Genomic DNA, 47,301 nt, shown 5'->3' with positions numbered 1-47,301 from the left:
GGGGGGGGGGGGGGGGGGGGGTGGCCGTGTGGGGTGGCGCGGCGTCTCCTTCTCCCCCACCCCCCCCCCCCCCGCTATGTTGCTCCGCTCTGCCCAGCGTGTCGCTGGGCGGGCCGCCGTGCTCCGGTCTCTGCTCAGGCTGTCCTGGCACCTTTGGCAGTGATCAATTCTCGGACGGGCGGTGGCAGGACTCCTGGCATTTCCAGGACATGCCGCTGACAGCCGGGCACCAAGTCGTCCATCACCGCGAGCCTGTCGCACAGGAAGAGCAGCGTCAGTGCGGAGAGGGCACCCTTTGTCGGCGACCAGCGACGATCGCGCAGGGTCTCGATGACAGACAGCCCGGACATCAACTGCCTGCCGCACAGCCACTCCAGGGTGGCCTCCGCGAGGTGACCGGCATCCAGTTCGTTTTCGACCCGCGCACACAGGTCCAGGGCCCACGCGCGCACCTGCATCGCCGTGCTCCAGCCGACGGCCAGGTCTTCCAGCGACGCCCTCTCCGCCAGGTCCCGCAGCAGGTCGCGGACGTCACCCGCAGGAATGGCGGTCAGTGACCCGTCGTCTGCGAGAATCTTCGCTGCTGCGTCGGGGACGTCCTGCTGCGTTGTCTCGATGAGTGAGGCGACCGGATGAGCGGTCATCGTCGGATTCATCGCGCGCACCAAGTCCCCGATCTCCTGCAAGGAGACCGAGCCGCCCAGGGTAGCGCTCACGGCGGACAACGTCGCGTCCCGCGGCGTCAGCTGGGGTGCTGAGGCGTTGCTGTCCAGCGTGGTCAGTTCCGCAGGAGGTTCGCCAAGGGCGGCGGCGATGCGTTCATCGATGCGCCGTGCCCGGGCAGGCACAAGGGTGACCGTCTGGCCGGTCTCGACCAGGTGATCGGCGAGGTGGTCCAGGCGCCGGTCCAAGTCCTGGGCGGCGCCCGGGCCGTCGTAGTCGCCGGGGATGGCGATGGTGTCCACGGCATTGCGGAAGGCGGCCCGCACCGTCGGCTCCGGTACCGGGAGACCGTCGGCGAACAGCAGCAGTGCCAGGTCTGCTGGCCGCTTGCCCCGGCTGGCACGGCGGGCGAGAGCAAGTACGAGGTCGTAGCTTTCAGGCGGCGGCGAGGAAGTGCTGCCCTTGCCGCGGCCAAGGCCCCCGCCGTGAACGTTGGCCGGCAGCAGGCCGGCACGCCGCCAGACAGCCAGTCGTTTCTCGCTGACGGAGAGACCGTGGCGCGCAGCGTGATCAATGAGCTGCTGGTCGGCCGTGCTGGGGCCGTTGCTGGAAGACATGGCGCGACGGTAGCGGTGCCCGCACCGGGCACGGGCCGGTTTTAGAGACCCCCCACCTTTGTCGGGTCGGTCTGGTATGCGTCCTCTGAAATGGCCATGAAGTGGCCACGGTATGGCGTACCAACGCCGCTTCGGATCCGCCACTTTGGAAGAGACCCGGTCCGATGCACCAGGCAGATGCCGTCCGCGGCACTGTTGCTGCGTGCCCGATCCCTAAAGGAACTTGCATCACATGGCCTCCGACATGGACGACCGTTCTCAGGACCACGACAACCGGGAACTGCGCTTGGCTGTGCTCGTTCTCGCCCTGGTGGTGGGGCTGCTGGTCACTGGCGCCGCTATTTACCTTGCCCGTGAGCACCCGAGCCTGGCACAGCCGCTGGGCGTAGGCGCCACCGTCATGAGCGCGCTCTGTGCTATCACGGGCGTCATCGCCCGCGTTACGCGGCGATGACCCTCAGAGTCCGAGAACGGCCACCGTGGCGTCGGGACGTTCCGGTGGCGAGCTGCTAGCGGGCAGGTAGGGCGCTGTTGCATTACGGACGGTTCCTCATCGGGCCTACGGATCGGTCAGCGCCGCCGGGGAACGGGTGGCTGGTGAGGCGATCTGGGTGGCGGGGCGGGTGCGCTATGGGTCACCCGTTTCGTCGGCTGACGCGTTCCGATTCCCTCGGCGAGTTTTCCGGTGAGGTGGGAGAGCAGCGCAGCGGGCGTGTATGTGGAGGCGTGAATGGCCCAGGTGGGTCGGTCGGGGTTCTGTCCTGCCCACAGGGTCCAGGTGGGGAGGTAGTGGCCGGAGTTCTGGGCGGCGAAGGCGTCGAATTGCACGCCGGCGTCTTTCGAGGGGGTTTCCCAGCGGATCCATCGTCCGTCCACCGTGTGGTTCCATCCGGCGTCGGTGAGGGGCCGCGTGGCTTCGGTGACGGTCTTGTCCGTGATGGGGTTGCCAGCGGCTGTTTCCCACGTGTCCGTGTCGGCCAGCTGGTTCAGCAGGGCCTGCAGCACGGGGGCGGGCGCGGTGTCGGTCGCGGTGAGGTGCCACATGCGTTCGGACACGGGTGTTTCGTACGCGGCCACGGTCCAGGAGGTCTCCTGGAGGTCGGCTTCGTGGACGCGTTCGATGCGCACGGTCTGGGACTCGTGAATGGCGTGGGTGGTGTCGTCGGACCAGGTACGCCACTTCTGCCATTCGCCGTGTGCGGTGAGGAACTCCTCCAGCAGGGTGTCGTGGTCGCCGGGGTCGGCTGCGTACGCCGGCACGACTTCTGGTGTCGGTGCGGGCTCGGGCTGGGCCGTCGGCGGTTTCGTGCCGGTGTCCGGTGTGCCGAGGAAGGTTCGGGCCTCGGCGGTCTGGCGCTCGGTGTCGGTGAGAGGGGCGGGGCCGGGGCGCATGGTGTCGCCGTGGACGCGTTCGAACATGGTGAGAGCTTTGGCGGATGAGTCGAAGGTGTCGGCGACCTGCCGCAGGTGGTTCTCGCCGTGGAGGTAGACGCTCTTGCCCGTATCGAGGTAGGTGCCGACCGCGACGGTGGTGTGGCCGTCGTGGGCGTGGGCGTGGATGAGGAGCCGTCCGTGCCGGATGTCGTCGTAGATCTTCTGGGCCTCGTCGGACACCTTGCGGATTTCCGCACGGGTGCACCACGGCATGGGGTAGTTGGCCCAGGTCCACTCCTCGGCTATGGCCTCGCGGAGCGGGCCGCTGATCTCTGTCGTGATGCCGGCATCGTTGAGTTGCCGGGCGGCTTCGTTGGCCCAGTAAGGCTCTTCGTGGTCGATGCGGGCCAGGACGAGCGTGTTCTGCGCGGCGGCTTCCCAGCCGTCGGCCTCCAGAGCGGTGACGGCGATGTGGGCCTGGGAGCCGGTGACGGTCGCGGTGACGGCGCTGGAGTGCGTGGGGTGGGTGTCGAGGAGGACGCGGGCGTCGAGGGCAGGTTCGGTCACTCGGGGTGTGCTCTTTCCGCCCGGTGGCCGGACCCGATAGGGGCCCGGCCCCCGGGATGGTCGGGGTCAGCGGGTGAGGCGGCCGGCGGGGGCCGCGGTGGTGGGGGCGGGGCCGGTGCGCCGGGCTGCCGGGGTCGTGCGGGGTGGTGGGCCGGTTGCCGGGGAGGTGGCGTGCTGCCAGCGGGTGCGGATGGCCGTCAGTTCGGCGAGGGCGCGGCGGCTGCCGACCACGAGCTGGTAGGGGCTGTTGGCCGGGTCGTCGGTGAAGGCTTCGATGCGGCGGCCGACGTGGTGGGCGGTGGCGAGGACGGACCGGGTCAGGATCCGCTCGGCGAGGTAGGGCGCGGACACGTCCGGCCGGGCGAGGAAACCGAGCACCTCCCGCGGGTCTTCGACACCGCTCAGGACGCCGCGCTGCTGGGCCTGCCAGAGGACGGTCACCGGATCGACGGGCGCGTGCCGGCGCACCAGTGCGGTCAGGCACTGCCAGAGTCCGGCGTGCAGGCGGAGGGTGAAGTCCTCTTCCGTCAGCCAGCGCATCTGCTCGGTCTCGGCCGGCCGGGCGGTGGCCGTGGCGAGCAGCAGCCGCTCCTCCTGGGCGGCCTCTTCACTATCGGGAGGGGGCTCCAGCGGGGGTGTGGGGGTGCGGGGCAGGGAACTGAAGTGCGGTGGGAAGGCGGCGGCGATGCCGTCCACGACAGTGGCGAGGGCGTCGGCTTCGGCCAGGGCGCTCGGCACGGGGTGGGGGAGCGAGGCGTCCCGCGCGGTGTGCGTGAGGTGTTGGGCGGCCTTGTGCAGGCGGCGGCGGGCGTGCTCGGCTTCGATGATTCGCGCGTACGCGGGCGCGTGGCGGGGGGTGGGGCAGGCGCTGATGAGGGCGTGCAGGTGGGCGATGGTCAGTCCGCGTGCCTGCGCACGGGCGGTGGCGAGGACCTTGGCCAGCCAGGCGATGTGCTCGGCGTGTTCGCCCGGATTGGGGGTGGGTTGATTGCGCAGGGCGGCGACCGCGGCGGCGTGATCGGGGGCTTCGACCGGGGCGGGGGCCGGGAGCGCTTGGATCGCGGTGAAGACGGCGGCGTGCGCGGTGGTGGTGAACGCGTTGGGTGCGATGCCGGTGACGTCGGGCAGGCGGTGCGGTTCGGACAGGAGGGCGCCGAGCAGGGCCTGCTCGGCGAAGTAGCCCGGCAGTGACGGTGTTCTGGCGCCGGGGTTGTTCTCCTGCGGGCGGATGGTGGGGGGCATCAGGCGGCGAGGGTGAAGTCGTCGGGGCGGAAGGTGGCGTTCAGGTGCGGGGCGAGGAGGTGGGCGGCGAGCCGGGGCGGGACGGCGTTGCCGATCTGGGAGAACTGCTGGCCCTTATTGCCCTGCCAGGGGTAGTCGGCCGGGAAGGACTGCAGGATGCCCGCCTCCCGTGCGGTGATCCGGATCGGCTCCGGCACCACCATGGCCTCCTCGGTAGTGGCGTCGTCGGAGGCCGGGGTGGCGGGCTCGGCAATCCAGGTGCATTCGTTCGCGCGGTGGCCGAAGAACAGCGTTCCGGCCGGCTCCTGGACCGACCGCACGGTGGCGTGGGCCTGGTTGTTGCTCCGCAGGGACCAGGACCAGCGGTGCGCTTCCGCGGTGAACGTCGGCGCCGGACGGTCGGCGGGCCGGTCGTGGCCGGGCCGGGCGGTCCAGGCTGATCCCTCACGACGGGACCGCAGGACGGCTCCGCCCGGGTGCGGGGCCCAGGTGCCGCGGTTGCGGGCGTCGGCGAGGGTCTTGCGGGAGCCGGAGGGGAAGGGCTCGGGGCCGCCTCCTGGGCCGCCGCCGGCACACACGGTGGGCACCGGGCCGTCGGTCCGGCCCCACCCGAGGGCTTCGGCCATCGACACCCACCGGTCCCGGCCGGGCCCGAACAGCGACTCGGGCTCGGCGATCTGGGCGTGCGTGGGCGGCGGCGGCCCGGCGGTACGCACGCGGGAGGCGAGCAGGATCGCACGGCGGCGGGTCTGGGGGACGCCGTAGTCGGCCGCGTTGAGGATCCCGGTCCACACCGAGAAGCCCCAGGTGCGCAGGATGGCGGCGTACTGCCGCCACAGGGGCAGGACGTCGGGGACCTCCTCCATGGCCACCCACTCCGGCTCGCCCACCGTATGGAGGGCGTGGAGGTAGCGCATGGGCTCGGCGGCGAGCAGGGAGCGCGGGTCGGCGCACGCGGCCAGCAGCTGGGCGCGGGTGTCGCGGCTGGCGGCGAGGTCGGCGACGGCCTGGTGGACGAGCGGCTGGTCGACCAGGCCCAGACGCTTGCCGGCCATCGACCACGCCTGGCACGGCGGGGAGGCGATCAGCCCCAGGACACGCCCGGAGAAGATCCACGCGGGGTAGCGGGCGACATCCGTCTGGATGGTCAACTGCCCAGCCCGGGCTCGGGTTCTGCAGGCCCACGTGTCCCACTCCAGGCCGATGTCGCGAGCCCCCAGCAGGGTGAGGGCGTGGCTCCAGCCGCCGGGGCCGGCAAATATATCAAGGACGATCCGCCTCACGCGGTCAGTCCGAAGTCGTCTTGCACCGGCTCGGGTTCGCCCCGACAGGCCCACGGAGAACAGCCGTCCACCACCCCGTTCTCCAGCTCCTCCGCCCCCGCGGTGCGGTCATCGATCTCCTGCTGGCGCGCAGCCCACTCGGCCGCCGTGACGTGGTCGATCGGCGCCTGGTCGAGCGGGACTCGGGAGCGGTGCAGGAACGCCTGCCCGAGCAGCCGGTTGCCGCCGGCGTTCGCGCGGGCGTTGCCCGCCCGGATCGCGGCATCGAACTCCACGACGTCCTGCCACTCCTCGGGGCTGGTGTCCCGGATGCGCCGCCACTGAGCGTTGCCGTGGAACGGGCAGCCCAGGCAGCTGGACTTGGGGGTGTCGGCGAGGCCCAGGGAGGCGAGGTAGCGCAGGCAGTCGCTGCGCGACCAGCCCAGGTCGATCAGGGGGTGGCGGTTTCGCATGTAGCGGACGTCGGCGTCCTTGGCGCGGTGGAACTCGTCGGTGGAGATGCCCACCCATTGCTCGGCGAAGACGTCCTTCGGGACGCGCCGCGGGTAGGGGTAGCCGAGGAGTTCGCGGACTTGTCGTTTGATCGGTTTGATCTTGTATTCCCCGGTGCACTGGCGCCGGGTCATGCCCTGCTTGCCGTCCTGGTTGAGGATGTACAGCGGCATGGACGCGAAGCGGTGGTCCGGGTCGAGGGCGTCGTTGCGGATGTTGCCGGAGGAGACGCGCAGGATGGGTATCCCGGCGGGGGCGGCGATCTCCTTCTCCAGTCGGTCCAGGTGCTGGTAGACGGCGTGGGGCTCCCAGCCGGTGTCGGCGAAGATGGCGTAATCCGCCTTGGGGAGCAGTCCGTTGGCGGACAGGGCGAGCAGGGTGCTGGACTGGACACCGGCACCGAGAGAGATGCAGATCAGCGTGGGCGAGGCGGTAATCAGGGACTTCCTTGCGTGAACGAGGCAGCGGCGGGGCGCCGATAGGGCGGAGCTTTCAACGGCGGGTGCGGGCGGTGCCGGCCGCGGCGTGGGCGGGGACTGGGCTGACCGTGGGCGGGCCGGGGATGTGGACGGCGTCGATGACCGTGCTCAGGACGCAGATGCCGAGTGCGGTCAGGCGTACGCGGTCGCGTGAGGGGCCGTGGGGGAAGAGCGGGGGTACCGTGGCGGGCTCGCGCGTCAGCAGACCCTCAGCTTCCAGGTGGAGGAGAACGTCGAGGGACACCGGCGCGGTGTGGCCGTAGGCGTGCTGGCCGTGGTGGGCGGTGACGGTGATGTGGCCCTGGGCGACTTCGAGCAGAGCACCTCGCTGGGCGGTGTCGAGGCCGGGGACCGTGGTGGTGCTGCGTGCCCGCTGGGGCAGCCGGGTGGCGATCTGCGTGGCGGAGGTGACAATGGCCGCCGGGGCGAGAGCGGTCAGTTCACGGGCCAGCCGCAGGTACTGGCCGAACCCGCGGCGGGGGTCAGGGGATGTCGGTTCGGCGTCGTCGGCGGGCGCGGCTTGCTGGGCGGCGGTGAGGTAGCGCGTGGCCCCGCCGGTCAGGTAGGCGATCTGCGTCAGCCGGACGACGGCGCTGATGACCGGCTCGACGGTCGGCAAGTGCTGCTGCCGCACCGCCTTGATGGACGCGAGGGTCTCGCGTTCCAGACGGTGGGAGGAGGACACGTAGGCGTCCGGGGGAAGGGGGGCGCGGTCGGTGAACAGCAGGTCGATCGCGTCGTTGTGCCGGGTGTAGAGGTCGGCGAGTGCCAGCAGCCGCTCCACGGGCGTCAGCGTCACGGGCGCGTCCACGTCGAACATGGGCGTCTCGGGGTCGGGCGGTGTTGTCATCAGCGGCGGTGCCTGGCGGCAGATGGGGCGGGGGCGGACAGGGGTAGTGCCGGTGTGGTCTGCTCGACGGCCGGCGGGGGCGTGGTCAGGCAGGCGCGGGCGTCCGACAGCGCGTGCAGGGCGTCATGGACCTGCTTGGTGAGTTGGCTCAGCGCGTCGATGGCGTCGAGCTGTTTGTGCGGGGTGCTTCGGGCATCGGGCTTGCTCAGGGCGAGGACGGGGGCCAGCGCCAGGGTGTAGTGGGCGGTGGCGCGGCCGAGGTGCGCGGCTGCCCGGCCGAGCGGCTCGACGCGGGTCTGGTCCGCGGGATCGGCGCGGTCGCAGTGGAGACCGAAGTGGGCGTCGCCGACCGCGCGGGTCGTCAGGTGACAGAGGAGGTCGATGTGCCGCATCACGGTGAACACGCCGTAGGGGGAGGCGGCGACCGGGTGGCCGAGGAGGTCGGCGACCACGGCGTCGAGCGCCTCCGCCATCGTCATCTCGTCCAGGTCGCTCGGCTCGTAGGTGTGCAAAGGGCGGGCTCCTCGGGAGGGTTCAGCGACTTGTCGCACGGGTCGCGGCGGGTCTGGCCGCGGGCGAGAGGGTCGCGAGTGGGGCGGACCGAGGCCGGCCCAGGGCGGCGAGGGCGGCGGTCAGGGCCTGGCGGCCCTCGGCGGTGAGGTGAGGGCGTTCGTCGTGCAGCCACAGCGCGCAGGATTCACGGCGCACCAGGTCACGGCTTTCCAGGGAGCGGATCGTGGTGATGGCGATGCGCCCGGTGCCCGGCTCGACGAGGACCTTGTCCTCATGCTGGTCGAGGGTGACCCGGCCGGCGGCGACGGCTTCGAGCGCCGTGTGCTGCGCCAGTGACAGGGCCGGCGGCGGCGGGAAGGCGCCGGGGCGCTGCCAGTGCAGTGCGCGGGCGAGGAGACCGGCGGCGGCCAGGCAGTCCTCGGTGCCGAGTGCGGTCAGCTGTTCGGCCAGGCGGGTGTGCTTGGCGGCCTGTGCTGTCTGTTCACTGGGCAGACCCGTTGCCGGCCCCTGTCCGGGGTGGTGGACGATGGTGTGGGACAGCAGGTCGACTGCGTCGATGAGGTGATCGGCGGCGACCACGGCGAGGGTGGCGAGCTGCGTCATCCGGTTGATGGCGCGTTCGACATCCGGTGAGTGGTAGAGCCCTGGCGCTGTACGGATGGCGTCGCGCGCATTGAGCGCGCCCCGGGCCAGGGCCTGGGTGACCGGGATGTGTTCGGCTGTCGTTGCGGTCACGTGGGCGGGATGCGCCGAGTTCAAGCGGGTGAGGACGTCGTGGTGCCGGGTGAAGTCGGCGCCGAGGAGCAGAAGGCGCTTGGGCAGGGAAAGGTCGGGCAAGGTCATCGCTTCGGGGGTCGGCCGGTGTGCGCGCGGGCTGCCTGCACGGCGGCGTGGTGGACGTAAGGACGGACGGGCGCTGCAGTTGCGGGGGTGATCAGCGCCCCTGAGCCGTGCTGGACGAGGTAGGGCAGGTCTTTGAAGAGCCGTTCGACCGGTGCCGGGTCGGCCAGGTGGGCGAAGAACTGCCCGGCCAGCTGGTCGGGGGCGTCGCGGCTGAGGGTCGCGGTCCATTCCGTGTCGAACCCGTCACCGAGTGCGTGAACCGCCAGGGCAGTTCCTCGTCGGGTTCGTGGGTCAGGACGCAGTGCCCGTCGGGGGAGGTGTGGGCCGTGGTGGTCTCGGTGTGGGTGGTGGTCCAGCCGTTGAGGGCGGCGGTCTGGTCGAGGGTGCTCGTGGTGAGGGGGATGCGGTCGGTGTGCCGGGTGTCGCCGAGGAGCTGGGGCAGGGCCTGGGTGACGGCGGCGATGGCCTCGATGGGGGTCTGCCGGGAGAACCGTGCTGTCCAGCTGGGGTCGTGGTGGCGGATGGTCCACCACGATCCGTCGAACCGGGTCGGTTCGAAGTCGAGGAAGGCGCTGCCGCAGGGACTGTCCAGGCGGATGTGCCCGCTGGCCGGGTCGTGGTCATAGGACCAGCCGAACAGGTGGATCAGGGGGCCGAGTGCGTCGGCGATGCGGGTGCCGGACCCGGCCAGGTACCTCGGGGAGACGAGCACGAGGTCCTCGGCCGCGAACGTGTTCATCGCCGCCGCCCGGCCGTGGAAGCGGCAGAGGAGACGGGCCGGACCGGTGCTGCCGCCGGCGGCGAGGGCCGCTGGGTGTCCAGGACCAGCCATCCGGCGGCGGTGACCGTGACGTCCCGGCCGCCGAGCGAGGAGTCCCGCTCCTGCATGTGGACGAGCCGGTTCTTGGCCAGGAGGTGGAACGGCTTGCTGTGGATGGTGCTGCCGTCACCGGCCCGGATCGTCTCCCGGCCGCCGCGCAGTGAACGCCACAAGCGGGCTTCGCCCTGGGCGATCTTCTCCAGTGCCGTGTACTGGGCGCGGGTGAGCTGTGGCAGCGGCGGCATGTGCTGCGGGTGCCGGATGAGATCACGGGTGATACCGGAGGCGGTGTAGTGGCAGCCCGTCACGCAGACGTCCAGCTGGTGGGCGGCATCGGCGAGGATGTCCGCCAGCCCGGCGCGGATCTTGGCCTCCCGGGCTTGGCGGGCGGCGTCGTCCAAGGGCGGCTCGCCGGAGAACCCGGCCGCCTCCAGCGGGTTGTCGGCCACTGCTTCGGCGAGGTCGAGGGCGGCCAGACAGGCTGCTTCCGCGACGGTGCTCAGGGATTTCAGGCAGGCGCGGCTGCCGGGGACGACGGTGTACTGGCTGGCGTCGAGGACGGTCAGCTGCCGCAGGGTACGGCCTGCCAGCTCGTGCACCTGGGCGATGGCCGCGACGAGCTGCTTCAGCAGCTCGCTGCCCAGTTCCGTCTTCAGACGCGTGACGCCGGTCTTGAGGGTGTCGAAGTCCGCGCCGAGCCGGCGCAGGTCATCGACGGCTTTGAGGAGGTCGATCTGGGGAGTGGTGATGGTCGGTCTCCAGAAGAGATCAGCGGGATCGGCGCGGTTGTCGTCGGCGGCGCCGACGGCGAAGATCTGTCCGGCCGGGGGCGCGTGGTGGCGGTGCCAGGCGCGCACGAAGTCCTTGGCCTGACGGGAACGGACGGGCACCAGGTGCAGCCGGTGGCTCATGCGGCCTGCCCGTAGCCGTCCTGGGCGGGGATGTGCTTGGCGACCGCGCGGGCGGTGATGGCCTGGGAGGCGCGGGCTGAGGCGGCGGCCAGTTCGCCGGCGCCGGGCTCGGCGTACCAGGGACGCAGGTCGAGCATGGCGGCGCGCATGCCGGTGGCGAAGAGCAGGGCGGTGCCCTTGGACAGGGCGCGGATGGCGTCGGCGGGCAGGATCCGCTCCTGCCGCATGCTGACGGAGGTCGACTTGCCCGACTCGGAGGTGGAGGTGGAGGTGGTCTCCACGTCGTGGTCGCCGATCAGCCGGGACAGCTTGTCCGCGAAGTCCGGGTCATCGATACCGGAGCCGATGACCTTGACGGTGGCGGCGGACCACATCGCGTCCATGCCCGCATCGCCCCAGACCTTCTGGCCCTGGCGGTAGGACTGCAGGATCGTGATCGGGATGATCCCGCGCGAGCCGAGATGGGAGTACAGGTCGGGCAGGTCGCTGATCTTGCAGACGTTGGCGGCCTCGTCCAGGATCGCCAGCATCGGCGGATCGAGCCTGCCGCCGGCGCGCTCGGCCTGCGCTGTGGCGGCCCGCATCACGGAGTCGGCGCACGCCGCGATCAACGCGGACGCGCCTCCGCCGCCGTCCTTGGACAGCAGGTACAGGGTGTCGGTGGAGGTGACGAAGTCGGCCGGCCGGAACTCGGGGATGCCCTTCTGGGGGGTGACCCAGGCGGCGATCTCGCTGTTGAGGAGGGCGGCGGCGTACTGGCGGGCGGTTTCGTAGATGCCGTCGCGGGTTTCCGGAGGGCCTTCCACGGTGCCCTTGAGCTGGGCGGCGACCGCGGTGAACTGGTGGTCGCGCAGGATGTCGAGCGGGGTGCGGTCGGCGGGGAAGGCCAGCCACTGCATCACGTCGGTGATCGGCCGCTCATCGAGCGCGGCGGCGAGGAAGAGCTGGGAGAGGATGTTGGATCCGGCCTTGGACCAGAAGTCGCCTTGCTGGGAGGCGTCCACGGACGCGGCGAGGAAGTGACCGGCCAGACGGCCGGCACCGTCGAGGGTCTTCGCGTCGGCGAGCGGGTTCCACCACATCTCACGTGCGGCGTGGGCGATCTGCTGCGGGTCCATCGACCACACCCGTCCCACTGTGGCGCGGGCGTCCTGGGTGGCGGTGTAGGCGTCACCGGCCGCCTTGTTCGACGTCAGCAGGACCGGGCCGGGCGCGTCGAGGATGGACGGGATCGCCAGCGACGTCGTCTTGCCCGACCGCGGCGCCATGATGGCGACGGCGACGTCCTCGTACCCCATGCGGACCTCGTGCCGGGTCCCTTGCAGGTTGCCCAGGAGGATGCCCGTGTCCTTCGGGGCGATGTGCCTGGCGGTCTTCAGACTCGGGCGCAGCGACCGCGCTTTGGCGGTGATCGCCTTGGCCATCAGGGGCTCGATGTCCCTCGGCTTGGCCATCGCCGTGATCCGCTTCTTCCGGCTGCCGCCGTTGTTCCTATGCCGGGCCCACAGCAGGCCGGCCGTCGCACCGAGGGCGAGCAGGACCGTGACGGGGGCGATGCGGGCACCGAGCAGCAGGGACGTCTCGCCGACGTCGGGCCAGAGCTGGTCGGGGTGGAGCAGGGCGTTGGCCGGCTGGTAGGGCGCCCAGGGGTGTCCGGTGAGGGAGGCGGTGAGGTTGCCGGACAGCCAGGCGAGGTGGGACAGGGGGACGACGACGGCGAGGACGCTCATGAGGAGACGGAAGACGAGGTCGTAGCCGTCGGAGGTGTTGGCGGGGGCGGGAGGCAAAGGGCTGCGTGCTCCGGTGCGGGGGGAGGGGATCAGCGGGTGTGGCCGGGACCGGCGGACAGCCGCCGGGGAAGGCTGGGTGCCGCGGCCGGGGCGGTGTGGCGGGCGGCGAGCGCGCGGACCCGGTCCTCCAGCACGAAGGCGATCTGGGAGGCCCGTACTTCGGCGCGGGTGTGGGTGACAAGGTGCGGGTCGCGGGTGGGGAGGCTGTCCACCGTGCTGATACGGGCCACCGGGGCGGGGTCGGTGAGCGCGGTGGTGAACGCGGTGATCAGGTGCGGTGGAGTGTGCTCGCCGAAGTGGGCCTGCCACACCGGCCGCTGGGCTTGGTTCAGGGTGGTGGTCACCCACCAGGTGCCGGTCGCCTCGTGCAGGTCGACGCGTACCGTGCTGTCGGGGGAAACGAGCCGGTTGTCATGGGTCGTCGGTGACCAGCCCGCGTCGCGGAGCGGCGCCAAGGGGCCCCAGGCGTCTGCCACATCGCCGGTGGGGGCGGTGAGGGCGTCGGTGAACGCTGCGATGATCTCCACCGGGGTGCGGGCGCCGAAGCTGACGTACCAGGCGGGCCGGTCGGGTCCGGCGGCGTGCTGGATGGTCCACCATGCGCTGTCCGGGTCGGGTTCCAGCCGCAGCAGTGCTTTCTGGTCGGGGCTGGAGAGGATGACGCGCGGCATGAGGGGGTCGTGGCCGTGGCTCCAGCCGCAGGCGCGGTGGAGAGGGACGGTGATCCAGGCGGGGTCACCGCCGCCGGCCAGATACCGCGGAGCGACGAAGTCGATCTCGACCGTCTGAGAGTCGTGCACGGTCACCTCCGCGCCATGGTGGTGCGGCCGGTGACCGGGGCCGGTCGCGCGGCCGGTGGCCGGGACCAGGAGGTAGGGGGGCGCTTCACGGCCGTGTTGATCTCACCGATGACGTGGCCGTGGGTGGCCCAGTCGTCCAGGTAGCTCCAGCACTCGGCATGGTGCTCGGCGAGCGCGGTCTCGAAGGCTTCGCTGCCCCACGGGAGACTGTCCTCGGTGGCGAGCCACTCCCCTTCCAGCGCGTCGAGGCGGTCCAGCGCGTCGCGCAGGACGCCAAGCTGGTGGACCCAGCGGGTCTGCGCGCCATCGGCGGGCACCAGAGGCAACTGATCCTCGGCGCGCTCCAGCAGGTACCGGGCGCCGGCACGCACCTCCTCGAACGCCGCGGCGGTCTCGGCGTCGCGCCGGCTCTGACGCAGGCCGTAGGCGCGGTCGTCATACGGCCAGCCGTCGAGGTCGGTGTGCAGGTCGGAATACGAGTTCCAGGCGTCGAGGATCCTCTTGGCCTCGCCGATGTACCGGTCGAGACGGCGCAGGAACTCACGCTGAGTGGTGGGGTCGGGGGAAATGGGCAAAGTGCCTTTCGTAGGTCAGCGGCGTGCGGCCGGGCGTGGGGTGGAAGCGGTGGCGGCCGGTACGCCGGGTGTGCTCTGCGCAGCAGCGCGGCGGGATTTACGGGCGGCGGCGCGCACCCGCACCGCTTTGAGCCGTGCGGCGTGCTCGGCGGCGAGTTGCTCGGCCTGCGGACCGCGCTCTTGCTGGGTGACCAGGTAGAGGTGCGGGACGTCGCCCCGGGCTCGCTGGACGGGTTCGTCAGTGGCCAGGGCCTTGGTGAAGGCGGCGATCAGATGCCGGGGCATGCGGTCCTCAAGCCAGCCAGTCCATACCCGTTCGTGCCGCTCGGTGGTGGCTTCGGCGAGCCAGTGGAAGCCCAGGGCATCGTCGCTGAAGCGGCGTAGGTGCAGGTGTCCGTCGGGGTGGGAGGCGTCTTCGTTGCCGTGTTCGTCGCGGCGGTAGTGCCAGCCGGCCGCGGTGAGCTGGGACCAGACGTCCTCGGTGTGCTCGGGTACGGGTTCGAGCAGGGCGTCGGTGAGGGCACCCAGGATCTCCACAGGCGTGTTCGCCCCGAACTCGCTGTACCAGCTGCCCTGGTCGTGCTGTCCGCGGACGCGCCACCATCTTCCGTACGGTCCCGGCTGGGGCTCCAGCACCAGGCTGTGGCTGCGGTCGGGGCTGGCCAGGATGACGTGGGGGAAGTCCGGGTCGGACAGGTTGTGCCATCCCGCGGCCCGCAGGGTCTGGGTGATCCGGCGGGGATCGCCGCCGCCGGCCAGGTAGCGGGGGCGGGTCTCGTACCAGATCAGGCCGTGCGGGTCGTTGGCGCGGGTGGGGATGTACGGCCGTGTCACCAGCGCGCTCCCCCGGCAGTGGGCGTCACCAGCAGGCCCTCGATGATCAGGCGTATCTCGTCGGTCACCGGCCGGTCGGTCTGGTCGGACGCCAGGTGGGCGGCGTCGCGCAGGACGTCACCGAGCAGGACCGGAACACCGGTGTCGGTGTCGAGGAGCGGGTCGGGCAGCGGCAGGGTGGCGGCGGCCAGCGGATTGCCGCGCAGGAATTCCTTGCTGTTGGTGAGGGTGTTGGTGGCCTGGGCGTTCCGGCTGGAGCCGGCGGAGGAGAAAGCGGGCAAGGCTGCCCTCCTTCCAGGGGAGCGATGGTTCGCCGCGGGTTATCGACCCGGCGCAAAAGCACGGGTTCACCGGATCTGGCCGAGGCGTCGGGCCGGGTGCAAGTGCGCGCTCGGAGGGTCAGCGGCGGGCAGTCGGGCGCGCGGCGGCCGATGGCGCCGGGACGCCTGCGGCTGTGGTGCTGAGCCGTCGAGCTGCGCGGGCCAGGGCGCGCAGGGTGTTCAGGCGCTTCTTGTGGGCCTCGATGATCTGCTCCGGTGTGACCGCGCTGCGCTGCTGGGTGACGCTTGGGAGGGCGGTGCGGTCGTACATGCCGCGCTGGAGCGGGGCGGTGTCGGCGAGCGCGGTGATGAACGCCGTGACCAGGTGGAGAGGTGTGCCGGCATCGAAGCGGGCGTGCCAGATCCGGGAGCGAGGGCTGTCTGGGGCCGAGACCTCTACGTGCCAGGCCGCCGGGGAGTCGTCGGGCCGGTCGGCGTGCCGTTCGACGCGGCAGGTCGCATCCGGTGAACTGACCGCTTCACGGCCGTCGATCAGCCATCCGGCCGTGTCCAGCACGTCAAGGGGTGTGCTGTGCCGCTGTGGTGGAGGGGCGATGAGGGCGTCGGTGAAGGCGCCGAGAATCTCGGCGGGCACGAGTTCGCCGAACCCGGCGGCCCAGCTCCGTTCGGTCTCGGTGGCCTCGACCCAAAGCCGCCACCAGGAGGACATCTCGTTCCCCGGCGTGAAGTCCAGGCGGTAACGGTGGTCGGGGCTGGTGAGGACGAGCTGAGGGCTGAGCGGGTCGGAGGTGCGTTTCCACCCGGCGGCGGCCAGACCGTGGGTGACGTGCCGGGCGTCACCGGGGCCGGCGAGGTGCCGCGGGCTGGCGTCGAAGGGGATGCGCCACTCGTGCGTCCTGGCGAACTGCGCGAGCTGCTGTTCGCTCACCGGCACGAGCCGCACCCCGGCTTACTCGACTGGCGCAGATACTCGGTGAGACGAGACAAGGTGTCGGTGACGGTGCGGATGTCATCCGGAGTGAGGTCGGGCACGGAACTCCTGGGCGGGTCGGGTCAGCGGCGCGTGCGGAAGGCGCCGGTTTTCGCGTGCGGCCGGGCGGTGGTGGGGCGGGCGCCGCGCGCCGAGTTGCGGGCCCAGGCGGCGGCGCGGGCGGCGGCGATGCGGGCCTGCTGCCAGGCGCCGAGCTGGGAGGGCAAGACGGACACGGAGGTGGTCTGGATCTTGCTGCTGTGCGGGACGCGTCCGAGCGGGCGCATCACCGGCTCCGGTGAGGCCAGCGCCGTGGAGAACGCCTGGACGAGGTGCAGGGGGGTGCTCGCGGAGAACTGTGCGGTCCAGCCGTTGCCCTGCTCGTCCCGCGCGCCCGACCACCACATCGCGTTGCCCTCACTGTCCTGGCGGAAGTGGAGCCACGCCGTCTCGTCGGGGCTGGTGGCGGTGTAGTGGCGGCCCTCTGCCCGCGCCACCCAGTCCTGCTGGGCCAGCGGCGCCCAGACGTTGGGGGCGTGTGCGGAGCGCGGCTGGGTCAGTGCGTCGGTCAGTCCGGCGATGATCTCCACCGGTGTCTGCCGGCCGAACATCGCCCACCACTCGGCCTGCTCCCCGGGCGCCGTGGCCTGGATCACCCAGCCGCCCGGCTGGACGTAGGGGTCATACGTCAGGCGGATCGCGCGATCCGCGCTCTGCATGACCAGTGGCCCGCCGGTTTTGGACCTGTCCCGCCAGCCCGAGGCGCGCAGGAACTCCGAGACGTGCCGGATGTCCCCGCCGCCGGCCAGCGCCCGCGGCTGGATGAGGTAATGCTGCTCGGCCTGCTCGCCCGGCCCCGGTCCCGGCCAACGGGTCTTGCTCATCGGTGCCGCCTCGTGACCAGCGGCGCGGGCGACGCGGGGCGGGCCTCCGCGGTAGCCGAGGTGGCGATCCGGGTGAGTGTTTCCTGGTGTTCTTCGAGGTCGAGGCCGATGCTGTGCAGCTCGTTCACGGCCCGGCCCAGGGCCAGACACACCTCCGGTGGCAGTACACCGCGCTCGGCCTGGTCCCTGGCGATACGGGCCCCGGTCTCCACCAGGCGGGTGAAGCTGTCCAGGAGGCTGTCGTCCGGGTGGAGGATGCGCGCGACGACGTTCAGGGCCTGGTCGGCGGGCAGCTGATCGAGGAGGCGGGACACCTGCCGCATCCACAGGGCGATCTGGTCGGTCTGCCCGACGATGCGCGGATTCGGGTAGGGCATGCTCCTCCAAGAGCGTGAATGCGAAGATCAGCGTCGGCCGGGCGGACGAGTCTCATCGGGCACGGCCTCGGTGTGCGTACCGGCCAGAAGGCGGTGGGGGCCGGTGGGGACGCAGGTGCGCAGGTAGCGGCGGAACAGCGCGGTCGCCAGGCACGGTGGGAGGTGCCGGCTCATCGGCGGTGGAATGCGGGGTGCTACGGGACCCTCCGGTGATCGGCGGGTGCGGACGGTAGCTGTGGTGCCGGGCGCGGTGCTTCCGCGACGGTGGGCGTATGGGCGATGTCCTTGCCCGCGCGGAGCATTTGATCGGCGGCTCGTGTGAGCGCGTCGGCTGTGCTCGCGAGCTGCTTGACCGGTTGAAGGTCTGCGCCGTCGGCCAGGGACCTGAGGCAGACGGTGACAACGGCCCGCCGGATGAGCGGCAGCAGTCCTTCGTCGGGACCGCCGATCTCGGCCAGCAGTACCGCCCGCTCCCGGGCGTTTGATGCGTCACCGGCCCGTCGTGCCAGGTGGACGAGGTAGCGCAATGCGGCTTCCCGGCCACTGTCGGGTCCGGCCGAATCGTTCAGATACGGGTCGAGGTGAACGGTGTATCCGGCAGCGAGCAGGGCCTGCGAGGCGGCCGTGGCCTTGCGGCGTTGCTCATGGAAGGGAAGACCGTAAGGAAGGCGGTGGCAGGTGGCACGCGGTCTGTCGGCAGCAAGGAAGCCCGAGCGCTGAAGAATCCCAGCCACCTGTTCGGTGCCGCCCAGAGCGAGGACCAGCCCGGTCCTGGTGTCCTTGGTGATGGTGACGTAACGCTGAACGTCGAAGTCCAACTCGGCCGGCCTCACCGGGAACGGGCTGCCGATGTGCGGGCCGTGGCCGGGACCGGCGGGGTGACTGATGCGGTGGAGGTCGGGGCGATGTGGCCTGAGGGGTGCTGGATCGCGGTGGCGATGCCGCGGGCACGCAGCTGCCGTCCTGTCTCCCGGACGGCACGGGCCTGCTCGACGGTGTCGTCGCCGGACAGCCGGTAGATGCCGGTCTGCTCCTGCTGGACGAAACCGTTGGCCACCAGCACGGCCACGGCCGTGTCCCCGGCGGGGGCGGCGGCGAGGCTGCCGTCCGGCTGCCAGCTCAGCACGAGACGGTCCGGCTGCGAGGGCACGACGGCGTCGAGGGCATTGTGGCGGACCTGGGCGAGAGCGGCCTCGTAGCGGGGGAGCAGGTCACCGGCGACCTGCTCGGCACCGAGGAAGGGGTCGTCCGCCACCGCGATGCCGTTCGGCTCGGCCACCCCGCGGTACGCCTCGTCGGGCAGGTCACGCGGGGCGACGGAGGCGATGAGGAAGCCGCCGAGTTCGTCGTACCGGTCGATGACGGCGAGCTGGGCGCCGTCCGGCCGGGACAGGACGGCCGCCTGCCGCAGCGGGTGCTCGGCGAGGGAATCGGCGACCAGGTCCAGATCCCAGATCCGCTCGTCCAAGGCGGAGAGGGCCTGGGTGTGTCCGGCGGGGTGGTGGGTGCTGTTCCAGGCGCCGGGCAGTTCGCCGGCCAGGACGTCGGCGAAGGAGGCGAGACGTTCGGAGTCTTCGTGGTCGTGCATAAAGTCCTTGGGCGGGAGGGGGTGATGGTCAGCGGCGCGGTCCGGCGGCCACGGGCGGCGGAGGATGGAGGAGGGCGCGCGGCGGGGGAGGGCAGGCACACACCGCGGACCGTTCGCGCTCCCCGGCGGGGACTTCCTGGGTGCAGACGGTGCGGCCGGGGTGCGGGGCGTGCCGGTCGGCAAGGTTGTTGCGGGTGTGGACGAGGTCGGTGCCGATCACGCGCAGGGTCTCCTCGGCCAGGAAGCGCAGCCGTCGTGCGGTGTACGGGTCCGCTGAGGTGCCCAGACCGTCGTGGAACTCGGCCGCGGCGATGAGGACCTGGCCGACGGCGTCGAGGACGCCGTCGCAGGGGGCGGTCAGCTCCGTCAGGATCTCCGCGGCCTCGTCGGTGGTGGTCGCCTGCCGAAGGCGCTCGGCGAGGTGGGCGACCGATTCCCCCAGCGCCTGCCACCGCAGGGGGCGGTGGTCGGTGTGAAAGTCCGCGTCGCAGTCGACGTGGTAACCGGCCGCGCGCAGCCGGGCCACCGCCTCGGTGGCGAGACCTTCTTCCTCCCCCCGCGGAAGGCCGGCGGGGGCCCGGTGGTAGGTCTCGTGCAACCGGTGGACGGGCACGAAGCCCGCGCGCTGCAGGATGCTGTGGGCTTCAAGGTCACCGCCGCGGGCGAGGACCTCCTTGGAGTCCGGATCGCGGCGGATGGTCAGGTAACGGTCGGACAGAGGCAAGGGGAAGCGGTTCTCCTACGGTGAAAGGCCGTCCGCGGCCCGGGCAGCGGGCACTACGGGGACTGCCGGGGCCCGGCCGGGGCGGGCGGTCATACGGGTGGCGGTGGTATCGAGGTCCTGCTGGATGGCGTGCAGGCGGCGGGCGATCAGCTCCAGGCGGTGCCCGATGTCGGGGCCGCTACCGGGCTGCAGCGCAGCGCGGTGCGCGGTGTGCTCGATGAGACCGCGCACGGCGGCCAGCGGACCGGACCGTTCATCGGCGAGCTGGGTGAGGACGCCCGCCATCTGCGTGGACGCATCCGGCACAGGGCCGGTCGGGTGCCGACGGCCGGGCGCGGAACCGGCCAGGTGCAGGTCCTGTTCGATACGGCGAGCCTCCGCTCCCAGCCGTCCCAGCAGGCCGGCGGGCAGATCCTGCCAGGCGCCGTCCAGCCGGATGAGGTTGGCGATCACATCCAGGCGCCCGGACTGCGCCTGCACGGCGATCCACCGGCAGCCGGCCGTGTCACCGGGGTTCTCGAAGCCGGCCGCGCGGGCGAGACGGTGGGCAACTTCCGCCCACTCCGCACCGTTCAGGCGGCGGTCGTCGGGATGGAGCTGGACGTCGAGGTGGACGACGGCCATCCGGCCACCGGCGGGGCTGGCGGCGAACGGGTATTCCAGCAGGGGGTCTTCCAGGTGCTCGGCCCACTGGGCGGCCGTCCACGCCGAGGTTTCACCGTCCAGGATGTAGGTGTCCAGGGCCGGCCAGTAGGCGACCACCATGTCCTTGGACAGCACCTCCTCCGCGCTTACTACGTGCCCCAGGGCTTCGCCGAGCGGGCCGTGCGGGGTGCCGGAGGGTTCGTTGAAACGGGCAATCACGCTGGTACGTCCCGGTGATGCGGAAGGGGAACTGCTCGGTGACGCCGGGGGCCGTACAGCCGCCACGGCGAGGGCGTGGCCGGGACAGCGGGCGGAGGAAGTCACCGGCCGCTGCGAGCGTCGGCGATGTGAACGAGCTGGCCCAGGGCCGTGGTGGTGTACCAGCCGCAGTCGACGACCGCGTCGGCGTGGCCGGCGTACGTCGGCAGCAGGTGATCCTCCATGGCCCGCAGGAAGATCAGGCAGTCCGGGCAGCGCCGCGAGAGATGCACCAGGTAGCGAGGGTGGGCGGTGACGAACGTCTGTGCACCGCCATTGGGATCGCGCAGCCGCCATCCGTCCTCGTCGGTCGGGGTATGCCAGGACGGGGCGACGACCCGCATCGCATCCCCCCACAGCTCACCGCCGGCCACGCCCTTGATGACGACGATCTGGTCACCCGCCTGGAAGTGCCCGTGGGTGATGTCCCGGGCGGGCGTGAGCGGGTCGGGCGTCGGCGCGAAGGCAGGGGCGGACGGCGGGGTCCAGGGCGGTGGGAGCAAGGCGAATCCTTCCACGCGATGTGTGTAACGGCGGGAGGATCAATGGTCCGCACGATCGCCGGTTTGGCTAACCGGCGATCTGCGGCTATGTTGCGCGGCGTCGGCCGCAGCTGCCCGTCTGCGGAGGGGTGTGGACTCAGTGTTGGGCGTCACGCAGCAGAGCATCGACACATTCCGCCATCATTCTTCTGCCGCGATGCGGGTGCGGCGATTCGCTGATCCTTGGATGCAACGCCCGGCGTTCTCCTTGTCGAAGCCGCGTCTGATTAGTGCGGCCTGCCTATTCCACGATGCACGCTGGTACCTTCTGATTTGCTGCGGTCTGCCGGCCCGTCCCGCATGGGAGAGCCACTTCGGGGCCTTTCTCCGACTGGCGCAAGATGACCAGGGTTTTGTCCTTCGGTGGCATATTGGTTCCGTCGGCTTCGACATGGCCGGTTGCTCCTCTGAAATCGATGCTGCCGCCTCTCAAGAAAGCGGACATAGTGTTGGGGTCGACCTCACCGTTGTTGAGGAGCGCCTTGTCAGTCGCCTGGGAGAGGAGGCGGAAGGCGTCATAGGAGACTGCGGAGTGTCCGTCATCGCGCCACGGGTCGTCCTTGGCAGGGCCGGAGACGAAGTTATCGTACTCGTTGATGAACTGCTTGGTCGGTCGGTCGGCGTCTTTGTGGTCGGCCGGCAGTCGGTGCGCCGAGTAGTACAGTCGGAGCCACTCCACTTTGTCGAACTCTCCCGTGAGTACCACGTTGGTGAGTTCGTTTCCGCCCAGTACGGTGATGTCGTGCTCGACGCAAGTCGCGACCAGGTCCATTCTGTTGATGAAGGCGACGAAATCACGGGCGCGTGCAGACCAGTAGATGACAGCCGGATCGGAACCTTCCATCGCGGCGCACACCTTCTTCACGAGAGTGTCCGTGTCGTTGATCGTGCCTGCCGACGTAGCGGCGGAGTCGTCCTGTTGGGAGAAGCGGAGCAACTCCGTGGTGCCTTCGAAGGCGCCCCTGAAGTACGCCGCGATGCCCTTGCTGTACAGGTCCGCCGGATCCGCGATCACCACCGCCCTTTTGGCGGGTTCACATGTACCGTCATCACTCGCGACGATGGGAAAACCAGTGGCGAATTGGGCCTCAATCTGGGCTTCGGTGCTGCTGAGTGGTGTGAGAGGCCAGTAGTTTTCGCTGGTCATCTCGTCGGCGGTGGCAGTAGTGCCGATCACGGGAAGTCCGACCTTGCTGAGGATCTGCAGGGCACGTCGCGTCGTGTCCTTGCTCTGCGCGAAGCCGAGGACGCCGATCACCTTCTCGTAGTCCTTGCGCCACTGACCGCGCTCAACCTCCTTGACCAGCTTCTGCGCCTCAAGCTCGGCGTCCTTGAAGCCCTTTCCGGTCGTGCCCACCCTAACGCGCAGCGGTACCCGCGCGTCGTCATTGAGCGCATCCTCGTTCAGTTTGCGCTGCCACATGGCAATGCCGCGTAGCTCAGGGATCGTTCCGTCGTACACGGTGTCGCTCGGAGAAGTAGGCGCGTTCGACGTGAACGCGACGACCGTGCGCACAGTGTGGCCCGTCGCCACGGAATGTTCGGCTTCCCTGTTCTGGACATCGATCCTTTTGCGCACCTCGTCGTACCATTGCTTCGGATGTGACGGGATGGACCGCGCGTACCTGCTTCCGGCGACCGGCCTGTCACCGGCGACGCACCTGCTCGACTTGTGTTGCACCGGTCCGAGAAACACCGCCCCACCGAAGCCCAGGAGCCCCACCGCCATCGCGGTGCCGCCGGCCATGCCCACAGTCATCGTGCGTCCGCCGACGCGGTACGACGTCGGAGACACCGGACGGACGAACACTCCGTCCACGGAGAAAGGCTCCTTCTCTAACTCGACGTGGATTGCGCCGGGACCGGCCTGATGCAGGGCATGTCCCGCCGAAGTGAGGCTGGACACCTCTGGACTGCCGAGGTCTTTCAGCAGCCCTGGGGAAGGAGCCCCGAGCGCGATGACCAGCGGCCCCGCTGCCTGTGCGGTCTTCTTCCGCTCCCGGTGGAAAGCACGCAGGAAGCGCTCCGCTGCCTTGGCGCCCGGCTGACCCTGCCGGGGTAGCGCCACCAGGATCACCGGGCGGGCGGTGCGACGTCGTTGCAGAGGCCACACCCGGCCTACCGAGGGCTCCTTCAGGTCCTCCAGCAGAGCGCGCGTCAGAAGTGATTCGCATACGAAGAGCGCCGCCTCACGCCGCGAGGGATCGGACGAATCCGCCAGCCCCGGCATGTGTAGGCCAGCAAACTCGTCCATCATCGCGAACAGACTCTCCCTGTTCGCAGACAAACCCAGCTCGCGGCCGAGCCAGCGCTGGCGGGCCGGACGGAAGAAGCGCGGAGCGCGCACGAGCCTGCGGGTTTTGCACCGCGCCCAGCACCATCGCGGCAGCGTCCGGGTGATGCCCTGCCACAGGGAGCCGAGCAGCCAACCACGGATACCACCAACCGGCGGAGACTCGCTTCCGCCGAGCGACCACAGGAAGACCTGCAGGCGTCCCTCGCGCCGTTGCAAACGGTGCGTCCGCATCTGGCTGTGCGCATGATCGCGCAGCACGTCCGAGCCAGGCACACCCATCGGCTGCTCTCGCGCGCGTTCTTTGATGTAGCAGACCGAGTCCCACAGCGGCCAGAAGCCGGGCAGCCGGTCCGGCGTCATGTGCTTGGGCACGCCGAAGGCCAGGCCCCGGGCAGCGGCGCCGGAGAGCAGCTCGGAGTCGTCGTCAGGCTTGAGGGCCGCGTACGGAACCAGCTTCACATTGTTCCGGCACAGCGCCTCTCCCAGCACCGTTTGCAGCCGCTGGACGCGAAGGTCGAACTCTGGACCGTCCCCTGCGACGTCCAGGATCACCAGCGGCGGTGTGTGCGTGAGCATGTCCCGTTCAGGCGGCGACACCGCCTGATGGAACTGCCGGACGAAATCGCCCACACCCTCGAAGTTCGGAAAACCGCCCGGCAGACGTTCGGGTTCGGCCATGGAAGATCCCCCTCAGGCTTCCAAGCAGGTCGCGTCCTTTGACCCGCCATCTCCATGCAGTGGGAAGAGTATTGGCAACGCGGGGCTTCCTTACACCGATTCGCCAAAGGCGGTTCGGCATACCCGGCCGGCTCGCTCAGGCCACTGCGCGGAGATCAACCTGCCGAGCCGCCGCATGGTCTGTCCTGTTGAATTGATCTTTCCTCACGGGCTTGAACGGCGTGATCATTCCAGTCACAGTTGCATCACTCAATGCCTGGCTGGCTGCTGTAGATCACGTGGCTCGCGGACGCGTATGGGAAAGAAGTTCGAATAGTGTTTGATGTGGCCGGTTGTTGCATCAGCGGAACGGATTCTCCGTACCACGGTCCTGCTCGGTGGCGGCGTCGAGGAGTCCGGGCAGGTCGGTGTCGTCGGTGTCGCGCTGGTCGATCCACCATCCGGCCCGGGTGATGGTGCGGGCCTTCTCTTCCAGTTCCGTCCAGTCGGCGTCGTCCCAGGTGCCTTCGATGACGAGGGCGGTGTGGGCGGCGGTCATGAGTTGGTGGCGGGAGCGTTCGCCCCAGGCAAGGGCGCGTTCGGGGCCTTCCAGTGGGGGCATGTCGAACTGCGCGGCCCACTCGGCGGCGGCCCGCTGTTCCTCGGCGCGCTTGGCGGCGAGCCACTCCGCCTTGGAGGCGGTGTCGGTGCTGCGGGCGGCCTTCCAGCAGTCGGTGCAGTCCCGTGCGGCGAGCCACCGCGCGAACCCGGCCCGCCGGTCGGCGGCGCGGTCGGACAGGTCGTGGACGACTTCGTGGCCGCAGGCGTGTTCGACGGTCCACTTCGTGCGGACCCCCGGGGAATTCCGTTTGATGGGCGTTACGTTCGAGGTGGGGCGGCTGGTCTGGGGCTTCAAATCACGTGCCTTTCGTTGGCTGTTGGCGTGGTGGCCTGCGTCGTTGCGGAGGGTCGTGCATCAGGAGCACGATTCATGCGGCGGACGGAGGTGGTCTGGAGTGCTTGGCGGTGGTCTCGGGGACGCTTCCGTCTTCTGCGTCGTCTCAGCGTGTCCTGCGGATGGCGTCTGTGGCCGCCCTGGCGATGGCGACGGGAGCGCTGGAGGGCTGGGGTAGGTGCAGCAAGGTGGTCCCCGGCAAGTGGCGGGACTCCGCGGTGAGGGTGAGCTGGAGCACGGCGCAGCCGGCGGTCGTGAGCTGCTTGACGCGGGTGACGGCTTGAGCGGTTTCGTCGCTGCGGTACCGGGCGTCGGTGACGATCACGAGGAGGCGGCCGGCGCCGGGGCGGCTGAGTTCGAGGCCGTGGTCGAGTGCGTCGATGGCGTCGCCGAGGTTGTGGCGGCCACCGTTGGCATCGAACGTCGTCACGCGCTCTGGTGCTCGGTGGGTGGGTCGGGTCAATGCGGTCAGGTGCATGTCATAGGCGATGGTGGCGGTACGGGAGTCGGGGCCGGTCAGGGCTGCTGCGCGTGCCACGATCCAGGCAGCGGACGCGACGGGCGCGCAGGCGGCACGCATGGAGCCGGAGACGTCGACGGCGATACCCACACGCAGCGGTGGGGTGGGAGAGTTCCGGCGGCGGGTGTGGGTGAACGGTTCCGCGGTGGGGACTGACCCGGCTGCGCGCTGAGCATCGCGGGCGAGGGCCGCGCGCATGTTGAGGCGGCCGGGCGGGGTGGGGCTGGTGGTCCGCTCCTCGGTCCGCTCGCGGTAGGCGGCGGCACGCAGGGCGCGGCTCAGGCGCGCGGCGGCACTCTGCTCGGCGGCGGTGGGCCTGCGGGTGCCGGTGACCGGGTTGTTACGGGGCGCCGGTGTGCCGTCGGGGGTGACGGTGGTGCCACGGGCGTTGAAGACCGACCTGGCGGTGGCGGCGGCTCTGCGTCGCTGGCCGGCCTGCTGGGCGCGGTCCTGTGCCTGCGCCTTGGACTGCGCGGCCATGGCGTTGGTCGCTGCGGCCTGTGCCGCGAGGTCGGCGGCGTCGGTGGCTGCCGTGCTGTCCATGACGACCCCCACGGCGCCGGACAGCAGATCGGTGAGGTTCTCCGGCACGGGTTGTGCGGGGACCGCGGTCTCCAGAGCGTCGCACCATTCTTGAGCGTGCGCGAGCATGGTCGTGGCGTCGTGGTCGGCGCACTGGTGAGCTGCGGTCCAGATGCGGGTGAGTGTGGCCAGCAGGTCCGCGCCCAGCACCTTTTCGCACAGTTCGGCGACGGCCCGGGTCTCGCCGGCGTCCAGGATGCCGACGTCACGGCGGCCGAGGACCAGGGCTGCCACGGCGGCGGCGTGCTCGATGCCCTGGAGGGTGGGGTGGGCGATGTCGGGCATGACCAGGGTTCGGGCACTGGTGCGCAGATACGTGCGGTCCGTGGGCCGCGTGATCAGATGCGCGCCTTCGACACGGCTTTCCTCCAGCAGGTGCGCGGCCTTGACGACACGGGGGTCCGCTCCGGCAGGCGCCGTCCAGACGGAGTGGGCGGCGTGCGCGGCCTCGTGGACGAACACTCCCCAGGCAGCGGGATACCGGTCCTCGTCGCCCACGATCCGCGGATGGATCTCGTGGGGCTGGAGCGGGGCGAACAGGCCGGCGTCGAACTCGACCTCGCCCAGCGTGGGGAAGAACGCGGCCGGTGCGCCGCTGCGCGTGCCGGGGCGGCAGGTGACGAGGAGATCCCGGCGGCCGGAGAGGGCGACCAGCCGGTCGCCGAGTTCGGCTCCCACGCGCAGCCACGCGGCCGGGGAGGAACGGGGTTGCGCGGGCGGGGCGCCGTCGTCGTCCCATCGCGCGAGGTCGGCGTCGTCGTCCGGCGTGGTGGCGGGGGACTGGACGTGGTGGTGAGCGCTCATCGCAAGCGGCCCCGGTGCGCGGAGCCGGTGCTGCCCGGGGGCAGCCGGGCGGCTGAGGCGGGGAGCTGTTTGCCGAGGGTGAGGGGCGCGATCTCCTTGATGCCGACAGCCTTGATGACGGCGGCGGCCACGGTGTCGCGATCCTCCGCAGGAGCGATGCCGACGAGGTTCGCGAGCGCGGCCTTGGTGCCGAGGACGGCCTCGGTCTTCTGGTAGCTGAGCAGTTCCCGCAGTTGGGGGGCCCAGCCCAGCTCGCCGAGTTCGACCTGGTGGGCAAGGTTTCGGGCGACCCGGACCACCCGGGCATCGATCCTCAAGGCCAGGGCGAGGTCATAGTCCGTGCCGATCTGGATCTGCACGCTGAACCGGCTCGCGAGCGCCTCCGTCAACACCGCGCCGTGGACGCCGGGATTGTGACCCGCCACCACGTAGAAGCCCGGCTCGGCCTTGATGGTCTCGCCCTTGTGTGCCTTGACCTGGATCTGCCTGCGCCCGTCCATCGCGGGATACAGCGCCGCCAGGACCTTCGGTGAGATCAAGGTGGCATCGTCGATCAGCAGGGCGCGGCCCTCGGTCATCGCGGTGACCAGCGGACCGTACTGGAAGACGTAGGCTCCCGCGTCGTCCTGCGTGTACTCGCCGATCAAGTCGCCTACCGTGGTGTCGCCATCGCCGGCGACGGTGAGCAGGTCCGGGAACGCCGCCTCGACCAGACTCGTCTTGCCGGTGCCCGGAGGGCCGTAGAGCAGCACCGGCACGTCGGCGTCGCGCAAGCGATTCAACGCCTCGACGTCGGGCAGATCTGCCAGCTCCCGGGGGTGGTAGAGCTGGCCCCCCGCGCGGCGGATCGGGCCGGTCTGCCTGGGCGTGGCTGCTGCGGGAATGGTCGTGCGGGCCGTGGCCGCCTGGGCACGGGGAGAGTGGGTGCCCGGTGGGCTGATCACAGCGGTCTGCGCGGCTGCGGCGGTTTTCGCGTTCGCGCGGAACTCCGGTTGCCCGGTTCCCCCTTGGTCGGCCTCGCCGCGCCGCACCAGGGTGAGGGCGGCGTTGCGGACGGCGCCGTGGGAGTGGCCCAGCTGCCTGGCCATGTCCCCGATGGTGAGCGCGTCCGCCGGCCGGTCGGCCAGCAGCCGGGCCACCTTAGCCCGTAGTTCGCCGCCCTTGGTGCGCGCTGGACCAGTAGGCGTTCCGGGTGTGGTCAAAACGCAGCCCCTTCAACAGGTGCGGGTGCAGGCGGGGTTGGCGATGCGCTGAAGAGGCTGGCCGCTCCCGGAGCGGACACGGACTGTGCCGACATCGGCGACCGGGCCAACCGGTACGTACCGTCGACGCTCACCGGCCGCCCGAGGGCTCGGTCCAAGTGCACGGGGTGGACGGCGCCGGGCAGCTCGCTGACTGCCCAGCAGGCCCGTGCGTCCGCTGCGTGCCGGGTTCTGTCGCCCGGCAGGCGCAGCCCGGCGTCTCTTCGAAGCCGGACTGGAGCAGGATCCGCCGGGCGGCGGCGTTGTAGCCGGTGGTGGTGATCTCGCCGGTGATGGTGTGCCGGATCGTCATGAACGGCTCTGCTGGTGCTTCGGGCAAGGCGGATCTCCTATCGGTGGTGTGTTGGGCGAAGGCGAGGCGGGCCCGGAGCTTCTAGCACATCAACGGTGCGTGGCTGGACCACGAACGATGGGCAATGACCGCCGACATGCTCCAGGGCGGGCCTCACTGCCGCGCAGCTACCCGGCTCGCCTTCCGCACGTTCTGATAGCCGGGTGTACCAACCACAGTCATAGATCGATCTCCTTGAACAGGTCGTTGAAGGAGGGAATGAAAGCGGTGGGCCTACGCCCGGCGGGCGGTGGCCGTGCTGCGGGCCGGTGGTGTGGGAGGGGTGGTCCTCACGGCGGGGCGGGGCGGGGCCGTGTCCGGGGCGGTACCGGGGTGCGGTGTGGGGGCAGGATGCCGACGGTCGCGCCGAGGTCCTCGGCCGCGTCATGGACTTCCTGGGTGAGGAAGGCGAGTTGGCGGCCGAGGGCAGCGAGCCGGGCGCCGGTCTGCTGGCCGCGGACCGTGTCCAGGGCGTAGGAGAAGCGGGCCGCGGTGTCGAGGAGGCGCTCCAGCCGGACGAGGGGGCCGGCTTCGTAGCCGGGCTGGGCGGCGGCGAGCAGGGCCTCGGATACTTCTCCGGCTGTGCGGGCTTCGACCACTTCTTGGAGCAGCTCCTGCACGGGCCGTTCGGGTGTGGGCTCGGGCCGGTTGAAGCGGGAGGCGGCGTCCGGGCGCAGGACTCCGGGCGGGACCGCGCGGGGCAGGGCCTGGCCGGCGGCGGATTCGTGCTCGTAGTGCCCGATGACCTCCCAGCCTGCCGCGGCGTCCAGGTCGCCGGCCAGGGCGATGACGGTGGAGGTGTCGTCCTGGACCAGGTAGGCGAGGGTGATGAGGCGGCCGTCGGCCGCGTACCAGGACTCGATCGGCTCCAGTTCGCCCCGCTGCCGGGCGGCACGGGCCTGGTCGGTCCACCGGCGCTTGTCCTCGGCGGACAGTTCGGGCGCGGGGTGCTGGTGCTGGTCGGCGAGGCTGGCGGCGATGGAGCCGTAATCGGCCCAGAAGGCCAGGTGCGGCCACACGGCCGCGTGCTGGGCGCGCTGCTCGGCTGACCCGGGTGCTGCTGGGTGGTTGAGGGCGCGGGTGATGTCGGCGTGGGAGGCGGCGAGGGCGTCGAGCAGGTCGCGCCAGGCTTCGGTGTGCGGGGCCGGGGGCAGGCAGTCCAGACCGCTGCGTGCGGTGGTGAGCAACTGCTGGCCGTGCTCGGCGAGGTGGATGGCGTAGGTGGCGAGGGCGGCCTGGTTGCGGCTGTCCCGGGCGGCGGTGGCGGCGTCGTGGTGGACGGTGCGGCCGTAGCGGTCCCGGGTGGCATCGAGTGCGGTCTCACTCTGGCGGTCGATGACCGCCATCCGCAGCCGGAAACTGCGCGCCCGGTCGGCGAGCTGTGCCGCGCTGGACGGGGTGGTGTCAGAGATCGGGTTCTCCCGGCGGAAGGTTTCAGCGGCGCTGGGGCCTGCTGGGCGGGGCTTGGGCGGTCATGGCCGGTGGGCGTGCGGGCGAGGCTGGCTCGTCGGGCGGGGTGTAGCGCAGGCCGGGGTCGAGGTGCACGCGGTAGCGGGCGGTGGTGAGCATGCCCGCTGCCCAGCTCGCGTGCCGGTTCTCCCAGTCCGCTCCGAGGTCGAACGGCAGCCGGATCCAGACCCGGCCGCGCAGCGCCGGCAGGAAGAGGAACCCCGCCCGGATCAGCACCTCCCGGGCGACCGCGTCGATCCTTCCGCTGACTTCCACCTCGCCGCCCTGCCCCCGGGTGATGCGGATGGTCTCGTCGTCGGGCGTCATCGCGACCGTCCCGTGTGCAGGTGCACGGTCGGGGCGTAGGCGGGCTTCGGAGGGATCTGCCGGACGGCGGGTGCGGTGGTGGGCGGTGTGACACGGTGCTGCGGGGAGCGTACGGCCGCCGCCTGGGCGAGCCGGGCGCGCCGCTCGGGCACAGCGTGTGGTCGGGCCGGGCGCGCTGACCGTGAGGGTGGGTCGGGGTCAGGGGCGAGGCGGAGGTCGGCGGACACCGTGTAGCCCAGGGTGCGCAGGTCGTTGACGGTGTGGCGGGCGCGTCGCGGACCGTCACGGTCGGGCTCGATGAGCCGGAACAGTGCGGGATGGCCGGGGACGGGCTCGAACTGCTCGCGGGTGAGGAACCAGTGGCCCAGGTGGGCGGGCATGGCCGCGGTGAACGCGGCGACGAAGCCGTGTTCTGGGTGGGTGCCGAAGGTGAAGTGCGTGCCAGGATCCAAGAAGGGGGGCCTTCCTACGGTCAAAGGCGGTGGGCGGGGTTGCCCGCGGGCAGGGCGCGGGGCGGTGGTGCGGGGAGCGCGGGTGCCTGGGGCGGGCTGGGTGCCGCGGCGCGGGCCTGGCGCAGGAAGCTGTCGCTGTGGGTGAGCCAGGTCACGATTACCGGCCAGGCGCGCTGGTGGTGTTCGGCGCGGGTCATCACGGCACCGTTGTTCAGGTCGTCGCGTGTTTCTTGCGCGGTGAGGAGTGCGGCGGTGAGCCGGTTGAGGGCCTCGGCGTCCTGCGGCCAGTAGCTGGCCTCGGGGCGGCACCGGTCCAGCAGCATCGGGGCGTGGTCCATGACGGTGAGGAACTCCCGCCACGCACGGTCCAGGAAGGCACCGGCCGCCGTGGCAGAAATACCGGGACCAGCCGTCAGAGCAGTCGCGGCCCCCGTGGTGGCGCGCGGTTCGTGCCGGGCATCCAGCTCTGACCGGATGAGGCCGAGTGCTTCGGCCACCATCGTCAAGCGCCGATCGTGGACGGCCCGGTCGTAGGCGGGCAGGTACCGCTCGGTGATCGCCTGTGCCGCACGGCCGGGGAGCGGCAGCACGATGATGCTGCGCGGACCTCGTGAACCGTCCACCTCGCCGAACGCCTCGGGTGCGAAGGCGCCGACCAGGTAGTCGTGCCGGTGACCGGGGCGTTCGGCCAACAGCAGGGTGGTATCGGTGGCCCGGTTGGTGAGGGTGGCGGCGTAGGGGACCTGGGTAGCCCGCACGGCGTCGGCGAGGTCGCCGCTGCCCCACAAGTAGGGGATGAGGTCTTCCTGCCACACCGGGTGGGAGTAGATCTCGATCTGCGTGTCCCACTGGCCGGGCAGGAGGCGGGCGATGTCGCGGGCGGTGTCCCCGATGAAGCGCCGGCTGCTGGCCGTCACCTCGATTTTCGATGTCCGGGCAGACCGGACCAGAGGGCCCAGGGCGTCTCTGGCCGCCGCCTCGTCCGCATCGGGCAAGCAGTACACCCCACCCTCACCCCGGCAGAACCCGGTCTCGCTCAAAACCTCTTGCGCGGACTCGTACTGCTTGCCGGTGGCGGTGGCGACGACGCCCAAGTCCCGGCTGTAGGCGAGGGTGATCTGCGCGTCAGCCATGGACGGCCTTACGGCGTATGAGCGAGCGCAGGCTGCGGCCGTACTGCCAGGCGTGCTCACGGGTGGCACTCTCCAGCTGGTCGTATCCGGGCTGGGCGGTCATCTGCCCGGGGTGCTTGCGGTAGCGGTAGACCGGCTGGGGCAGCAGGATCCCCGGGGCGAGGCTGGTGATGCCGATGGCCGTCATGTAGTCCTCGCCCTGGACCAGGCCGCCCATCGGGGCCGCGCGCACCAGCTCGGTGCGGGCCAGGAGGGTGGTCGGCCCGATGGGGAGGGTGTCGGCCGGCGAGCGCCAGTACGTCCACACATCCCCCGCCTCGTGCCGGCCGGGCGGTGTCGGACACCGCCACAGCGTGGTGGTGCCGTCGGGATGGAGGTCCTCGCTCCATCCGGCGCACCAGCCCACCCCCGCCTGTTCCAGGGTGGCGAGCCGTGCCGCCAGCGCGCCGTCGGGGAACAGGTCATCGTCGTCCGCCCAGTTCACATACGGGGTGCGGACGAGGTTGAGGGCGAGGTTGCGGGCGCAGGCGGCGCCGACGGGCCGCGGCAACGCCAGCGTACGGGCCCGCGGATCAGCGGCCAGCGGAGCTGGAAGGCGTGCGGGGTCGGCGCCGTCGAGGGCGATGACGGCCTCCCACGGGACGGTCTGCCGGGTGAGGCTGGTGTGCAGGGCGGTCAGGAAGCCGAGGCGGTCCTCGCGCAGGCGGGTGGCGATGACGACCGTGATCACAGGCTGCGTGGGCAGGGCAAGGTCTCCAGAGTGCGGTACTGGGTGGTTCAGCGGCGGGCTGTCGCCCGGGACGGCGGCGCCGACGCGGGAGCTGTCTGCACCGGTCCGGCCGCAGGGGCGGGCGCGGCGAGCGGCGGCTGGGAGGTGACGGCGAGCCAGTAACGGGGGTCGCTGAAGCAGGTGAGGGGGGAGGTGTCCCAGCCGACGACCGGGCCGACATCGGCGTACGGCACGCTGATCACCTCGATGCCCTCCGGGCGCAGGACATAGCCCCACTCCAGGTCCTGGTCCGCCGCGTCCTTCTCGGTGACCGGCATACGGGCCGGCGGGGAGCCGTCGGGGGTGATGAGGTGGCCCATGGTCCTGCTGGGCCACTGCTCGCCACGGGTCAGCCCTTCGACGATGTACGCCGGTGCGCCGTCGAGGAGGTCGGTGCCCAGCTCTTCCCAGCCGACGGTCGCGTCGTCCACGAGATGCCGGGTCATGGCATCGAGGTCGCGTGCGAACCGATACTGGAAGGCGGTCAGGAGCAGGGGCAGCTTCGCGGCCGGATCGCCGTCGAGGTGTACGTAGATGCCGGTGTAGCCGCTCGCGGTGGGACGGGCGATGAAGGAACGGGTCGACAGAAGAACTCCAGAGAAGGGGTTGGTGTCAGCGGCCCGGGGCGGGGCCGGCGGGCGGGGTGCTGGGAGGCGAGGGGGGAAGGCCGGGTGCCTTCGGGCCATGCTGAGGGCTGGGCGGGGCGGGTGCCGGGTCGTATTCGGCGCGCAGGAGTGCCAGGTCCGCTTGGTAGGCGAGGGCCAGTACGGACAGGCTGTGGCTAGCCGCGGTCATCAGCATCTTCGGCGGTGACCCCGGCTCCGCCGTGCGGTTTTGGTCCCGCCATCGGACGGCGGCCACGAGGTAGTCGCTGATTGCGTGGAGCAGGGGGTGGGCGGCGTCCAGCAGGTGCTGGGTGACAGCGCTGGCCTGGGCGGGGGTCTCGGCGGCGGCGAGGGCGTCGAGATACGGGGTCAGGTCCGGGCTGGGCAGGGCCTGCTCCGGCAGCGGGTGCCGGGTCAGGAAGTCTGCGGCGTCGCGCTCGGCCCAGCGCAGCAGGTCGTTGTCGGTGGCGATGCCGTAGCGGGCGGCGGCGATCTGGTCGGCGTCACGGCCGACGTTGTCGTACAGCTCGAAGTCGGGGTCTCGCAGAATCGGCTCCTTGCAGAGAGAAGTCGGGGATGGCGGTCTCGGCCGCCGTGCGGCAGCCGCAGGATGCAGAGGCGGAGAAGCGGGCGCGCACGGGGCAGGGGGAGGTCAGCGGGCGCGGGCCGGGCTCGCCGGCGGGGAAGGCAGGGCCGCAGCGGGTGGTGCCGGGCGGGTGTCTGCGGCGCGACGCAGTTGCTGGGCAGCACGGATCAGATGGGTGCGGGCCTCGGTGACATGTTCGGTGAGGTGCTGGTGTGCGGCTGCCGCGGCTCGGTCGTGGCCATGTCCCGGGGCCTGATGGGTGAGGTCGGACAGGGCGCCGAGGTGGTGGACGGCGCTGCCGAGGGCGGCGAGCGCACAGCCTGTGGGTTCGGCGGCACGGGCGAGGGCGAGCGTGGTGCGGCGCTGGGAGGGCGTGGCCTGGTCCGGATAGCGGGCCGAGGCCCGTTGACGGAAGGCGCTCTCGCCGGCCAGGTAGACCAGCAGGCGTGCCAGGTTCCGTATTTCGTCCTCCAGGACCTCCCCGACCGCTGGGTCGGCACGGACCTGGTCGGGCAGCGGGAACTGGTCGGCGATGGTGTTGAGCTGGTCGGCGATGCCGTGTAGCAGCATCCGCTGGTCCCCATCGGACAGCCCGGGTGGTCGCACGTGAAGGGCCCGGGTCGCTATCGCCGCGCGGCCGTCGGCTGCTTCGGGGCAGGGGGCGCGCCGTGTGCCGGAGCCGTTGTGCGGGAGGGTGCGGGAAGAGTGGGAGTGGCGTGACGGAGGTTCACGCCGATGCCCTGGGCGGTCAGCTTCAGGAGCACGCTGTGGAGCAGGAGGGCGCGTGTCTCGGCGTTGTACGAGGCGGGCAGCACGAACGCCGCCTCGTCGGGGCTGTACTGGAAGCAGCCCTGGTAGAGCGCGGGGCGGGCCGCGGCGGGCACGCTGTCATACGGGGTGCCGACCACACCGTCGGGATACCAGATCAGGGTGAGTGATTCGGTGACCTCGGGTGCGGCTGGCCGGTGCGGTGGGTCCGGCTGGAGGCGCACCTTGTCGCGGACGGCGGCGAGCGCTTCGGCGTAGTGGGGCAGGACGCGGCGTGTGACCTGGGCGGCGGCACGGACGGGATCGTCGGGCACGGAGATGCCGTTCGGCTCGTTGATCCCGCTGAAGTGGTGCGGTCGCAGCCCGTCGGGCCGCAGGGGCGCTACCAGGTACTGGTCCGAGGAGCGGGGGCGCGGTATCACGATGAGCTGTTGGCCTTCGGGCCCGTCGAGGACGGTGAGGGGGGTGTCGGGCCAGTCGAGCAGGGCCGAGTGGACGGTGCCGCAGTCCCAGACGCGGCCTGCGAGGCGGCACTGGTCTTTGAAGGGCAGGATCTCGGGGTCCCGGCGGGTCCAGTGGCCGGGCAGGTGCGCGGCGAGGCCGGTGGTGAAGGTGCTGGAGACGTGCGGAGGCAGGTGAGTTTCTCCTGGTGGTGAGGGCGAGTGGCCAAGGGGGGCGTCAGCGGCGCGGCCCGGCCGAGGAAGGAGCCTGGCCAGGTGGCGCGGTGGCGGCCGTGGGCGACGCGCCTGCGGGTTCTGTGCCTGCCGTGGGCGGCGTGTAGTGGGCGCGGAGATTTTCCAGGTCGGCCTGGGCCACTTTGGTCAGCGCGGTGCGGATGCTCAGGGCGGCTTCGCGCAGCAGGCGCACCGACTGGGGGGTGTGCCGGTGCTCGGTGCCGGACCAGAGGGCGAGGGTGACGAAGTGGCCGGCGATGTGGTCGAGGACGGGTGCGGTGGCGGCGACCAGCTGGTGGGTGAGGGCGCTGACCTCGGCAGGCGTCCGGGCGTCGGGGAGTGCCTGGAGGTAGGGCGTCAGGTCCGGCACCGCGACCGGCTGGCCGGGGAGGGGGTGGGCGGCCAGGAAGGGGGAGGCGTCGCGGCGGGCTTTGCGGTAGAGGTTGTCGGGCTCGGAGTGATCGGGCGGCCGTGGGGGAGGCGGGTGCGGCAAGGAGGGCTTCCGGTGCGGGTGTCAGTGCATGCGGGCGTCGGTGTCGAAAAGCGCCAGCTCAAGGGCATGCAGGAGATGCTGAACGATGAAGGACCTACCGGCGACCTTCCACAGGCCGCGTCCGCGGTTGAGGTGGGCGATGGCGTCGACTTCTACGGAGGTCAGGCCGAGCAGGGAGGCGGCGGCGTGGAGCTGGTCGGTCTCCTGCCGGTAGATGATCCGGGTGGAGCAGTCGGCGAGGAGGCCCTCGGCCAGGGCCCGGCCCTGTGATCCGGCGTCGCCGGCGGTGAGCAGGTCGGACAGCCGGTGGATCACCATCAGGTTGGCGATGCCGAGGCCGCGGGAGAGCTTCCACTGGGCCTGCATGCGCTGGAGCAGGCCGACGTGGCGCATCAGGCGCCACGCCTCGTCGTAGACGATCCAGCGCCGGCCGCCGTGCGGGTCGGTGAGGGCGGACTCCATCCAGGCCGAAGCGCAGGTCATGGCGAGCACCAGGGCGGTGTCGTCACCGGACCCGCCGAGCCGGGACAGGTCGATGGTCAGCATCGGCGCCCGCGGATCGAAGCGGATGGTCGAGGGAGCGTCGAACATCCCGGCCAGGTCACCGTGCACCAAGCGGCGCACGGCATGGGCGAGGTCACGGGCGGCATCACCCAGTTGACCGGCCATCGTCCCGGCGGCCTCGTCCAACTCGGCGGGCTGGTTGAGGGCGGCGGCCACATCGCCGAGCAGCGGTGTCCGGCCGGTGCCGGCGGCGTGGGTGACCGCGACGTCGAGGGCGACGTCGAGCGCGGTGTGCTCCATCGGCATCAGGTCCCGGCCCAGCACGGTGCGGGCCAGCGAGCCGAGCAGGAGAAGCCGGCGTTTACGGATCTCGCTCTCCCAGTCGGCCTCGCTGATGCTGTCCGGGCGCGGGGCGGCGTCCAGGGGATTGAGGCGGCCGGGCAGACCAGGGCCCAGGGCCACGCAGGTGCCCCCCAGCGCCTGGGCGACCGGCGTCCACTCGCCTTTCGGGTCGCAGGGGACGTAGACGCGGTAGCCGAACGCGATCGAGCGCAGAGCGAACGATTTCGCGAGCGCGCTCTTGCCCTGGCCGATCACCCCGGCCAGCAGCACGTTGGGGTTGGTGAAGCCCTCCACCTTGCCGTACAAGGCGAACGGGTCGAACACGAAGGACGCTTCGGCGTGGACGTCGCGGCCGATGTAGATGCCCTCGGCGCCCAGACCGCCTTCGGCAAGGAAGGGGTAGGCGCCGGCCGCGATGGCGGTGGTCATGCGGTGGGCGGGCAGCTTCAGCCGGTTTCCGCGCGCCGAGGCCCGGCCGGGGCGTCCGCCCGCCGGATAGACCGGCGGCGGTGTGTCGCGCTCGGCCGAACCGGCGCCGGCCACGGTGCGGTCGGTGGTTTCGGTGCGGGCTTTCGCGGCGGCTTCGGCGAGCCTGCGGCGGGCGGCACGCCGGGCGGCGCGGTCGGTGCCGTGCGGGGTGAACAGCGGGGAGGCGGAGGCCCGGCGGGCGCGGCGGGCGGGCCGGTGGGTCATAGGGGCGCCTCGTCTTGTCGGGTGAGGCTCACCGCACGCACGAGGTGGTGTGCGGGGCACGCAGGTCGGTGGGGGTGGTCTTGCGGCGGACGATGTGTCCGGCCGCGAGGTGGCGCTGGCAGATGGTGAGGAACGGCGGGCCGTCGGGGAGCTGTTCGGGGCGGCACGTCGCCGAGTCCGTGTGCGCGGTGGGCAGGAGGTGGAAGGCCGCGTGGACGTCGGTGGCGGCCTGCCACAAGCGGGTGTGGGCGGCGGCGAGGTGCCGGCCCGCTGCGGGGTGCGGGGGGCGTGCCGCCTCGGCCAGCTGGTCGATCAGCCGGTGCAGTTCGGTGAGGTGGGCGTGGAGGACATCGAGGTGGGCCCGGTCCGGCGGACCGGCAGGCCCGGGGCGGGTCAGAGCGCGTGCGTGGTGGCGGACGCCGGAGGTGGCGGCCCGCAGGTAGGGGTGCGAGTCGGGCACGCTGAGGCGGGGCTGGGTCAAAGAATGGTCCTTGCCGCCGGGGAGGCGGGAGCGGGGGCCGGAGCCGGTGCGGTCACTGCGGGGGGATGAGCGCGGTGGATGAGTTTGCTGCCGGTCTCGGTGGATCCTTGTTCGCCGCGCATGTCGTTGTAGTGGCCGAGCGGGGGAAAGCCGGGGTGGCTCTGCTGCGGCAGGTAGACGACGTCCGCGTCCCGGCCGTCCGGCGTTCCGCCGTGGGCCAGGTACCACTCACGCCAGCTGGGGAGGCGTGCCAGGTTACGGAGAGCGTCACCGAGGTCTATGGCGTTGACGACGAAGCTGGTGGGGGCTTCGCCCATGTGGCGTTCCAGGCCGGCGAAGGTGAGGGTGAACGGGCTGGGCGCCGGCGGGCCGAGGAAGGCGGCCAGGCGGGCTCGCACGGTGCCCAAGTGATCGCTGGCCTCGATGGCGGTGGTGATACGGGCGTCGTTGTATTCGTAGAGCTTGTCCTCGATCACCTCGCCCTCGGCGTCGAGGTACCTGCCGAGTTCGGTGCGGTGACGGGCGGACAGCTCCTCACAGGAGGCCAGCAGAGCCCGCAGCTCCTCCAGGAGCCGGTCGTGGTCGGTGTTCGGTGTCAGTGCGCGTCCCAGAGAGGCGTTAAAGGGTGGTGCGGGCGAGGGGGAGTGCGCCGACGGCGAAGGCGTCCGGCTGCTGGTACCACAGCCGTCGGAGGTCGACGCCGGCGGTGACGGCGGCGGTCTCGATCTGCGCGCACGCGGCGTCCAGGGCTGCGTCGGTGTCGGCGCTGACGGTGACCAGGCCGGTCAGGGCGACGTCGGCGTGCCCGGCGATCAGCTGCCGCTCGCGGTTTTTGACGTCGGCGTACTCGATGGAGTCCTCTTCGCTGTCGACCTGCCCGCGGCGGGCGCGTTCGGAGGCGTCGGCGATGATCGCTGCCTTCTTGCGCTGGACATCGCGCAGTGCGGACTCGAGTCTTTGCGGGACGTAGGTCAGGGACAGGGTGCGGCGCACTCCGGCGGTGAACATCAGCCCGTGCAGGAACCCCGCGGGCGCCTCGGTGCGGGGCCAGTTCTCCACCCAGTAGGTGGCGTGCCGGGCGGAGTCGGTGGCGATCCGGTCGTACTCCTCGACCTGGACGACGGGGCCGGCGGCGGCCGGGTCGGCTTGTGCGTGGCCGGTGGGAGACCACTGCTGGAGTGCGGCGAGCGCGTGGGGGTCGTAGGCGGTGCGGATGACCGCGGCGATCTCCCGTGCGGTTAGCCACCCGGTGATCATCAGCCCGGCGTTGCGGGCGGCCTGGGCGATCGAGGCGGTGGTCTGCTGCAGGACGGTGAACGCGCCCGGGATGCCGCCGCCGGCCTGGGAGATCAGGCGCTTGGCGGCCTTGAGGTCGAGGGAGATGGCCAGATAGGTCTCGTGCGGGGCGGCGGCCGGTCCGGCGGAGGCGACCAAGTCGGCATACACCTGGCCGGCGACCGGTGTGTCGGGCCGGCCGTGCTGCGTCCAGTGCCGGGCCAGGGTGTCTCCGGAGTCGGGGACGGTGCGTTCCAGGACCTGCACGGTGGCGACGTGCCCGGTGCGGGCGGTGCCCGCGAGCGCACGGCCCCACCCGCTGACGTTGTGGTTCTGCGTGGACGGGTCGAGCAGGGCGAACGCGCGGCTGCTGACGCGGGCGACGGCGGTGAGGGTTTGCTGGTGCGGGTCGTGGACGGCGGCGGCGCCGTTGGCGGAGTCGCCGGGGGTGACGACCTTGAGGGAGGCGGCGCTGCCGGGCAGGTGGAGCAGGCCGTCCTGGCGGGGGCGGGTGACGGGCCGTGCGAGCCACAGGGTCTGTCCGGTGTGGCGGCGCCAGGCGTAGCGGGCGACGACGGGCGCCCAGTCGATCAGGGAGCGGCCCTGCCTGCGGACCGTGACCAGGGCTGTCACGGCTGCCCACAGCGGGGACAGGGCGATGACACCGAGCAGCCCGGTCGTGAGGACTGTGATCAGGAGCAGGGCGAGTGCGGTGGCGACGAGGACGAGCTGGTGCGGGGTGAGGCCGAGGAGGATGCCGCGTCGGCTGCGGTGCGGGAACTTGACGGTCGGGGGCGCGGCTTGGGTGGTGGCGAGGTCGGACAAGGGCGGGTCCTGGAGCGAAGGCCCGGGGGCGGGAGGGCTCCCGCCCCCGGGGACCGGGGATCGGGCGGGAGGTCAAAGACCGGCCGGAGGCGGCGACGGAGGCGCCACCGGGCCGCTCGGTGCGGCGTTCTGCGTGCCCGGGATGGGCGCGGCGCCCTGCGGCGGCGGTGCCGTCGTTGGAGGGGTCGGCCGCCATCGCACGTCGTGCCCGCTGGAGGGGGAGGCGTGGTGGGAACCGGTGCTGCCGGGGGTGCTGGGGTTGGTTACGGTGTGTCCGCTGGTGTCCTCGGCGGCATGGGCCGGTAGTGGCTGAACGGCTTGTTCCACGCCGGTCTTGGCGGACGTGCCACCCGTGCCCGCGTCTTTTGCGGAGTCGTCTCCGTTGCCGGACGGGCTGGCGGCGATGTCGCCGGGGAAGCCGTGCTGGCCGGGCACACTGTCCGGGCCCTGCGGAGCGGCAGTGGCACCGCCGGCTCCGGCGGTGGCCGCCATGGAGACGGCCTTTCTCCCGGCGCGTTCGGCGTGCTGCCGGGCCATCTGGGCACCGGCACCGCCGGCGCGGTGCAGGGTTTCCCCGTCGGAGCCCTCGGCCGCCCAGTGCACGAACTTGAACGTCGCGTACGGGCACAGCAGCACCAAGATCATGATCACAATGCCGGCGAGGACGTCGGCCAGGGCCGCCAGGCCGTCCTTGGTGTCGGAGTTGCCCATCGAGGCGATACCAAGGACGAAGATGATCGTCATCAGCAGCTTGGAGACCACCAGGGTGGCGGTGGCCTCGATCCAGCCCTTGCGCCAGCGGCGCGCGGCCTCCCAGCCACCGCCGGCACCGGCGAAGGGGGCGAGGGTGACCATGACCAGGATGCCGACCTTGCGCACCATCATCACGCACCAGAACAGCAATGCGCCGATGGCGGTGGCCAGCCCGGCGAAGACGGCGACGAGCCAGCCCAGCCCGGCCACTTGTGCCAGGGCGCTGACCTTGACGATGCGCCGCACCGCGGAGGCGAGGTCGGTGTTCGCGGCCTCGAACAGGCCCGCCGAGAGGGCGTCGGTCACTTCGATTGCGACGGTGGTCAGAGCGATGGCCGTGAACGAGAAGATCACCCCGGACGCGGTGCCGGTGAACGCCTGGGTGAGGGCCTGGCCGTCGCGGCGGATCGCGGCACGCACCAGCTGCGCGCAGAAGGTGGCCACGAGGACGACCAGGCCGATGGGCAGGATCGTCTCGTAGTTGTCGCGGAACCATCCCGCGTTCAAATCGACGCGGGTGGTGGCATCGACGGCCTTGGACGCCAGGTCGGCCGCGGACGCGGCGAGTTCGCCGGCGCTTCTCGCCATCCAGTTGCCGATGTACTTGCCCGGGTCGGAGGCGAAGTCGATCGCCTCGCCGACCGAGCAGACCTTGTCCGCAAGCGGCAGGTTGCAAAACCCCACGGTGTGCTCCTTTCAGGTCAGGTCAGGGCGCGACGCGCGGGGCGATGGCGACGAGCAAGCAGTCGGTGGAGGGGCGGCACTGGACGGCGAGGGTGACCGAGCGGGCCTCCGCCCCCGTGCCGCCCTGGGCCCAGGTGATCGTCTGCTTGCCGGTGAGGGTCACCGCGTAGATGTACGCCTTGGTGATCGCGGCCGGATCCTCGGCGAGCGCCTGCTTGAAAGCGGACGGGTAGTGGCCCTCGGCGATCGTCGCGGTGGCGTGCTGCTCCTGGTCCGCCATCCGCGACCACAGCACCGGATCCGGGATCTGCGCCGCCACCGAAGCCCAGTCCCCGTACTCGTCTTCCTTCGTCATCCACGCCCGCATGCCGGTCAGATGCTGGGCCTGCCTGGTGGTGCGGGTGTCGTAGGACCAGAGCATCTTCGCGGCGGCCTGGGCGAACTCCACCGGATCGGAGATCCTCGGCGGCCCGGCCACTGGTCCGCTCCAGGAGGAGGGCTGGCCGGCCGGGGCGGCGGACCGGTGCGCGGGTGAAGGGGTTGGGGCGGCGTCGGGGTGGGTGCCGCGGCCGGTGAGGAAGGCGGTGACGGCGGCCAGGGCCAGCAGGCAGACCAGGCCGATCCCGATCACGGTGACGCGACGGCTGGGCGACCAGCGCAGGCTGTAGTCGGTAAGGCGCTTGAGCATCAGTGGACCTGCGACCCCAGGCTGGAGAAGAAGGCCACGATGCCATTGGCCGCACCCAGGCCGAGGGCGGCGCCGGCGGCGACCGTGGCGCCCTTCTTGCCGTTGGCCTCGGCCTGGTGACCACCGGTGTGATGGCCCCACGCCCAGACCGCGAGGCTGACGGCGAGAGCACCGACGACCGCGATGATGCCGAACAGGTTGATCGAGTTGACGACGTTCTTCAGGACGGACAGGCCCGGAAGACCACCGCCCTTGGGGGAGATGCCCGGATCGTAGGCGAGCTGGACGACACGGTCGGCGAGCAGGGACACGGGGATAGAAGACTCCTTGCGTGTGCGGGCCAGAAGGCACGGGCAGGGGGCAGGAAGACGGGGAAGGTGCGCCGGGCGGCGTGAGAGGGCGCGGCGTCACAGGACGCGGCGGGCGGCGAGGACGGCCCAGTCCTTGAGCGGCGTGATCCGCACCGGCTTGCCGGTACGCGGGGCCTCGATGACCAGGCCCTCGCCGATGTACATGCCGACGTGCTCCGGACGAGCGGCCGTACCGCGGCTGAAGAGCAGGTCACCGGGTTTCAGGGCCTTCGGTGAGACGGCCTTGCCCTCGCCCACCTGCGTGTAGGTGGTGCGGGTGAGGGTGACACCGGCGTGGCGGTACGCCTGCTGCATCAGCGAGCTGCAGTCGCAGCGGGCCATGGCGTCGGGCCCGTGCGGGTTGGTGCAGGAACCGCCCCACTGGTACATCGTGCCGAGCTGGTGCATCGCCCAGACAATCGCCTTACGGGCCCGCGGATCGGCGTCCTTCGGGATCGCGTAGCCCTTCGGAACGGCGCCCTCGGGAATCGGGCCGAACGACGTGCCGTCCGCGGTGCTGCAGACGGCGGCGGGCACCGCGTCGTCCTTGCTGCTGTCCCTGGTCCCGGAGTTCCCGGAGTTGGGGAAGGTGGCGGAGATGGCCTGTTGCAGGGCGGTCGCGAGCGGCTCCCACTGCGCGTAGGCGTCCGGGTAGGCGGAGCGCTGCACCGCCTGGGCGGCCTGGGTGACGGTCATCTGCTGCCAGCCGTGCACCTGTAGGAGTGCCTTGTAGAACTGCTCGCTGGCGTAGACGGGGTCGTGGATCTGCTCGGTGGTGCCCCAGCCCTGGCTGGGCCGCTGCTGGAACAGGCCGAGGGAATCCCGGTCGCCACCGGACAGGTTGCGCAGTCGGGACTCCTGCATCGCGGTGGCCAGCGCCACGATCTGCCCACGTGGGGGCACGTGGAGGCTGATGCCGGTGGCGACGATGGTCTGCGCATTCGGGATCTGCTCGGCGGGCAGGTCCAGGCCCTTGATGTGGACCTTGGAGGCGTCCGCACCGTCGAGGATCTCGGTGACCTGGTCGGCGATCTTGCCCGTGTCCACGTCGGTCAGGCAGTCCAGTGAGGCGGTGTTCTGGGCGGCTTCGCTGGAGGTGGCCATCATCATGGCGCCTGTGCCCAGGAGGAGAGGGGAGAGGACGACGACGCCGATGCCGGCGGCGAGCGCCTTCAACCCGAAGCGCCCGCTGACCGGTTATCGGTTTCGGGCAGGGGCGGGTAACGAGAGGTCATGCATCCTCCGGGTGCAGTGTCCGGCCGCGCGGGCGCGGAGCGTGGTGGAAGGGACCGCGGCGGCCGGGGCGGGCGTAAGGGAACGGGCTGGCGCGGGCGAGTAGCCGCTCGCCTGCGCTGCCGGGCAGTGGTCTAGGTGTGCGCGGGCACGGGGAACCTCCACGAGGCACTGGAGACAAGCGGGCAACGGCGGTGTGCGCCGGCCGGGTTCAAAAACAGTAGACGCGAAACGGCCGTTGACCAAAAAGTCGGCGGCGAGGGGCCGGAATCCGGCCCCCCATAGGCCACTTCTTGGTCGTCGGCCGATCCGGGTCTACAGTTTTTCAACTCCTCTCGCTCTCCCCAACCGGCCGGCCACGGGTCTCTCCATGCCCGAAAGCCGGCCTGCCGGGCTTGCACACGATGGGGACCTCCACCCGCTCTCACCCGAATCGGGGTTCTCTCTTTGCCTTTTTCCCTGCATCAGGGCGACGCTCTGAGCGTTCTTGCCAAGCTCCCGGACGACTGCGTCGACGCGGTCATCACCGACCCGCCGTACAACTCGGGCGGAAGGACGGCGAAGGAGCGCACCAGCCGCTCCGCGAAGCAGAAGTACACCTCCGCCGACGCCAAGCACACGCTGCCGGATTTCACCGGCGAGAACATGGATCAGCGTTCCTACGGGTTCTGGCTGACGCAGATCATGACCGAGGCTCACCGCCTCACCAAGGACGGCGGCGTGGCGTTGCTGTTCACGGACTGGCGTCAGCTGCCCATCACCACGGACGCGATCCAGGCGGCCGGCTGGCTGTGGCGCGGCGTCGTGGCCTGGCACAAGCCCCAGGCCCGGCCCCAGAAGGGCCGCTTCACCCAGAACTGTGAGTTCGTCGTGTGGGCGTCCAAGGGCGCGATCGACGCCTCCCGTAACCCCGTCTATCTGCCGGGCCTGTACTCCGCCTCCCAGCCGTCGGGATCCAAGCGCCAGCACATCACACAAAAGCCGGTCGAGGTGATGCGCGAGCTGGTCAAGATCAGCCCGCCGGGCGGCACGGTCCTCGATTTCTGCGCCGGCTCCGGCTCCACCGGCGTGGCCGCCCTCCTCGAAGGCCGGGACTTCATCGGCGTGGAGAAGACCGGGCACTACGCGTCCGTCGCTGCCGACCGGCTCACGGAAACCATCCGCCAGAGCCTCGGCCAGGACGACATGGTCCTCACCGCCTGACGCCACAATCCCTCGCCACACCTACGGGTGGCGCCCGCAGCATTCAGCCGGTGCGTTACCGGGTTCCGTTTGCCTTTATTGCCTTGGCACTCAGGAGGTTTTTCCTTCATGCCCGAATCGATTGAGCCCCCGGCCGACGGGGGACCGGACCCGGTGCGTATCCCGGACACCCATTTGGAGGGGATCGAAGCCAGTGTGCGCCGGCTGATGGAGCAGACCGCGGAGCAGGCCCGGCAGCTGGACCACCTCGCCTCCACCCCGCCCCCCGCCCTCTCGCCGTCGCCGTTCGCGGCGTTCGGCATGCCCGGCTTCGGCGGGCCGCCGGCACCGGCCGCGCCGGAGCCGCGGCCCATCCTGGAGCTGGAAGGCGAGGTGTACGAGGACGAGCTGGACGCGCTGTCGGACTGGGTCGACGACTTCCTCCTCCCGGTCTACGGAGCGGAGGTCACCACCGCGGCGCCCTGGTGCCTGCAATGGCAGGAACACAGCGACGTCGTCGCCTGGCTGCACGCCCTCTGGCTGGCCTACCAGCAGCACAAGGACCCCGAGGCGGGCCTGGCCGGCATGTTCGTGTGGCACCGCGACTTCCTCACCCACGCCATGGCGGCCATCCGCGCACCCGGTGGCCCCTTGTCCGCCTGCATGACCTCCCCCGAGCGCCCCGCCCACCGCCTCCTTCCCGGACCGCCCCCCTCCGCCCGCACGGAGAAGGACCCCGAGGCCCCCGCGCCCGGGCCCGGTGAGCCCGGGCCGGCGTCATGATTGAGGACCAGCGGCCGGCCTTCGGCCTCAGCTTCGACCCCCGTGCGCTGACCGACCTCCTGCGGGCGCCCTCCGACATCCGCGACCTCGCCCTCGCCTACCTGCAGGAAGTGGTGAACGCCGAACGCTTCGGGACCCGCCTGACCGGTGACCTTGAGGGCTACCGCAAATTGTTCGTGGACGCCCGCCGGGACTGGCGCGTCGTCTACGGCATCCGCCCAGCACCCCAGACGTCCGCGCACACACGCGACGTCTATGTGGTCGCTGTCCGGCCGAGGGCGGGCAACGACATCTACGACGAGGTCGGCCGCCGGCTCGGCATGCGCCGCCGGCCGCTGAGCGCCCGCACCCACGCGGCACGCTCCCGCTCCCCGCAACTGGAAGCACGGCAGACCGTATCCAGCAGGATCCCGCTGCCGTCCGCCATGCCAGGCCTGCCCCACCTGGCACAGAGCGCCTCCCCGCTTCACACCCGCTGACCACAAGGAGCCGCTATTGCCTCCCGAACCGGCGCCCACGACCGCCCGGCGCGCCGTCTCTCAGCTAGACCCCCGTATCGAGGCTGCGACCGGCTATGACGCCGACACTCTGTGGGCCCACCATGACCGCGGCCTCCTGGACGAGCCGTACACCGAGCTGGTCGACCGGCACCGCGCACTGGCGGCGGCCGAGACCAGCGTCACGTTCTACCGCACCCTCCTCCACCGCCTGTCCTCGGGTGAGTACCCGGTCGACGCCGCCCTGTTCGAGCGGATCGACCGCACCGTGGACCAGCTGGAGGAAGCCGCCGACGCCCGCGACAGCGCCGCAGGGCGTGTCCTCGCCGCGCTGGAGCCGATCGAAGCCGCCGCCCGCGCCACCCCACCGTCCGGCGAACCGCAGATCACCGCCACCGATCAGGCCGCACTGCTAGCCATCACCGGCGGCGCCAAACTGCACGAGCATCTCCTGACCAGCCGCCTGTCGGTGACCTGCGCTGCCGGTACCCGCATCCCCTACGCCCACCTGCAGCGGCTGCACTCCGCCGGCCTCGTGGACATCGACACCACCCATCCCGTCCACGCCGGCCAGCCCGTCAGCCTGACCGGCACCGGCCGCGCCGCGCTGGCCGCCAGCCGCCGATCCCCGACGGCCCAAGCGCCGTCGCCGGCACCGCGACCAGGGGCGTGGCCGTCCACTCCCACACAACGGCGTTGACTCACTAACCGGCTGCCCGCGCCACGAACTGGTGGTGCTGCTCGCACTGATCCGCCGTGGGCGCCCACCGCACCGTGTAAAAGCCATCTTCTTCCGGCCCGGTTTCCGCAGCCACAATCAGCCGCTCACCGGCTGTCGGTGCGGTCGCTCGAAGCCCCGGCTGCGATTTGCGCGGCGCAACATACCCGATGATCGCCGGTTGGCCAAACCGGCGATTCCTCGGACTCTTATACGGCCGCCGGGACAACACCGGTCCGGCACCCCCCATTCTCTTCTCCCTGCATGGAGGCCACTTCCGCATGCGTGCAACCAGAATTGCCGCGACCGCCGCGCTCTTGGGCGCCCTCACTCTGCCGATCGCGTCGGCCACGACCGCCACGGCCGCTCCGGTCAACGCCCTGACCCAGTCCTGCAACGACTCGGGTCCCTGGATCGTCGGCACGAAGGCCGTGACCATCCGCTCCAAGGCGTCGGCCAAGTCCACTGCCGTCGGCATCCTGTACCGCGGGCACAAGTTCACCGTCCACAACACCAGCGGGAGCTGGCGCTACATCACGGACCGCACGACGGGCGTGAAGGGCTGGGTGTCCGCCGCCTACGTCTACCGCGACGTCCCCATGTGCCTCGACTAAGAGGTCCTAACAAAGGCGTTGGACGTGGCGGTAGGTGATGAGGCAGGTGGCGAGGCCGAGGAAGGCTTCGTGGATGTCGTCGCGTCGTTCCCAG

At 71.2% G+C, this 47,301-nt stretch carries 51 protein-coding genes and 1 pseudogene; 6 read left to right on the top strand and 46 right to left on the bottom strand.

From position 1 onward, the window contains the following. Positions 1-134: 134 nt before the first annotated feature. Positions 135-1,280: a hypothetical protein gene (locus ACZ63H_RS25215; RefSeq protein ID WP_469868611.1), complete on the bottom strand. Its 1,146-nt coding sequence runs from the start codon at positions 1,278-1,280 to the stop codon at positions 135-137. 232 nt (positions 1,281-1,512) lie between these two features. On the opposite strand from ACZ63H_RS25215, the gene ACZ63H_RS25210 reads away from it, so the two are divergent. After that, positions 1,513-1,734 (top strand): hypothetical protein, encoded by a 222-nt coding sequence (locus ACZ63H_RS25210; protein ID WP_469868609.1) that lies wholly within the window; start codon positions 1,513-1,515, stop codon positions 1,732-1,734. A 116-nt stretch (positions 1,735-1,850) separates the two neighbouring features. Here the strand turns inward: ACZ63H_RS25210 and ACZ63H_RS25205 are convergent, their stop codons facing one another. The 45 genes and pseudogenes from ACZ63H_RS25205 to ACZ63H_RS24985 all read right to left on the bottom strand — a co-directional run bounded on the left by ACZ63H_RS25205 (position 1,851) and on the right by ACZ63H_RS24985 (position 43,356). Continuing rightward, entirely contained in the window at positions 1,851-3,221 is a 1,371-nt protein-coding gene (locus tag ACZ63H_RS25205; RefSeq protein WP_469868607.1) for a DUF317 domain-containing protein, read from the bottom strand. Positions 3,222-3,287: 66 nt separating this feature from the next. After that, entirely contained in the window at positions 3,288-4,463 is a 1,176-nt protein-coding gene (locus ACZ63H_RS25200) for a DnaB-like helicase N-terminal domain-containing protein (RefSeq protein WP_469868605.1), read from the bottom strand. Beyond that, positions 4,463-5,737 (bottom strand): DNA cytosine methyltransferase, encoded by a 1,275-nt coding sequence (locus tag ACZ63H_RS25195; protein WP_469868688.1) that lies wholly within the window; start codon positions 5,735-5,737, stop codon positions 4,463-4,465. Before ACZ63H_RS25195 ends, ACZ63H_RS25200 begins: the two co-directional genes overlap by 1 nt. Positions 5,738-5,742: 5 nt before the next feature. Then, the gene (locus ACZ63H_RS25190) at positions 5,743-6,615 is read right to left on the bottom strand and encodes an adenine nucleotide alpha hydrolase family protein (protein ID WP_469868687.1); all 873 of its coding nucleotides are present in this window, start codon (positions 6,613-6,615) and stop codon (positions 5,743-5,745) included. 115 nt (positions 6,616-6,730) lie between these two features. Further along, positions 6,731-7,567: a hypothetical protein gene (locus ACZ63H_RS25185; protein WP_469868603.1), complete on the bottom strand. Its 837-nt coding sequence runs from the start codon at positions 7,565-7,567 to the stop codon at positions 6,731-6,733. Then, a complete protein-coding gene (locus ACZ63H_RS25180) occupies positions 7,567-8,079 on the bottom strand; it encodes a hypothetical protein (protein WP_469868601.1) in 513 nt (170 codons plus the stop codon). Before ACZ63H_RS25180 ends, ACZ63H_RS25185 begins: the two co-directional genes overlap by 1 nt. A gap of 22 nt (positions 8,080-8,101) precedes the next feature. Then, on the bottom strand, positions 8,102-8,923 hold the full coding sequence (locus ACZ63H_RS25175; RefSeq protein WP_469868599.1) for a hypothetical protein: 822 nt from the start codon (positions 8,921-8,923) through the stop codon (positions 8,102-8,104). Next, on the bottom strand, positions 8,920-9,453 hold the full coding sequence (locus ACZ63H_RS25170; RefSeq protein WP_469868685.1) for a DUF317 domain-containing protein: 534 nt from the start codon (positions 9,451-9,453) through the stop codon (positions 8,920-8,922). Before ACZ63H_RS25170 ends, ACZ63H_RS25175 begins: the two co-directional genes overlap by 4 nt. Next, a pseudogene (locus ACZ63H_RS25165) lies at positions 9,423-9,662 on the bottom strand (DUF317 domain-containing protein); the annotation flags it as partial. The gene ACZ63H_RS25170 and the pseudogene ACZ63H_RS25165, both read right to left, overlap by 31 nt. Then, positions 9,659-10,654 carry a hypothetical protein gene (locus ACZ63H_RS25160; protein WP_469868597.1) on the bottom strand — a complete coding sequence of 332 codons (996 nt, stop codon included), beginning with the start codon at positions 10,652-10,654 and terminating at the stop codon, positions 9,659-9,661. The pseudogene ACZ63H_RS25165 and the gene ACZ63H_RS25160, both read right to left, overlap by 4 nt. Further along, positions 10,651-12,384, bottom strand: a complete 1,734-nt coding sequence (locus ACZ63H_RS25155) for a type IV secretory system conjugative DNA transfer family protein (RefSeq protein WP_469868683.1) — start codon at positions 12,382-12,384, stop codon at positions 10,651-10,653. The genes ACZ63H_RS25160 and ACZ63H_RS25155 overlap by 4 nt, the downstream gene beginning before the upstream one ends. Before the next feature lie 89 nt (positions 12,385-12,473). Continuing rightward, entirely contained in the window at positions 12,474-13,244 is a 771-nt protein-coding gene (locus tag ACZ63H_RS25150; protein WP_469868595.1) for an SPDY domain-containing protein, read from the bottom strand. A 2-nt stretch (positions 13,245-13,246) separates the two neighbouring features. Beyond that, positions 13,247-13,819 carry a hypothetical protein gene (locus ACZ63H_RS25145; protein WP_469868593.1) on the bottom strand — a complete coding sequence of 191 codons (573 nt, stop codon included), beginning with the start codon at positions 13,817-13,819 and terminating at the stop codon, positions 13,247-13,249. 15 nt (positions 13,820-13,834) lie between these two features. Next, positions 13,835-14,653 carry an SPDY domain-containing protein gene (locus ACZ63H_RS25140; protein ID WP_469868591.1) on the bottom strand — a complete coding sequence of 273 codons (819 nt, stop codon included), beginning with the start codon at positions 14,651-14,653 and terminating at the stop codon, positions 13,835-13,837. Next, positions 14,650-14,934 (bottom strand): hypothetical protein, encoded by a 285-nt coding sequence (locus ACZ63H_RS25135; protein WP_469868589.1) that lies wholly within the window; start codon positions 14,932-14,934, stop codon positions 14,650-14,652. Before ACZ63H_RS25135 ends, ACZ63H_RS25140 begins: the two co-directional genes overlap by 4 nt. 118 nt (positions 14,935-15,052) lie before the next feature. After that, positions 15,053-15,862 (bottom strand): SPDY domain-containing protein, encoded by an 810-nt coding sequence (locus tag ACZ63H_RS25130; RefSeq protein ID WP_469868587.1) that lies wholly within the window; start codon positions 15,860-15,862, stop codon positions 15,053-15,055. A 125-nt stretch (positions 15,863-15,987) separates the two neighbouring features. Beyond that, positions 15,988-16,788 (bottom strand): SPDY domain-containing protein, encoded by an 801-nt coding sequence (locus ACZ63H_RS25125; protein WP_469868585.1) that lies wholly within the window; start codon positions 16,786-16,788, stop codon positions 15,988-15,990. Further along, complete coding sequence (locus ACZ63H_RS25120) at positions 16,785-17,165, bottom strand: hypothetical protein (RefSeq protein WP_469868583.1); 381 nt, start codon at positions 17,163-17,165, stop codon at positions 16,785-16,787. Before ACZ63H_RS25120 ends, ACZ63H_RS25125 begins: the two co-directional genes overlap by 4 nt. Positions 17,166-17,359: 194 nt before the next feature. Beyond that, positions 17,360-17,983 (bottom strand): hypothetical protein, encoded by a 624-nt coding sequence (locus tag ACZ63H_RS25115; protein WP_469868581.1) that lies wholly within the window; start codon positions 17,981-17,983, stop codon positions 17,360-17,362. An 11-nt stretch (positions 17,984-17,994) separates the two neighbouring features. Then, positions 17,995-18,753: a hypothetical protein gene (locus ACZ63H_RS25110; RefSeq protein WP_469868579.1), complete on the bottom strand. Its 759-nt coding sequence runs from the start codon at positions 18,751-18,753 to the stop codon at positions 17,995-17,997. A 28-nt stretch (positions 18,754-18,781) separates the two neighbouring features. Next, positions 18,782-19,477 (bottom strand): hypothetical protein, encoded by a 696-nt coding sequence (locus tag ACZ63H_RS25105; protein WP_469868577.1) that lies wholly within the window; start codon positions 19,475-19,477, stop codon positions 18,782-18,784. A 15-nt stretch (positions 19,478-19,492) separates the two neighbouring features. Continuing rightward, complete coding sequence (locus ACZ63H_RS25100; RefSeq protein ID WP_469868575.1) at positions 19,493-20,341, bottom strand: relaxase/mobilization nuclease; 849 nt, start codon at positions 20,339-20,341, stop codon at positions 19,493-19,495. 101 nt (positions 20,342-20,442) lie between these two features. Next, the gene (locus ACZ63H_RS25095; protein ID WP_469868573.1) at positions 20,443-20,883 is read right to left on the bottom strand and encodes a hypothetical protein; all 441 of its coding nucleotides are present in this window, start codon (positions 20,881-20,883) and stop codon (positions 20,443-20,445) included. 280 nt (positions 20,884-21,163) lie between these two features. Continuing rightward, complete coding sequence (locus ACZ63H_RS25090) at positions 21,164-23,896, bottom strand: type 1 periplasmic-binding domain-containing protein (RefSeq protein ID WP_469868571.1); 2,733 nt, start codon at positions 23,894-23,896, stop codon at positions 21,164-21,166. A 340-nt stretch (positions 23,897-24,236) separates the two neighbouring features. Beyond that, the gene (locus tag ACZ63H_RS25085; protein ID WP_469868569.1) at positions 24,237-24,791 is read right to left on the bottom strand and encodes a hypothetical protein; all 555 of its coding nucleotides are present in this window, start codon (positions 24,789-24,791) and stop codon (positions 24,237-24,239) included. Positions 24,792-24,936: 145 nt separating this feature from the next. Further along, positions 24,937-26,736, bottom strand: coding sequence for a vWA domain-containing protein (locus ACZ63H_RS25080; RefSeq protein WP_469868568.1), 1,800 nt, complete (start codon positions 26,734-26,736; stop codon positions 24,937-24,939). Further along, positions 26,733-27,875 (bottom strand): AAA family ATPase, encoded by a 1,143-nt coding sequence (locus ACZ63H_RS25075; protein WP_469868566.1) that lies wholly within the window; start codon positions 27,873-27,875, stop codon positions 26,733-26,735. The genes ACZ63H_RS25080 and ACZ63H_RS25075 overlap by 4 nt, the downstream gene beginning before the upstream one ends. Before the next feature lie 193 nt (positions 27,876-28,068). Further along, positions 28,069-28,290 (bottom strand): hypothetical protein, encoded by a 222-nt coding sequence (locus ACZ63H_RS25070; protein ID WP_469868681.1) that lies wholly within the window; start codon positions 28,288-28,290, stop codon positions 28,069-28,071. A 329-nt stretch (positions 28,291-28,619) separates the two neighbouring features. After that, the gene (locus tag ACZ63H_RS25065) at positions 28,620-29,675 is read right to left on the bottom strand and encodes a hypothetical protein (protein ID WP_469868564.1); all 1,056 of its coding nucleotides are present in this window, start codon (positions 29,673-29,675) and stop codon (positions 28,620-28,622) included. A gap of 88 nt (positions 29,676-29,763) precedes the next feature. Continuing rightward, positions 29,764-30,105: a hypothetical protein gene (locus ACZ63H_RS25060; protein WP_469868562.1), complete on the bottom strand. Its 342-nt coding sequence runs from the start codon at positions 30,103-30,105 to the stop codon at positions 29,764-29,766. After that, positions 30,102-30,557: a hypothetical protein gene (locus tag ACZ63H_RS25055; RefSeq protein WP_469868560.1), complete on the bottom strand. Its 456-nt coding sequence runs from the start codon at positions 30,555-30,557 to the stop codon at positions 30,102-30,104. The genes ACZ63H_RS25060 and ACZ63H_RS25055 overlap by 4 nt, the downstream gene beginning before the upstream one ends. 20 nt (positions 30,558-30,577) lie before the next feature. Next, entirely contained in the window at positions 30,578-31,690 is a 1,113-nt protein-coding gene (locus tag ACZ63H_RS25050; protein ID WP_469868558.1) for a hypothetical protein, read from the bottom strand. Beyond that, positions 31,683-32,420, bottom strand: a complete 738-nt coding sequence (locus ACZ63H_RS25045) for a glycosyltransferase family 2 protein (RefSeq protein ID WP_469868556.1) — start codon at positions 32,418-32,420, stop codon at positions 31,683-31,685. Before ACZ63H_RS25045 ends, ACZ63H_RS25050 begins: the two co-directional genes overlap by 8 nt. 47 nt (positions 32,421-32,467) lie before the next feature. Next, positions 32,468-32,905 carry a hypothetical protein gene (locus ACZ63H_RS25040; protein ID WP_469868554.1) on the bottom strand — a complete coding sequence of 146 codons (438 nt, stop codon included), beginning with the start codon at positions 32,903-32,905 and terminating at the stop codon, positions 32,468-32,470. 811 nt (positions 32,906-33,716) lie between these two features. After that, positions 33,717-34,220, bottom strand: coding sequence for a hypothetical protein (locus ACZ63H_RS25035; RefSeq protein WP_469868552.1), 504 nt, complete (start codon positions 34,218-34,220; stop codon positions 33,717-33,719). Positions 34,221-34,273: 53 nt separating this feature from the next. Further along, on the bottom strand, positions 34,274-34,840 hold the full coding sequence (locus tag ACZ63H_RS25030) for a hypothetical protein (RefSeq protein ID WP_469868550.1): 567 nt from the start codon (positions 34,838-34,840) through the stop codon (positions 34,274-34,276). Positions 34,841-35,096: 256 nt separating this feature from the next. Further along, the gene (locus ACZ63H_RS25025; RefSeq protein ID WP_469868548.1) at positions 35,097-35,585 is read right to left on the bottom strand and encodes a hypothetical protein; all 489 of its coding nucleotides are present in this window, start codon (positions 35,583-35,585) and stop codon (positions 35,097-35,099) included. 21 nt (positions 35,586-35,606) lie between these two features. Then, the gene (locus ACZ63H_RS25020) at positions 35,607-37,124 is read right to left on the bottom strand and encodes an ATP-binding protein (RefSeq protein ID WP_469868546.1); all 1,518 of its coding nucleotides are present in this window, start codon (positions 37,122-37,124) and stop codon (positions 35,607-35,609) included. Between the two features lie 28 nt (positions 37,125-37,152). After that, positions 37,153-37,605, bottom strand: a complete 453-nt coding sequence (locus tag ACZ63H_RS25015; protein ID WP_469868544.1) for a DUF6238 family protein — start codon at positions 37,603-37,605, stop codon at positions 37,153-37,155. Continuing rightward, positions 37,602-38,081: a hypothetical protein gene (locus ACZ63H_RS25010; protein ID WP_469868542.1), complete on the bottom strand. Its 480-nt coding sequence runs from the start codon at positions 38,079-38,081 to the stop codon at positions 37,602-37,604. The genes ACZ63H_RS25015 and ACZ63H_RS25010 overlap by 4 nt, the downstream gene beginning before the upstream one ends. A 142-nt stretch (positions 38,082-38,223) precedes the next feature. Beyond that, positions 38,224-39,705 (bottom strand): SCO6880 family protein, encoded by a 1,482-nt coding sequence (locus ACZ63H_RS25005; RefSeq protein WP_469868540.1) that lies wholly within the window; start codon positions 39,703-39,705, stop codon positions 38,224-38,226. A gap of 72 nt (positions 39,706-39,777) precedes the next feature. Then, complete coding sequence (locus ACZ63H_RS25000) at positions 39,778-41,142, bottom strand: SCO6881 family protein (protein ID WP_469868538.1); 1,365 nt, start codon at positions 41,140-41,142, stop codon at positions 39,778-39,780. 22 nt (positions 41,143-41,164) lie between these two features. Continuing rightward, positions 41,165-41,830 carry a hypothetical protein gene (locus tag ACZ63H_RS24995; RefSeq protein WP_469868536.1) on the bottom strand — a complete coding sequence of 222 codons (666 nt, stop codon included), beginning with the start codon at positions 41,828-41,830 and terminating at the stop codon, positions 41,165-41,167. Further along, positions 41,830-42,141: a DUF6112 family protein gene (locus ACZ63H_RS24990; RefSeq protein WP_221334072.1), complete on the bottom strand. Its 312-nt coding sequence runs from the start codon at positions 42,139-42,141 to the stop codon at positions 41,830-41,832. Before ACZ63H_RS24990 ends, ACZ63H_RS24995 begins: the two co-directional genes overlap by 1 nt. A 96-nt stretch (positions 42,142-42,237) precedes the next feature. Next, the gene (locus ACZ63H_RS24985) at positions 42,238-43,356 is read right to left on the bottom strand and encodes a C40 family peptidase (protein WP_469868533.1); all 1,119 of its coding nucleotides are present in this window, start codon (positions 43,354-43,356) and stop codon (positions 42,238-42,240) included. Positions 43,357-43,860: 504 nt separating this feature from the next. Here ACZ63H_RS24985 and ACZ63H_RS24980 point away from each other — a divergent pair. The 5 genes from ACZ63H_RS24980 to ACZ63H_RS24960 all read left to right on the top strand — a co-directional run bounded on the left by ACZ63H_RS24980 (position 43,861) and on the right by ACZ63H_RS24960 (position 47,207). Then, the gene (locus ACZ63H_RS24980; RefSeq protein WP_469868531.1) at positions 43,861-44,616 is read left to right on the top strand and encodes a DNA-methyltransferase; all 756 of its coding nucleotides are present in this window, start codon (positions 43,861-43,863) and stop codon (positions 44,614-44,616) included. A 207-nt stretch (positions 44,617-44,823) separates the two neighbouring features. Continuing rightward, on the top strand, positions 44,824-45,378 hold the full coding sequence (locus ACZ63H_RS24975; protein WP_469868679.1) for a DUF4913 domain-containing protein: 555 nt from the start codon (positions 44,824-44,826) through the stop codon (positions 45,376-45,378). Beyond that, positions 45,375-45,857: a hypothetical protein gene (locus tag ACZ63H_RS24970; RefSeq protein WP_469868529.1), complete on the top strand. Its 483-nt coding sequence runs from the start codon at positions 45,375-45,377 to the stop codon at positions 45,855-45,857. Before ACZ63H_RS24975 ends, ACZ63H_RS24970 begins: the two co-directional genes overlap by 4 nt. 16 nt (positions 45,858-45,873) lie before the next feature. Next, a complete protein-coding gene (locus ACZ63H_RS24965) occupies positions 45,874-46,575 on the top strand; it encodes a hypothetical protein (protein ID WP_469868527.1) in 702 nt (233 codons plus the stop codon). 299 nt (positions 46,576-46,874) lie between these two features. Continuing rightward, positions 46,875-47,207: an SH3 domain-containing protein gene (locus ACZ63H_RS24960; protein ID WP_469868525.1), complete on the top strand. Its 333-nt coding sequence runs from the start codon at positions 46,875-46,877 to the stop codon at positions 47,205-47,207. Positions 47,208-47,301 lie beyond the last annotated feature (94 nt).

It is taken from the genome of Streptomyces sp. NPDC104831 (assembly GCF_055583025.1).
Note: the sequence above shows the minus strand (reverse complement) of the source record. Positions and strands in the feature narration are given on the sequence as shown.

Bases quoted from the DNA above. Each gene is read 5' to 3' on its own strand.
- ACZ63H_RS25215 (WP_469868611.1), bottom strand. From the start codon at position 1,280: ATGTCTTCCAGCAACGGCCCCAGCACGGCCGACCAGCAGCTCATTGAT.
- ACZ63H_RS25210 (WP_469868609.1), top strand. From the start codon at position 1,513: ATGGCCTCCGACATGGACGACCGTTCTCAGGACCACGACAACCGGGAA.
- ACZ63H_RS25200 (WP_469868605.1), bottom strand. From the start codon at position 4,463: ATGCCCCCCACCATCCGCCCGCAGGAGAACAACCCCGGCGCCAGAACA.
- ACZ63H_RS25185 (WP_469868603.1), bottom strand. From the start codon at position 7,567: ATGACAACACCGCCCGACCCCGAGACGCCCATGTTCGACGTGGACGCG.
- ACZ63H_RS25175 (WP_469868599.1), bottom strand. From the start codon at position 8,923: ATGACCTTGCCCGACCTTTCCCTGCCCAAGCGCCTTCTGCTCCTCGGC.
- ACZ63H_RS25160 (WP_469868597.1), bottom strand. From the start codon at position 10,654: ATGAGCCACCGGCTGCACCTGGTGCCCGTCCGTTCCCGTCAGGCCAAG.
- ACZ63H_RS25155 (WP_469868683.1), bottom strand. From the start codon at position 12,384: ATGAGCGTCCTCGCCGTCGTCGTCCCCCTGTCCCACCTCGCCTGGCTG.
- ACZ63H_RS25125 (WP_469868585.1), bottom strand. From the start codon at position 16,788: ATGAGCAAGACCCGTTGGCCGGGACCGGGGCCGGGCGAGCAGGCCGAG.
- ACZ63H_RS25120 (WP_469868583.1), bottom strand. From the start codon at position 17,165: ATGCCCTACCCGAATCCGCGCATCGTCGGGCAGACCGACCAGATCGCC.
- ACZ63H_RS25110 (WP_469868579.1), bottom strand. From the start codon at position 18,753: ATGCACGACCACGAAGACTCCGAACGTCTCGCCTCCTTCGCCGACGTC.
- ACZ63H_RS25090 (WP_469868571.1), bottom strand. From the start codon at position 23,896: ATGGCCGAACCCGAACGTCTGCCGGGCGGTTTTCCGAACTTCGAGGGT.
- ACZ63H_RS25080 (WP_469868568.1), bottom strand. From the start codon at position 26,736: ATGAGCGCTCACCACCACGTCCAGTCCCCCGCCACCACGCCGGACGAC.
- ACZ63H_RS25070 (WP_469868681.1), bottom strand. From the start codon at position 28,290: ATGACGATCCGGCACACCATCACCGGCGAGATCACCACCACCGGCTAC.
- ACZ63H_RS25065 (WP_469868564.1), bottom strand. From the start codon at position 29,675: ATGGCGGTCATCGACCGCCAGAGTGAGACCGCACTCGATGCCACCCGG.
- ACZ63H_RS25060 (WP_469868562.1), bottom strand. From the start codon at position 30,105: ATGACGCCCGACGACGAGACCATCCGCATCACCCGGGGGCAGGGCGGC.
- ACZ63H_RS25050 (WP_469868558.1), bottom strand. From the start codon at position 31,690: ATGGCTGACGCGCAGATCACCCTCGCCTACAGCCGGGACTTGGGCGTC.
- ACZ63H_RS25040 (WP_469868554.1), bottom strand. From the start codon at position 32,905: ATGACCCGGCATCTCGTGGACGACGCGACCGTCGGCTGGGAAGAGCTG.
- ACZ63H_RS25035 (WP_469868552.1), bottom strand. From the start codon at position 34,220: ATGCTGCTACACGGCATCGCCGACCAGCTCAACACCATCGCCGACCAG.
- ACZ63H_RS25020 (WP_469868546.1), bottom strand. From the start codon at position 37,124: ATGACCCACCGGCCCGCCCGCCGCGCCCGCCGGGCCTCCGCCTCCCCG.
- ACZ63H_RS24995 (WP_469868536.1), bottom strand. From the start codon at position 41,830: ATGCTCAAGCGCCTTACCGACTACAGCCTGCGCTGGTCGCCCAGCCGT.
- ACZ63H_RS24975 (WP_469868679.1), top strand. From the start codon at position 44,824: ATGGAGCAGACCGCGGAGCAGGCCCGGCAGCTGGACCACCTCGCCTCC.
- ACZ63H_RS24970 (WP_469868529.1), top strand. From the start codon at position 45,375: ATGATTGAGGACCAGCGGCCGGCCTTCGGCCTCAGCTTCGACCCCCGT.
- ACZ63H_RS24960 (WP_469868525.1), top strand. From the start codon at position 46,875: ATGCGTGCAACCAGAATTGCCGCGACCGCCGCGCTCTTGGGCGCCCTC.